The organism is Dactylosporangium sp. CA-139114 (assembly GCF_050955725.1).
Classification (GTDB): Bacteria; Actinomycetota; Actinomycetes; order Mycobacteriales; family Micromonosporaceae; genus Dactylosporangium.
In genome coordinates this window covers 3,925,102-3,980,949 of record NZ_CP192080.1, presented here as the reverse complement: position 1 = coordinate 3,980,949, position 55,848 = coordinate 3,925,102, and the positions used below count along the sequence as shown (strand labels likewise).

50 protein-coding genes (2 of these 50 cut by a window edge) are annotated in these 55,848 nt (G+C 73.7%); 17 read left to right on the top strand and 33 right to left on the bottom strand.

The features are described 5' to 3' along the window. Both ACQP2P_RS18115 and ACQP2P_RS18110 read left to right on the top strand, forming a co-directional pair. On the top strand, positions 1–213 hold the 3' portion of the coding sequence (locus tag ACQP2P_RS18115; protein ID WP_433617492.1) for a LacI family DNA-binding transcriptional regulator. It extends 822 nt beyond the left edge of the window; 213 of the gene's 1,035 nt are visible here — the last part of the coding sequence; the start codon falls outside the window, past its left edge; the stop codon is at positions 211–213. Between the two features lie 34 nt (positions 214–247). Then, positions 248–1,396, top strand: coding sequence for a serpin family protein (locus ACQP2P_RS18110; RefSeq protein WP_433617490.1), 1,149 nt, complete (start codon positions 248–250; stop codon positions 1,394–1,396). Positions 1,397–1,437: 41 nt separating this feature from the next. On the opposite strand, the gene ACQP2P_RS18105 is transcribed toward ACQP2P_RS18110, so the two are convergent. Next, on the bottom strand, positions 1,438–3,090 hold the full coding sequence (locus ACQP2P_RS18105; protein WP_433617489.1) for a beta-1,3-glucanase family protein: 1,653 nt from the start codon (positions 3,088–3,090) through the stop codon (positions 1,438–1,440). Between the two features lie 147 nt (positions 3,091–3,237). Here ACQP2P_RS18105 and ACQP2P_RS18100 point away from each other — a divergent pair, with 147 nt between their 5' ends. Continuing rightward, entirely contained in the window at positions 3,238–3,594 is a 357-nt protein-coding gene (locus ACQP2P_RS18100) for a hypothetical protein (protein WP_433617487.1), read from the top strand. Positions 3,595–3,618: 24 nt separating this feature from the next. On the opposite strand, the gene ACQP2P_RS18095 is transcribed toward ACQP2P_RS18100, so the two are convergent. The 6 genes from ACQP2P_RS18095 to ACQP2P_RS18070 are packed head-to-tail and all read right to left on the bottom strand — an operon-like array spanning position 3,619 to position 10,207. After that, positions 3,619–4,581 carry an acetylxylan esterase gene (locus tag ACQP2P_RS18095; RefSeq protein ID WP_433617486.1) on the bottom strand — a complete coding sequence of 321 codons (963 nt, stop codon included), beginning with the start codon at positions 4,579–4,581 and terminating at the stop codon, positions 3,619–3,621. Between the two features lie 7 nt (positions 4,582–4,588). Further along, the gene (locus ACQP2P_RS18090; RefSeq protein ID WP_433076051.1) at positions 4,589–5,431 is read right to left on the bottom strand and encodes a carbohydrate ABC transporter permease; all 843 of its coding nucleotides are present in this window, start codon (positions 5,429–5,431) and stop codon (positions 4,589–4,591) included. After that, the gene (locus ACQP2P_RS18085; protein WP_433617483.1) at positions 5,421–6,308 is read right to left on the bottom strand and encodes a carbohydrate ABC transporter permease; all 888 of its coding nucleotides are present in this window, start codon (positions 6,306–6,308) and stop codon (positions 5,421–5,423) included. Before ACQP2P_RS18085 ends, ACQP2P_RS18090 begins: the two co-directional genes overlap by 11 nt. A gap of 2 nt (positions 6,309–6,310) precedes the next feature. Continuing rightward, entirely contained in the window at positions 6,311–7,570 is a 1,260-nt protein-coding gene (locus tag ACQP2P_RS18080) for an ABC transporter substrate-binding protein (protein ID WP_433617481.1), read from the bottom strand. A 22-nt stretch (positions 7,571–7,592) separates the two neighbouring features. Then, a complete protein-coding gene (locus ACQP2P_RS18075) occupies positions 7,593–9,188 on the bottom strand; it encodes an FAD-dependent oxidoreductase (RefSeq protein WP_433617480.1) in 1,596 nt (531 codons plus the stop codon). Beyond that, a complete protein-coding gene (locus tag ACQP2P_RS18070; RefSeq protein WP_433617479.1) occupies positions 9,185–10,207 on the bottom strand; it encodes a LacI family DNA-binding transcriptional regulator in 1,023 nt (340 codons plus the stop codon). Before ACQP2P_RS18070 ends, ACQP2P_RS18075 begins: the two co-directional genes overlap by 4 nt. Positions 10,208–10,356: 149 nt before the next feature. On the opposite strand from ACQP2P_RS18070, the gene ACQP2P_RS18065 reads away from it, so the two are divergent. After that, positions 10,357–11,331: a twin-arginine translocation signal domain-containing protein gene (locus tag ACQP2P_RS18065; protein WP_433617478.1), complete on the top strand. Its 975-nt coding sequence runs from the start codon at positions 10,357–10,359 to the stop codon at positions 11,329–11,331. Positions 11,332–11,386: 55 nt separating this feature from the next. Here the strand turns inward: ACQP2P_RS18065 and ACQP2P_RS18060 are convergent, their stop codons facing one another. From ACQP2P_RS18060 to ACQP2P_RS18050, 3 genes are all read right to left on the bottom strand, one after another. After that, the gene (locus tag ACQP2P_RS18060) at positions 11,387–12,253 is read right to left on the bottom strand and encodes a class II glutamine amidotransferase (RefSeq protein ID WP_433617477.1); all 867 of its coding nucleotides are present in this window, start codon (positions 12,251–12,253) and stop codon (positions 11,387–11,389) included. A gap of 94 nt (positions 12,254–12,347) precedes the next feature. Next, positions 12,348–14,648 (bottom strand): beta-glucosidase family protein, encoded by a 2,301-nt coding sequence (locus ACQP2P_RS18055; RefSeq protein WP_433617475.1) that lies wholly within the window; start codon positions 14,646–14,648, stop codon positions 12,348–12,350. Beyond that, on the bottom strand, positions 14,645–15,634 hold the full coding sequence (locus tag ACQP2P_RS18050) for a LacI family DNA-binding transcriptional regulator (protein WP_433617473.1): 990 nt from the start codon (positions 15,632–15,634) through the stop codon (positions 14,645–14,647). The genes ACQP2P_RS18055 and ACQP2P_RS18050 overlap by 4 nt, the downstream gene beginning before the upstream one ends. 153 nt (positions 15,635–15,787) lie before the next feature. On the opposite strand from ACQP2P_RS18050, the gene ACQP2P_RS18045 reads away from it, so the two are divergent. The 6 genes from ACQP2P_RS18045 to ACQP2P_RS18020 all read left to right on the top strand — a co-directional run bounded on the left by ACQP2P_RS18045 (position 15,788) and on the right by ACQP2P_RS18020 (position 23,313). Further along, positions 15,788–17,104, top strand: a complete 1,317-nt coding sequence (locus ACQP2P_RS18045; RefSeq protein ID WP_433617472.1) for an ABC transporter substrate-binding protein — start codon at positions 15,788–15,790, stop codon at positions 17,102–17,104. Positions 17,105–17,124: 20 nt separating this feature from the next. Then, entirely contained in the window at positions 17,125–18,081 is a 957-nt protein-coding gene (locus tag ACQP2P_RS18040) for a carbohydrate ABC transporter permease (protein ID WP_433617470.1), read from the top strand. Between the two features lie 4 nt (positions 18,082–18,085). Beyond that, complete coding sequence (locus tag ACQP2P_RS18035) at positions 18,086–18,898, top strand: carbohydrate ABC transporter permease (protein WP_433617469.1); 813 nt, start codon at positions 18,086–18,088, stop codon at positions 18,896–18,898. A 153-nt stretch (positions 18,899–19,051) separates the two neighbouring features. After that, a complete protein-coding gene (locus ACQP2P_RS18030; protein ID WP_433617467.1) occupies positions 19,052–20,422 on the top strand; it encodes an endo-1,4-beta-xylanase in 1,371 nt (456 codons plus the stop codon). Between the two features lies 1 nt (position 20,423). Beyond that, on the top strand, positions 20,424–21,716 hold the full coding sequence (locus ACQP2P_RS18025; protein ID WP_433617465.1) for an extracellular catalytic domain type 1 short-chain-length polyhydroxyalkanoate depolymerase: 1,293 nt from the start codon (positions 20,424–20,426) through the stop codon (positions 21,714–21,716). A gap of 49 nt (positions 21,717–21,765) precedes the next feature. Further along, entirely contained in the window at positions 21,766–23,313 is a 1,548-nt protein-coding gene (locus ACQP2P_RS18020; protein ID WP_433617464.1) for a PP2C family protein-serine/threonine phosphatase, read from the top strand. 34 nt (positions 23,314–23,347) lie between these two features. Here the strand turns inward: ACQP2P_RS18020 and ACQP2P_RS18015 are convergent, their stop codons facing one another. The 4 genes from ACQP2P_RS18015 to ACQP2P_RS18000 form a co-directional block, all read right to left on the bottom strand. After that, positions 23,348–23,740: an ATP-binding protein gene (locus ACQP2P_RS18015; protein WP_433617462.1), complete on the bottom strand. Its 393-nt coding sequence runs from the start codon at positions 23,738–23,740 to the stop codon at positions 23,348–23,350. Further along, positions 23,733–24,074 (bottom strand): STAS domain-containing protein, encoded by a 342-nt coding sequence (locus ACQP2P_RS18010; protein ID WP_433617461.1) that lies wholly within the window; start codon positions 24,072–24,074, stop codon positions 23,733–23,735. Before ACQP2P_RS18010 ends, ACQP2P_RS18015 begins: the two co-directional genes overlap by 8 nt. A 116-nt stretch (positions 24,075–24,190) precedes the next feature. Continuing rightward, positions 24,191–25,036 carry a hypothetical protein gene (locus ACQP2P_RS18005; protein WP_433617459.1) on the bottom strand — a complete coding sequence of 282 codons (846 nt, stop codon included), beginning with the start codon at positions 25,034–25,036 and terminating at the stop codon, positions 24,191–24,193. Positions 25,037–25,184: 148 nt separating this feature from the next. Further along, on the bottom strand, positions 25,185–26,354 hold the full coding sequence (locus ACQP2P_RS18000; protein ID WP_433617458.1) for a tetratricopeptide repeat protein: 1,170 nt from the start codon (positions 26,352–26,354) through the stop codon (positions 25,185–25,187). A gap of 66 nt (positions 26,355–26,420) precedes the next feature. Between ACQP2P_RS18000 and ACQP2P_RS17995 the strand changes: the two genes are divergently transcribed. Beyond that, positions 26,421–26,786, top strand: a complete 366-nt coding sequence (locus ACQP2P_RS17995; protein WP_433617457.1) for a DUF2203 domain-containing protein — start codon at positions 26,421–26,423, stop codon at positions 26,784–26,786. A gap of 57 nt (positions 26,787–26,843) precedes the next feature. Beyond that, positions 26,844–28,061 carry an aromatic ring-hydroxylating oxygenase subunit alpha gene (locus ACQP2P_RS17990; RefSeq protein WP_433617456.1) on the top strand — a complete coding sequence of 406 codons (1,218 nt, stop codon included), beginning with the start codon at positions 26,844–26,846 and terminating at the stop codon, positions 28,059–28,061. Here the strand turns inward: ACQP2P_RS17990 and ACQP2P_RS17985 are convergent. Genes ACQP2P_RS17985 through ACQP2P_RS17945 form a run of 9 tightly spaced genes read right to left on the bottom strand, consistent with a single transcriptional unit; the run spans position 27,947 to position 37,310 of the window. Further along, the gene (locus ACQP2P_RS17985; RefSeq protein ID WP_433617454.1) at positions 27,947–29,299 is read right to left on the bottom strand and encodes a hypothetical protein; all 1,353 of its coding nucleotides are present in this window, start codon (positions 29,297–29,299) and stop codon (positions 27,947–27,949) included. The two genes, ACQP2P_RS17990 and ACQP2P_RS17985, sit on opposite strands and share 115 nt — an antisense overlap. After that, positions 29,296–30,549 carry an ATP-grasp domain-containing protein gene (locus tag ACQP2P_RS17980; RefSeq protein ID WP_433617452.1) on the bottom strand — a complete coding sequence of 418 codons (1,254 nt, stop codon included), beginning with the start codon at positions 30,547–30,549 and terminating at the stop codon, positions 29,296–29,298. The genes ACQP2P_RS17985 and ACQP2P_RS17980 overlap by 4 nt, the downstream gene beginning before the upstream one ends. Positions 30,550–30,562: 13 nt before the next feature. After that, on the bottom strand, positions 30,563–31,792 hold the full coding sequence (locus tag ACQP2P_RS17975; protein WP_433617451.1) for an MFS transporter: 1,230 nt from the start codon (positions 31,790–31,792) through the stop codon (positions 30,563–30,565). Continuing rightward, positions 31,789–33,012 carry an ATP-grasp domain-containing protein gene (locus ACQP2P_RS17970; RefSeq protein WP_433617450.1) on the bottom strand — a complete coding sequence of 408 codons (1,224 nt, stop codon included), beginning with the start codon at positions 33,010–33,012 and terminating at the stop codon, positions 31,789–31,791. Before ACQP2P_RS17970 ends, ACQP2P_RS17975 begins: the two co-directional genes overlap by 4 nt. After that, on the bottom strand, positions 33,009–33,326 hold the full coding sequence (locus ACQP2P_RS17965) for a hypothetical protein (protein WP_433076103.1): 318 nt from the start codon (positions 33,324–33,326) through the stop codon (positions 33,009–33,011). The genes ACQP2P_RS17970 and ACQP2P_RS17965 overlap by 4 nt, the downstream gene beginning before the upstream one ends. After that, complete coding sequence (locus ACQP2P_RS17960) at positions 33,323–34,609, bottom strand: SidA/IucD/PvdA family monooxygenase (RefSeq protein ID WP_433617448.1); 1,287 nt, start codon at positions 34,607–34,609, stop codon at positions 33,323–33,325. Before ACQP2P_RS17960 ends, ACQP2P_RS17965 begins: the two co-directional genes overlap by 4 nt. Continuing rightward, on the bottom strand, positions 34,596–35,606 hold the full coding sequence (locus tag ACQP2P_RS17955; RefSeq protein ID WP_433617446.1) for an FAD-dependent oxidoreductase: 1,011 nt from the start codon (positions 35,604–35,606) through the stop codon (positions 34,596–34,598). The genes ACQP2P_RS17960 and ACQP2P_RS17955 overlap by 14 nt, the downstream gene beginning before the upstream one ends. Beyond that, a complete protein-coding gene (locus ACQP2P_RS17950; protein ID WP_433617444.1) occupies positions 35,606–36,970 on the bottom strand; it encodes a class I tRNA ligase family protein in 1,365 nt (454 codons plus the stop codon). Before ACQP2P_RS17950 ends, ACQP2P_RS17955 begins: the two co-directional genes overlap by 1 nt. Further along, positions 36,963–37,310 carry a cupin domain-containing protein gene (locus ACQP2P_RS17945; protein WP_433617443.1) on the bottom strand — a complete coding sequence of 116 codons (348 nt, stop codon included), beginning with the start codon at positions 37,308–37,310 and terminating at the stop codon, positions 36,963–36,965. The genes ACQP2P_RS17950 and ACQP2P_RS17945 overlap by 8 nt, the downstream gene beginning before the upstream one ends. Positions 37,311–37,465: 155 nt before the next feature. Here ACQP2P_RS17945 and ACQP2P_RS17940 point away from each other — a divergent pair, with 155 nt between their 5' ends. Further along, the gene (locus ACQP2P_RS17940) at positions 37,466–40,699 is read left to right on the top strand and encodes an AfsR/SARP family transcriptional regulator (protein ID WP_433617441.1); all 3,234 of its coding nucleotides are present in this window, start codon (positions 37,466–37,468) and stop codon (positions 40,697–40,699) included. On the opposite strand, the gene ACQP2P_RS17935 is transcribed toward ACQP2P_RS17940, so the two are convergent. Further along, positions 40,662–40,856, bottom strand: a complete 195-nt coding sequence (locus ACQP2P_RS17935) for a hypothetical protein (RefSeq protein ID WP_433617440.1) — start codon at positions 40,854–40,856, stop codon at positions 40,662–40,664. The two genes, ACQP2P_RS17940 and ACQP2P_RS17935, sit on opposite strands and share 38 nt — an antisense overlap. 90 nt (positions 40,857–40,946) lie before the next feature. On the opposite strand from ACQP2P_RS17935, the gene ACQP2P_RS17930 reads away from it, so the two are divergent. After that, positions 40,947–41,537, top strand: coding sequence for a hypothetical protein (locus ACQP2P_RS17930; protein WP_433617439.1), 591 nt, complete (start codon positions 40,947–40,949; stop codon positions 41,535–41,537). 94 nt (positions 41,538–41,631) lie between these two features. Here the strand turns inward: ACQP2P_RS17930 and ACQP2P_RS17925 are convergent, their stop codons facing one another. Next, positions 41,632–44,001: an FtsX-like permease family protein gene (locus ACQP2P_RS17925; RefSeq protein WP_433617437.1), complete on the bottom strand. Its 2,370-nt coding sequence runs from the start codon at positions 43,999–44,001 to the stop codon at positions 41,632–41,634. Next, complete coding sequence (locus ACQP2P_RS17920) at positions 43,998–44,675, bottom strand: ABC transporter ATP-binding protein (RefSeq protein WP_433619180.1); 678 nt, start codon at positions 44,673–44,675, stop codon at positions 43,998–44,000. Before ACQP2P_RS17920 ends, ACQP2P_RS17925 begins: the two co-directional genes overlap by 4 nt. Before the next feature lie 217 nt (positions 44,676–44,892). On the opposite strand from ACQP2P_RS17920, the gene ACQP2P_RS17915 reads away from it, so the two are divergent. After that, positions 44,893–46,743 (top strand): glycoside hydrolase family 9 protein, encoded by a 1,851-nt coding sequence (locus ACQP2P_RS17915; protein ID WP_433617435.1) that lies wholly within the window; start codon positions 44,893–44,895, stop codon positions 46,741–46,743. A gap of 23 nt (positions 46,744–46,766) precedes the next feature. Here the strand turns inward: ACQP2P_RS17915 and ACQP2P_RS17910 are convergent, their stop codons facing one another. The 3 genes from ACQP2P_RS17910 to ACQP2P_RS17900 are packed head-to-tail and all read right to left on the bottom strand — an operon-like array spanning position 46,767 to position 50,342. Further along, positions 46,767–47,696, bottom strand: a complete 930-nt coding sequence (locus tag ACQP2P_RS17910) for a small ribosomal subunit Rsm22 family protein (RefSeq protein ID WP_433617433.1) — start codon at positions 47,694–47,696, stop codon at positions 46,767–46,769. Further along, positions 47,689–48,606 (bottom strand): DUF389 domain-containing protein, encoded by a 918-nt coding sequence (locus ACQP2P_RS17905; RefSeq protein WP_433617431.1) that lies wholly within the window; start codon positions 48,604–48,606, stop codon positions 47,689–47,691. Before ACQP2P_RS17905 ends, ACQP2P_RS17910 begins: the two co-directional genes overlap by 8 nt. Positions 48,607–48,617: 11 nt before the next feature. Beyond that, positions 48,618–50,342, bottom strand: a complete 1,725-nt coding sequence (locus ACQP2P_RS17900) for a GTP-binding protein (protein ID WP_433617429.1) — start codon at positions 50,340–50,342, stop codon at positions 48,618–48,620. A gap of 185 nt (positions 50,343–50,527) precedes the next feature. Here ACQP2P_RS17900 and ACQP2P_RS17895 point away from each other — a divergent pair, with 185 nt between their 5' ends. Next, the gene (locus ACQP2P_RS17895) at positions 50,528–51,949 is read left to right on the top strand and encodes a WGR domain-containing protein (RefSeq protein ID WP_433617428.1); all 1,422 of its coding nucleotides are present in this window, start codon (positions 50,528–50,530) and stop codon (positions 51,947–51,949) included. 197 nt (positions 51,950–52,146) lie between these two features. Here ACQP2P_RS17895 and ACQP2P_RS17890 read toward each other — a convergent pair whose 3' ends face one another. From ACQP2P_RS17890 to ACQP2P_RS17875, 4 genes are all read right to left on the bottom strand, one after another. Continuing rightward, complete coding sequence (locus ACQP2P_RS17890; protein WP_433617426.1) at positions 52,147–53,316, bottom strand: hypothetical protein; 1,170 nt, start codon at positions 53,314–53,316, stop codon at positions 52,147–52,149. Further along, the gene (locus tag ACQP2P_RS17885) at positions 53,309–53,872 is read right to left on the bottom strand and encodes an RNA polymerase sigma factor (RefSeq protein ID WP_433617425.1); all 564 of its coding nucleotides are present in this window, start codon (positions 53,870–53,872) and stop codon (positions 53,309–53,311) included. Before ACQP2P_RS17885 ends, ACQP2P_RS17890 begins: the two co-directional genes overlap by 8 nt. Positions 53,873–54,311: 439 nt before the next feature. Next, positions 54,312–54,473, bottom strand: a complete 162-nt coding sequence (locus tag ACQP2P_RS17880; RefSeq protein WP_433076131.1) for a hypothetical protein — start codon at positions 54,471–54,473, stop codon at positions 54,312–54,314. An 81-nt stretch (positions 54,474–54,554) separates the two neighbouring features. Beyond that, positions 54,555–55,154 (bottom strand): DUF402 domain-containing protein, encoded by a 600-nt coding sequence (locus ACQP2P_RS17875; RefSeq protein ID WP_433617424.1) that lies wholly within the window; start codon positions 55,152–55,154, stop codon positions 54,555–54,557. 10 nt (positions 55,155–55,164) lie between these two features. Between ACQP2P_RS17875 and ACQP2P_RS17870 the strand changes: the two genes are divergently transcribed. Next, positions 55,165–55,848 carry the 5' portion of a hypothetical protein gene (locus tag ACQP2P_RS17870; protein WP_433617423.1) on the top strand. It continues 216 nt past the right edge of the window, so only the first 684 of its 900 coding nucleotides appear in the window; its start codon is at positions 55,165–55,167; its stop codon lies off the right edge, out of view.

Sequence of the window (55,848 nt, the reverse complement as noted above, 5' to 3'; positions counted from 1 at the left end):
CGGGCGGGCCGCCGGGTGCCCGCGGACGTGGCCGTGGGCGGGTTCGACGACAGCCGGATCGCCACGGACACGCAGCCGCCGCTGACCACGGTCCGCCAGTCCTACCCCCGCATCGGCGCCGAGATGGTACGCCTGCTGCTGAGCCAGATCGACGGCGACAGCCCGGCCGCGGTGATCATCCCGACCGAGCTCGTGGTGCGCGGGTCGGCCTGAGCCGCGGGTAGGCTTGCGTGGGTAGGCTGCCGACATGACGACCACGAACGCCAACGCCCTCACGGCCCGCTGGGCGTCCACAGTGGACGACGGCGGCACGGTGCTCTCCGGCGCCGGCGTCTACGTCCTGCTCGCCCTGCTCGGCCCCAACGCCTGCGGCCCGGCCCGCGACGAGCTGCTGGCCGTCGCTCCCGAGCCCCTCGAGATCCCGGACTCGCCCACCGCCCGGATGGCCACGGCGGTCTGGTCGCGCGCCGAGGCCCCGCTGACCGAGGCGTTCACGGCCGCCGTGCCGCCGGACCGGCGCCGCCCGCTCACCGGTGACCCGGACGTCGACCAGCCCGCGCTCGACGCCTGGGCGAGCGAGCAGACCCGCGGCGCGGTCCCGGCGATGCCGATCCGGGCCGAGCGGGACACGCTCATGGTCCTCGCCAGCGCGCTGTCGGTGCGCACGGCCTGGGCCGAGCCGTTCGACGACGGCGTGCAGCGGCCCGAGACCGGCCCCTGGGCCGGGCGCGACCTGGCCGGGCTGCACCGCCGCACGCGCGGGGCCGCGGGGCTCGACGCGCTGCGGGTCGCGGACACCGCGGCCGGCCCGGTCACCCTGCTGACCGTCGCCGGGGCGCAGGACGTCGACGTGGTGCTGGCGCTGGGCGAGCCGGGCCAGGCCGCCGGCGCGGTGCTGCCCGCGGCGATCACGGCGCTCGCCGGCCCGGCGGAGTCCGCCGGCACAGCGGGGGCCCTCGACCCGGACCGGGCCGCGCCCGGGGTCACCGTGCGCGAGGTCGAGGCCGCCGACGACACGCCCGAGCTGGTGGTGAGCACGGTCCGGTTCACGGTCCGCGGCGCGCACGACCTGCTCAAGGAGCCGGAGCTCTTCGGGCTGCGCGCGGCCACCGACGACCGGACCGGGCACTTCCCCGGCATCAGCCCGGTGCCGATGTCGGTCTCCCAGGCCCGGCAGGACGCCGTCGCCGAGTTCACCGGCGCCGGCTTCGAGGCCTCCGCGGTGACCGCGTTCGCGATGCGGCTCGCCGGGGCGTTCTTCCCGGACCGGACCCATCGCCGCCGGGTCGTCACCGTCGCGTTCGACCGGCCGTTCGGGTTCGCCGCCGTGCACCGCGCCACCGGTCTCGTCCTCGTGGCGGGCTGGGTCGCCGAACCCGAGCCGTTCCAGGGCTGAGCCCCGGGACCGTTCCCGGCCCGGGGCTCACCATCGGCGGGCTAGGACTGGGCGGTCAGCCGGAACGACTGGGCGCCCGAGCCGTTGCACGTCCACTGCTGCAGCTGCACGCCGTCCGCCGTCGACGCGCTCGGCACGTCCAGGCACTTGCCGCTGTTGCGGCTGACGAAGTGGTAGTAGCCGCCGCCCTCGGAGACCGGCAGCCACTGCTGGTTGTTGCCGCCGCCGTAGGCCCACAGGTGCACGAGCGCCCCGTCCGCGGTGGAGACGCCGTCGACGTCGAGCACCTGGGCCGAGTTGTTGCGGTTGTTGATGCGCACGTAGCCGCCGCTGGTCGGCTGGAACAGGTACTGCTGCGCGAACGTGTTGTTGCAGGTGTACTGCTGGATCGCGGTGCCGTTCGCGGTGCCCGACGAGCGCGCGTCGACGCACTTGCCGCTGGTCTTGTTCACCGTGCTGTACCAGGTGCTCGACGAGATCGTCCCGCCCGTGCCGCCACCGGCCCCGAACGGGCTGAGGATGATGGAGGCCGAGCGCGGGTCGGAGTCGGTGACCAGCGACTCGAAGTGCCCGACGTCGTCGAACGGGAACGCGTACGCCCGCCCGTCGGCCATGTTCGCGTGGATGATCCGCGCGTACTGGTTCGTCGGGCTGTTCTTGTAGAAGCCGGCCGAGTTCAGGTCCGGCTGGGTGTCGACGGTGCCGAGCGTGCCCCGGTTCAGCGCGGCGCACAGCGTGCGGGAGATCGGGCCGACGACCTGGTCGTTCGGGGCCGGCAGGTTGCCCGCGCAGCCCCACACGTCGGCGCTGCTGGGCCGGTTGAACGAGGCGACGACGGCGCCCGAGGCGTTCGTGAACGTCATGGTGCTGCCCGAGGTGCGGCCGAAGTATTTCGTGTTCGGCTGGTCGGCGAACGGCACGACGGTCAGCGTCTTGGACGTGTACGCGTTCCACGCCGTCGTGATGTAGGAGTCCATGAGCGTCGGGCTGAGCAGCCCGGCCCCGGCCGCCTTGCCCGGCGACAGCACGCGCAGCACGGTGCCGTCCGAGCGCGTGTAGACGGTGTTCGCCCAGCCCGCCTGCGCCTTGATCTGGTTGATGATCGCGTTGCGGCCGTCGTTGACGAGGTCGCCCTCGCGCTGGGTGGCGCCGCTGGCCCCGGTGACCGTCACGGCGTGCGGCACCGCGAACATGTCGACCTGGCTGCTGTTGATCCACAGGCCGTCGTCGTTGTAGGTGAACTCGCTCCAGTCGAACAGGACGTTCTGGTTCGGGTCCCCCGCCGCCCAGGGAGCGGGCTGCACGAGCCCGTCCGGGGTCAGGAGGAACTTCAGCTTCTCACCGAGGGAGAAGTACACCCGTCCGGAGAAGCCGCGGGGGAACTTCAGCGTGGTCGAGCCCCCGTTGCCGGGGCCGGCGATGGAGACGTCCGGGGCCGGCGAGGGCGGGATCTGCCCGCCGCTCCACGCGGTGAACGTCCCGGCGGCGTTGACGTAGCCGAGGCGGCCGCTGCTGAGCTGGACGCCGAGCACGTACAGGTAGACCGCGTCGCCGCGGCCGGTGGTGTTGGAGACGGTGACGGGCAGCAGGCTCGGGCCGATGGCGTGCGCGGCCGGGGCGGCGGCGACGGCTCCGGCAGTGCCGGCCAGGGCCAGCGCGCCGAGCAGCCCGAGCAGTCTTCGTCTGAGGAGCATGGCGGTGTCCTCCAGTGCGGACGGGCGTCAGAGAGCGCTCTCAGAACTCGGGGTACGAGGGCGGGGCGGAGCCTGAGAGCGCTCTCACCATATCGATCGGTAAAGATTGTTGTCAATGGAGCCCACCGGTGTGACTCGATCTCCCCGGTGGACCGTTTGACCAGCTACACCGATGCCTGCCAGTCGCAGCCGCGGCCCGGCCCGCTCGCCGCCGGGCCGCGCCCGACCGGCCCGCAGGCGGTGATGCCCGCCGCCGTGTGGCGCCTCGCCGCGTGGTCCCCCGCCGCCACCCCCGGCCGGCGCGCGGACTTCGCCCACGCCGGCAGCTTCGGCGGCGACGACCCGGTGCAGGACGTGGCGGCGCTGCTCGCCGAGTGGCTACCGGCCGCCGACGACCGCGGGCGCGCCCTGCGCGCGGACTGGGACGGCGACGCGGAGATCGGCACCGTCGTGCTCACCGGTGCCCGCACGGTGGCGGTGCTGGACGTTGACGTGCGCTGCTGAGACCGACCACGACGCATCGGCCGCCTACGGATGCAGGATCGAGGCCAGGAACCGCAGGCGCTCGGCGTCCTGGACGGTCTCGCCGCCCTCGTGGCCGTTGAAGTGGTAGACCTCGATCCGCTTCGGGCCCGCGTAGTTGTGGTAGGCGCCGTAGACGGTCGAGGGCGGGCACGTGGTGTCCATCATCGCGACGCTGAACAGGATCGGGGCGCTCGCGCGCCTGGCGAAGTGCACGCCGTCGAAGTGCCCGAGCGTGCCGAACACCGTGTCCACCCGGTCGCGGTGGACCTTCAGGTAGGCGGCCACCTCGAGATAGGGGCCGGTCGCGGCCCGCTCGGCGCCGCGGCGCATGTCGCACAGGAACGGCACGTCGGCGGCGGCCGCGGCGAGGTCCGGCACGAGGCCGGCCACGGCGAGGGTCAGCCCGCCGCCCTGGCTGATCCCGGTGACCGCGACCCGCGCCGGGTCGACGAGGGGGTGGCTGCGGGCCGCGTGCACGGCCCGCACCGCGTCGGTGATGACCCGCCGGTAGAAGTGCCGGGACGGGTCGAGGATGCCCCGGGTCATGAAGCCCGGGTGCTGCGGCCCGGAGCCCTCGGGCTCGGGGTCCCCGGTGTCGCCGCGCCGCCAGCCGCTGCCCTGGCCGCGCACGTCGACGAACAGGTGGGCGTAGCCGGCCGAGGCGTAGAGCAGGCAGTCCTCCGGCAGGCCGCGGCCGCCGTTGTACCCCGGGAACTCCACCACGCACGGCAGCGGCCCCTCGGCCCCGGCCGGCACGACGAACCACCCGCGCACCGGGTGGTCGTCGTAGCCGGGGAAGCTCACGTCGTACACCCGCAGCGTCTTGAGGCTCGTCTCGACGGGCTCGAACGAGGCCGGGCCGGGGGGTGTGCGCACGTCCGCCCAGAACGCGTCGAAACCGGCCGGCTCGACGGCCCGGCTGCGATAGGTGAGGCAGTCCTCGTGCGTGAGGTCGGACAGCGGCACGGCGTCGTCAGCCTTTCAGTCCCGTGTGGGCGAGCCCCTCGATGAACTGACGCTGGGCGATGACGAACACGACGAGGACCGGGACCGCGGTCAGCGTCGCCGCCGACAGCTGCACGTTCCACGCCGGGCCGCCGTAGGCGTCGACGAACTGGGTGAGCGCCTGCGGCAGCGTGAACTTCGAGGGGGTGGAGAGGAACACGATCGGTTCAAGATACAGGTTCCAGCTGTGCAGGAAGGTGAAGATCGCGACCGCCCCGAGGGCCGGGCGCGACAACGGCAGGGCGATGCGGCGGAACAGCCCGAAGCGGCTCAGCCCGTCCATGCGGCCGGCCTCCTCCAGCTCGGGCGGCAGCGCGATGAAGAACTGCCGCATGATGAACGTCGCCAGCACGCTCGGGGCGCCGAAGATCGGCACCAGGATGAGCGGCCAGTGCGTGTCGATCATGTTCCAGCGCTGGAACATCTGGAACAGCGGCACGATCGTCACCTCGCTGGGCACCAGCAGGCCGGTGAGCACCAGCAGGAACAGCGCGTTCTGGCCGCGGAAGCGGATGCGGGCGAACGCGTAGCCGGCCAGCGAGGACACCGCGAGCGTGCCGACCGTGCACACGATCGCGATGTACATGCTGTTGAGGTACTGCTGCGCGAACGGCTGCGCCTCGAACACCTGCTTGTAGGCGGAGAAGTCGACGCTGGTCGGGATGAGCGTGGGCGGGAACTTGAAGACCTCGTTCACCGGCTTCACCGACGACGTCGCCATCCACCAGGTCGGGAAGACGAACGGGATCGCCAGCACGCACAGCAGGCCGTAGAGCGCCGTCTTCAGGCGCCAGGTCTTCTTATGACTCATGGAACACCCATCGCTTGCGCAGCTGCCACTGCACGGTGGTCAGGATCAGGACGATGGCGAACAGCACCAGCGAGAGCGTGGCGCCGTAGCCGAAGTGATGGAACTGGAAGGCCTGCTGGTAGAGGTAGTAGACGAGCACGGTGGTCGAGGTGCCCGGCCCGCCCTGGGTGAGCACCGCGATCTGGGCGAACACCTGCAGCGAGCCGACCACCGTGATGATCGACGTGAGCAGGATCGTCGGGCTGATCATCGGCACGGTGATGCTGCGGAAGGCCCGCCAGGCGCTCGCCCCGTCGAGGCGGGCCGCCTCGTAGAGCTCGGACGGCACGCCCTGCAGCGCGGCCAGGAACAGCACCATGTTCAGCCCGACGTTCTTGACCACCTGCACGACGACGACCGAGATCATCGCGGTGACGTCCCCGCGCAGCCAGTTGGGCCCGTGCACGCCGACGGTGTCGAGGATGCCGTTGACGCCGCCGTTGTCCTGCAGCAGGAAGCCCCATACGATCGTCCACGCCACCATGGAGACCACGACCGGCGAGAAGAACAGGGTGCGGAACACCACCGTGCCGCGCAAACGCTGGTTGAGCAGCACCGCCAGCAGCAGCGCCAGGCTGAGGTTGAGCACGAGCAGCCCGGCGGAGAACAGCCCGGTGGCGGCGAGGACCTTCGGCAGGTTGGGGTCGTCGGCGAGCTGCCGGTAGTTGTCCCCGCCGACGAAGTTGAACTCGTCGGCGAGGACGTTCCACTCGTGCAAGCTGTACCACGCGACCAGCACCAGCGGGACGAGCACGAACACGACCGTGCCCGCCAGCTGCGGCGCGATGAACAGATAGCCGGCCAGATGGTCGCGCCGGCGCGCGGTCCAGAATCGCATCGTTACTTGGCCAGCAGGGGCTTCACGCCGGTGCAGACGTTGTCCAGCACGCTCTTGACGTTCGCGTCGGGCTTCCACAGCGGGTCGAGCGACGCGCGGACGTTCTGCGCGATCTCGGCCGAGCCGGTGTGGCTGGGCTTGACCACGCCGGTGGAGATGCCGTCGATGACGACCGACTGCAGCTGCGTGGGCTTGAGCAGCGGGTTGGTCTTGGCCATGGTCTCGGCGTTGAGCTGGCTCTTGCGGGCCGGCGGGAAGTACTGCGCGAGCTTGCCGCTGTTGGCCGGGTTGGTGAAGAAGGTCAGGAAGTCCGCGGCCGTGGCGGCGTGCTTGCTCTTCTTGAGCACCCCGAGGCCGGCCTGGCCGACGACCGAGTACTTGCCCTTGGGCCCGGCCGGCAGGGGCACCAGGTCCCAGCCGAACTTGGCGTCCTTGAGCAGCGAGGCGCGCGAGATCTGGGTGACCGTCATCGCCGACTGCCCGGCGAAGAAGTCCGCGGCCACGCCCGGGCCGGGCATCGCCTTGTCGGTGAAGACGGCCTTGTGCAGGGCGGTCATCGCGTCGACCATCTCGGGGGCGTTGAACCCGCACGTCTTGCCGTCGGCGCTCCAGGCCTGCGCGCCCCAGCCGGTCCAGACGGTCGAGAGGTTGCTCCAGGTCTTGTAGTCGAAGTCGCGGACCACGATCCCGGCGGTGCCGGTCTTCGCGTTGACCGCCGCGCCCTCGGCGAAGGCCTTGTCCCAGGTCCAGGTGCCGGCGGTGACGAGGTCGGCCGGGTTGTCCTGGCCCGCCTGCTTGAGCAGTTCGGTGTTCACGAACATGCCGAACGGGGAGGTCGAGAACGGGTAGGCGTAGAGCTTCCCGCCGTTCTGCCACAGCTTCGTGGCGGCCGGGGCGAGGTCGTCGGCCTGCTCGATCTTGTCCAGCGGCAGCAGCGCGCCCGAGCCGACGAAGTCCGGCGCCGAGTCCTCGAGGATCCAGGCGAGGTCCGGCCCGTTGCCGCCGGCGATCTGGGTGGTGAGCGTGGTCGAGTACGACTCGAACGGCAGCGGGTCGAACTTCACGCTGACGTTCGGGTGGGCCGTCTTGTACTCGGCGGCGATGTCGTTGAAGAGCTTGAGGTGGGCCTCGTTGGCCGACCAGATGGTCATGCGCAGCTCGACCGGGCCGGTCTCCTCGGCGGCGGGCGTGCTGCCCTTACCGTCGCCGCAGGCGGCCAGGGCGAGCAGCGACAGGGCTGCTATCGCGACGCGGAACTTCATCGGGTTCTCCTTGGTGGGGGTGTCAGTAGCCGGCGACGTCGGGCCAGGCCCGCTCGACCCCGTCGCGGTCGAGGCGGGCCTGGAACTCGGCGAGCAGGCCGGGGGTGTTGCGCACCGCGCGCGGGGAGCATGCGCGGTCCAGGCAGAACGCGGCCAGCGCACCGGCGGCCTCGCCCGCGTTCCACTCGACGGGGTGCAGGCGGTAGGCGCCGTTGGTGATGTGGGTCGTGCCGATGTTCTTGCCGGCGGCCAGGATGTTGTCCATCCGGCGCGGGATGAGCGCGCCGAGCGGGATCTGGAACGGGCAGCAGCCGACGTCGATGTAGTGGTCGCCGCCGGTCGAGGGGTGCAGGTCGATGCGGTACATCCCGACGCCGACCGAGTCGTGGTAGGCCACCGCCCCCTTGTCGCCGCGCACGGCGAGGGCCAGGTCCTGCTCGACGACCGTGGTCTCGGCGAGGATGCGCCGGGACTCGCGGATGTAGGGCGCCTGGGCCAGCCCGTCGGCGCTGCCGGTCACGTCGCCGCGCAGCCGCAGGCCGGGGAAGCCGGTCCCGCCGTCGGGGCGCGGGGCCTCGGTCTGCAGCCAGTACAGCACCGAGAACGCCTGCTCCCGGGCCGCGGCCAGGTGCTTCGCGGCGTCGGGCACGTCGATGACCGGGTGCTCGAAGTAGTCCAGCATCGGCCAGTTGACCAGGCAGATGTCGGACTCGTAGGCGTCCGGCAGGAAGAGGTTGCGCGCGGCGATGCGCCGGAACGTCCACAGGTTGTGGTCGCCCGGGTTGCGGCGCTGGTCGGCGTCGACGGCGAGCGGGTCGTCGTCCGGGTTCGGGTCGAAGATCCGCTCGGTCGGCTCCAGCGTGCGCGGGCTCGGCGCACGGAACGACAGCAGCGGGCCGCCCCAGAACGGCGGGGCGTAGTCGCGCCAGAAGTCGTAGCGGGCAGGGCGGTCGATGGTGTGGTCGCCGTCGACGTGGTCGACCGCGAAGCACACCGAGACGGCCTGCATGTTGGCCGGCTGGGCGATCGCGGGGGCGCTCGGCTCGCCGGTGTCGGCCTGCGACTCGAAGCCGGTGACGTATTCGGTGCCGGTCAGCGGCAGCAGGTCGCCGGTCTCGGTGGCGTCGAGGACGTAGGCGGCGGTCACGTCGAGCGTCTCGCCCGTGTCGCGATGGCGCAGGGTCACCGCGGTGACCCGGTCGCCGTCGGTGGCCGCGGCCGCGGGCACGTACGGCTGCAGCACGGTCAGGACGCCCTTGCTGCGGTAGGGCATGAGCATCGCCTCGAGCACGGCCACCGCGACCCGGGGCTCGTGACAGAGCCGGCTCACGTGCCCGGCGCCCGGGTTCAGGTCGCCCCAGGCGCGCGCCGCGGCGGTGAGCGGGTAGTGGCGCCGGTAGTAGTCGCGGATGCCGTCCCGCAGGGCGCGGTAGCTGGCCGTGATGCCGAACCGTTCCACCCACGAGTGCTCGTCCGGCGGCACCGCCTGGCTGGTGAGCTGGCCGCCGATCCAGTCGTACTCCTCCGTGAGCACGACCCGCCGGCCCGCCCGCAGCGCCGCGAGCGCCGCGGCGACCCCGCCGAGACCGCCGCCGACGATCAGGACTTCAGTCTTCATGTCCAACTTTCCTTGAGGGTGGTGCCGGGGATGAGCTCGCAGGGCAGCAGCCGCTGCCGCTGGGTCTTCTGGCCGTCGATGAGGGCGGTGAGCACCTCGAGGGCCTGGGCCCCCATCGCTCGGCGGGGTATCTCGAAACCGGTGAACTGCGTGCCGGTCGGGTCCGTCACGTGCCTGGTCGGCTGCCCGAGCGTGACGATGGACAGGTCGGGCCGCGCGCCGGACGGGGAGTTCGCGCCGATGGCCGCGGCCAGGGCGACGCCGTCGCTGTGCTCCTCGGCGAACACCGCCGTCGCGCCGCTGGCCAGCACCGCGCCGAGGTCGTCGGGCGGCAGGTGCAGCCCGGTGATCCCGGCCTCGGCCACGCCCCGGGCGAAGCCCGCCTTGCGGTCGGTGTGCGACTCCGGCCCCTCTCCCTGGCCGATGTAGACCAGCCGGGTGTGCCCGAGCTCGACCGCCCGGCGCACGAGGGCCTCGGTCGCCCCCGCGTAGTCGGCGCCGACGTACGGCACCGGCCCGCCGGCGTCGTCGCGCCGGCCGACCGAGACGAACGGGAACCCGTCCGCGACCAGCCGGGCCAGCTCGTCACGGTCGAGCACGCGACCGATCAGGATGCAGCCGTCGGCCAGCCGCAGCCGGTTGCCCTCGTGGAAGATGCGCCGGCGCCCGTCGACCACCGGGGCGCTGGTCAGCAGGAGCAGGTCGCTGCCCAGGGCCTCGGCCCGCTCCTCGATGCCGACCAGGAACGGGTGGTAGAAGTCGCTGTTGCCGGCCGGGAAGACCGGCTCGTAGGTGAACACGCCGATGATCCGGTTGTCCCGCGCGGCGAGCCGGCGGGCGATCGGGTCGGCGACGTAGCCGCTGTCCCGGATCGCCTGCAGCACCCGCTCGCGGGTCTCCGGCGCGATTCGCACGTCGCCGTCGGAGCGGCCGTTGAGCACGAGCGACACCGTCGCCTGGCTGACGCCGGTCATGCGGGCGATGTCCCGCTGGGTCAGGCGCCGGGGAGTTGCGGTCACGTGGCCGTCCGATCCGTGCTAATGCGCATTATCAGCCGTTGGCCAGTGATCCTGAACCCTGCGGCGAGGTTTCGTCAAGCCCGAACGCTCGCTGATAATTCGTATTAGCACCTTGACCGCGGGCGCGCGCCGGTCAGACACTCCCATCCATGAATCGCCGCCAACTGCTCAAGGGAGCGGCTCTGAGCACCGGCGCCGCCGCCATCGGCGCCCTGCACCTGCCCTCCCCGGCGTCCGCCGCGCCGGCCGGATTCCCCAACTACCAGTACATCGGCGTGCCGTTCAACAAGTCGGCACTGCGCTACAACCCGACCAACGAGCTCATCTTCCCGTGCATCCGGGGCGTCTACGACAAGATCACCGGCGGCCTCGGCCGCTACTACCTCTACTACGCGCCGCACGAGAAGCCGGGCGGCATCTGCCTGGCCTACGGCAACTCGCTGAGCGGCCCCTTCACCGAGTACGCGGCCAACCCGATCATCAGCAACACCTGGTCGCCGTACTACTCGGTCAGCCACGTGTCGTCGCCGCACGTGCTGTGGAGCGCGTCGAACAAAAAGTTCTACTGCTACTTCCACGGCGAGAACAACACGACCCGGATGGCCTGGTCGACCGACGGCATCCACTACACCTACTTCGGCGTGGTGCTGAGCACGTCGATGGTGCCCGGCACGACCGAGACCTCCTACGCCCGCGTCTTCGAGCACACCGTCACGGGCCTGGGCAACACGTACGTCATGCTGTTCATGGGCGTCACGAGCGGCACCCGCAAGATCTTCTGGGGCTGGTCGTCGGACGCCAAGAGCTGGCAGTTCGATCCGACCCCGCTGGTCACCCCCGGCCCGGACGGCCAGACCGACATCTCGGGCGCGCACCTGCTCAAGCGCAACGGCACCGCGTACGTCGTCTACCACGGCAACGGCGGGAACCAGTTCATCACCGAGGTCGGCAACGCCTTCGACCGCGAGGTGCACCTGGGCGTGTTCCACGCCGCGCGGTCGGGGGCGCCGGACAACGGGCGCAGCGCGGCCCCGTCGTTCGGCACCGACGGCGGCGTGGAGTACATGTTCTACGAGGCCGGCGCGCGTCTGTCGGCCACGATCGCGGTCGCCCGGGCGGTGTGAACGATCGGATGTGCCCGCCCGGCCCCGGCCCCCGGCCCGGGAGCCGGGCGGGCGCTCATCCGCCCGCGGTCTGCAGGCCGCGGGCGCGGTCGCGGTCGGGACGGAAGGGCCCGACGGTGTTCCCGTCCGGCGTCACGAGCTCGTAGCTGGACTCGGAGACCGGCTGCCAGGCACCGACCAGGCCGCCCAGCGGCTCCGACACCACGATCCGGGTGGGCTCCGACACCCGCTGCAGCACCGGGTTCTCCGGATACATGGTGCGCAGCGTGTCGACCTCGGTGCTGCAGTACAGCGAGCGGCTGACGTGCTCGCTGGAGTACCGGAACGCCCACAGCCGCTCGCCGTCGGTGGTGGCGACCGTCATCTGCACCGGGTGCTCGATGCCCTGCCGCCTGCCCTCGTCCTCGACGAAGGCGACCATGCGCTCCACCGCGCCGACCGGGTCGCGGGGCAGGCCGAACGTCAGCGCCAGGTAGAACATGAGCTCGGAGTCGGTCGAGCCGCCGATGTACGGGTACAGCGTGGGCTCGACGGCGAGCGTGAGGGTGCGCTTGAGCTCGGTGTAGCCGCGGATGCGCCCGTTGTGCAGCCACAGCCAGCGGCCGTGGCGGAACGGATGGCAGTTCGTCTGCTGCACCGGGGTGCCGGTGCTCGCCCGGATGTGGGCCAGGAACAGCCCGCTGCGCACCGAGCGCGACAGCTCGCGCAGGTTGTCGTCGCCCCACGCCGGTCCGGTCCCGCGGAACAGCGTCGGCTCGTCGTCGGCGCCCGGCGTGTACCAGCCGACGCCGAACCCGTCGCCGTTGGTGGTGCCGACCCCGAGCCGGGAGTGCATGCTCTGGTCGATCAGCGAGTGCTCGGGCTTGTAGAGCAGGTCCTCGAGCGCGATCGGCGAGCCGAAATAGGCGAGCCATCGGCACATCTCGCACCTCCTCACCCGATCCTCGGCCGCCCCGGGCCCGGCCCCACTCACCCGGCAGGAGTGAGCGGCGCCGGACCGCCGGGCGGCGGGGCGCTCAGGGCAGCAGGGTCCAGGCCGGGTGCAGGCGCCGGGCCGCGCCGACCTCACGGACCGGGCCGACGACCGGGACGCGGACGGCCGTGTGGACGTCGGCGCTGGAGCGGGCGACGAGCAGCTCGATGTCGCCCGGCTCCACGATGCGCCGCCCGTCGCGGCCGGTGTAGGACAGCAGGTCAGCGTGCAGGGTCACCACCAGCGTGCGCGACTCGCCGGGCGCGAGGTCCACCCGCGGGGCCGCGAGCAACTGGCGCACCGGGCGGGCGACCTGGGCCACGGGGTCGTGGGCGTAGACCTGCACGACGGTGCTGACCTCGCGCCCGGCCGGGTTGTGCAGCGGCACCGTCAGCTCGATCTCCCCGTCGGTGGCCCACCCGTCCGGCGAGTGCAGCGACACCGCGCCCCACTCCGCGTCGGCGTAGGCCAGGCCGTGGCCGAACGGGAAGAGCTGGCTCGGGTCCACGGTCGACACCTCGCTGCGCCGGCCCAGGGGCGCGGCGAGGTAGGTGGTGGGCTGGGACGCGCCGGCGCCCGGGAAGCCGACCGGGAGCCGGCCCGACGGGTTCACACGGCCGCTGAGGACGCCGGCGAGCGCGCCGGCGCCCTCCTCGCCCGGGAAGAACGTGCACACCGCGGCGGCGAGCCGGTCGATCTGGCGGGACAGCTCGTATGGGCGCCCGGCCAGCACGACGAGCACGACCGGGGTGCCGGTGGCCAGCAGCGCCTCGAGCAGCTCCTCCTGGCGGCCGGGCAGCCGCAGGTCGCGGGCGTCGCAGCCCTCGCCCGAGGTGCCGGTGCCGAAGAGCCCGGCGAGGTCGCCGAGCACGGCCACGCACACGTCGGCCTCGGCGGCGGTGGCGGCCGCGGCGGCGATGTCCTCGTCGGTGCCGCCGAGGACGGGGCAGCCCTGGGCGTAGGACACCGGGAAGCCGAGGCCGAGCGCGTCCACGATGGACGGTGCCTCGACGCCGAGCTCCAGGCCCTCGTGGTGGATGCCCACGTGGCGCGGGAACGAGTAGCAGCCGAACAGCGCGTCGCCGCGGTGCGCGCCGGGGCCGACGACGGCCAGGCGGGTGCCGGGCGCCAGCGGCAGGGCGCCGGCGTCGTTGCGCAGCAGCACGATCGAGCGCTCGGCGAGACGCCGCGCGATGTCGCGACCCTCGGCATCGTCCAACGGGGACGGTGCGGCGAGGTAGGCGGGCTCGGCCGCGAAGTCCGCGTCGAGCAGGCCGAGCTCGCACTTCTGCCGCAGGATCCGCTCGACCGCGCGGTCGATGAGCGCCTCGTCGACGTCGCCGGCCTCGATGGCCTTGAGCAGGGGGCCGCCGTAGCAGTTCACGCCGGGCAGCTCCACGTCGATGCCGGCCCGCAGCGCGGCGGCGGCGGCCTCGGCCCGGTCGGCCGCGACGCCGTGCAGCGACTCCAGGAACGCGATCGCGAAGTAGTCCGACACGACCGTACCGTCGAAGCCCAGACGATCGCGCAGCACCTCGGTGAGCAGCGTCGGGTCGGCGGCGACCGGCACCCCGTCGATGTCGGTGTAGTTGTTCATCACCGAGCGGGCCCCGGCCCGCAGCGCCATCTCGAACGGGGGCAGCAGCACGTCGGCGAGCTCACGGGGGCCGATCGACACCGGGGCGAGGTTGCGCCCGGCGCGGGAGGCGGAGTAGCCGACGAAGTGCTTGAGGGTGGCCACGATCCCGGCGGACTGCAGCCCGCGCACGTAGGCGGCGCCGATGGTGCCGACGAGGTGCGGGTCCTCGCCGATGGTCTCCTCGACGCGGCCCCAGCGCAGGTCGCGGGCCACGTCGAGGACCGGGGCGAGGCCCTGGTGGATGCCGAGCCGGCGCATGGTGGCCCCGATGTGCGCGCCCATCGCCTCGACCAGCCGCGGGTCGAAGCTCGCGCCCCAGGCCAGCGGCGTCGGGAAGATCGGCGCCCGCCAGGCGGCCAGGCCGGTCAGGCACTCCTCGTGCACGATCGCCGGGATGCCGAAGCGGCCGCCCGCGATGATCTGCCGCTGCAGGTCGGCGACGCGGCGCGCGCCGGCCTCGGGCTCGATCGGGGCGGAGCCGTAGAGCCGGGTCACCTGCCCGAGCCCGTGGCGGACCAGCTCGGTCCAGTCGATGGGATCGGGGGCCTGGTCGTTCTGGTGCGGGGCGACCTCACCGGCGGTGTCGTCGACGTTGAGCCAGGCCCCGTACATCTGCGCCACCTTCTCGCGCAGGGACATCCGCGCCATGAGGTCGGCCACCCGCACGGCGACCGGCTCGCCGGCGTCCCGAAAAGCTTCTGTCACGCTCGTCGCTCCGTTTCCAAGGCCGCGGTGGACTGGCGCACCACGAGACGCGTGGCCAGCCGGACGTGGGTGTTGTCCACGGGCTCGCCGTTCATGAGCTGGATCAGCAGGTCGATCGCCCGGTGCCCCATCTGGTGGATGGGCTGCTCCACCGTGGTCAGCGACGGGGTGGCCAGGGCGGCCTCGGGCACGTTGTCGAAGCCGACCACCGAGAGGTCCTCCGGCACCCGCAGCCCCATCGCGACCGCGACCTCGATGGCCGCGATGGCCGAGGTGTCGTTCGCGGCGAAGAGCGCCGTCGGGCGGTCCGGGCGCTCCAGCAGCCGCCGGGCCGCGGCCGCGGCGTCGTCGGCGTCGTAGTTGCCGGGCTGGATGAGCCCGGGGTCGGGCTCGATGCCGGCCACGGCGAGCTCCTCGCGGTAGCCCTGCTCGCGCAGCTTGGCGGACTCGAGGTCCTCGCGGCCGCCGATGAGGGCGATGCGCCGGTGCCCGAGCTCGACCAGGTGCCGCACGCCCATCCGGGCCCCGGCGAGGTTGTCCGAGTCCACGGTCGGCAGCCCGGTCGGCCCGGTGTGCGGGTCGACGGCGACCACGGCCTGCCCGAACTCGACCTCGACCACGGTCGGGGTGACCAGGATGGCGCCGTCGACCAGGGTGCCGGACAGGCGTGAAAGGTACCGCTGCTCCCATCCGGCGTGATCGACCGTGCGCCCGCCGGCCGAGTACACGACCAGCTCGTACCCGGTGCCCTTGATCGCCTTGGCGGCGCCCTTGAGCAGCTCCGTGGAGAACGGCTCGAGGTCGGCCACGAGGATGCCGATCACGTTGGTCTTGTGGTTGCGCAGGCTCTGCGCGACCAGGCTGGCCTCATAGCCCAGCTCGCGGATGACCGCCTGAACGTGCGCGCTGGTCGCCGCGGACACCCCGTAGCGGGCGTTGAGGACCTTGGACACCGTCGCGACCGAGACGCCGGCGGTGGCCGCCACGTCTCGGATCGTGACTCGGGAACTGGGTTTCACGAGGGCACAATAACGTCCGATAACGTTATCGACAACGATTGACAACCCTCGTAACAAAGGCGCAGACTCTGCGGTCATCGAGGGCCGAGCCCTGTAGCTCGCCCCTGCCCCCGTCAGGAGATGATCACTTTGAACGTCCGCCTGAGCACCCCACGGAGGCTGGCCGCGATCGCCGTCGCGTTGTCGATGGCGCTCCCCTCCCTGACCGCCTGCGGAGACGACAGCAAGGACGCGCCGACCGACGCCAACGCCCCGGTAACGCTCACCTGGTGGCACAACGGCCAGCAGGACCCGGCGCTCGGCGTCTGGCAGTCAGTCGCCGACCAATACCACAAGGACCACCCCAACGTGTCGTTCAAGGTCGAGCCGGCCCAGAACGAGGCGCTGAAGACGAAGATCTCGGTGGCGCTGCAGTCGCCGAACCCGCCCAGCATCTTCCAGCAGTGGGGCGGCGGCGCCCTGGCCACGCAGGTCGAGTCCGGCAAGATCATGGACATGACCGAGCAGGTCAAGCCGTGGATCAGCGAGCTCGGCCAGGCCGCGACCGGCTGGCAGGTCGAGGGCAAGCAGTACGGTATCCCCTACGACCTACACGTCGTGGGCTTCTGGTACCGCAAGGACCTCTTCGAGCAGGCCGGCATCACCGCGCCGCCGAAGACGATGACCGAGCTCAACGATGCGGTCGCCAAGCTCAAGGCCAAGAACATCACGCCGATCTCGATCGGCAGCAAGGACAAGTGGCCGGACGCGTTCTGGTGGTCGTACTTCGCCATCCGTGAGTGCTCCACCGACACCGTCAAGGCCACGGTGAAGAACCTCAAGATGGACGACCCGTGCTGGGTCAAGGCCGGCGAGGACCTCAAGGCGTTCCTGGCCACCAACCCGTTCCAGAACGCGTTCCTGGGCACCCCGGCCCAGCAGGGCGCGGGCAGCTCGGCGGGCCTCGTCGCCAACGGCAAGGCCGCGATGGAGCTGCAGGGCGACTGGGAGCTGCCGACGATGATCCCGCTGACCGAGGACAAGCAGTTCGCCTCGAAGCTCAGCTGGTTCCCGTTCCCGACCATCGAGGGCGGCAAGGGCACGCCCGGCACCGCGCTCGGCGGCGGCGACGGCTTCTCCTGCGCGGTGAAGGCCGGGCCGGCGTGCGCGGACTTCCTGAAGTACATCGCCAGCACCGACGTGCAGACGAAGCTCGTGCAGACGAACACCGCGACGCTGCCGTCGAACCCGAAGGCCATCTCGGCGATCCAGGACCCGTCGCTCAAGACCGTGCAGGAGTACCTCAACTCGGCGCCGTACATCCAGGTGTACTTCGACCAGGCGCTGCCGACGAGCGTGGGCCAGGCGCTGAACGACGCGATCGCGGACTTCTTCGCCGGCAAGGGCTCGCCGCAGGCCATCGTGGACGCCTTCACCAAGGCGGTCGCGAACAAGTGACGCAATCGGGTGGTATCGCCGTGGCGGCGGCACCACCGGCCCGGGCCGGTCGCGCGGCGTCGCGACCGGCCCGCCGGCCGGGCGGGCGCCGCGCGAAGCGGCTCGAGCTCACGCTGCTGCTGACCCCGGCGCTGGTGCTGTTCGTCGGGTTCGTGCTGCTGCCGATCGCGGCGGCCGTCTACTACAGCTTCTACAAGTGGACCGGCTTCAGCCCGGGCACGTGGTTCGGGCTGGGCAACTACTCGCGGGTGCTGCAGGACGAGGTCTTCCTGCACTCGCTGCTGCACAACATCATCATCGCCGTGCTGTCGGTGCTCATCCAGCTGCCGCTGTCGGTCGGCATCGCGCTGCTGCTCAACGGGCGCATCCGCGGCCGGGCGGCGCTGCGGCTCATCGTGTTCGCGCCGTACGTGCTCTCCGAGGCCATCACCGCCGTGGTGTGGCTGCTCATGCTGCAGCCGGACGGGCTGGTCGACCAGATCTTCAAGGCGGCCGGGCTCGGCGGGGTCATCCAGGACTGGCTCGCCGACGGCGACCTGGTGCTCTACACCCTGTTCGTCGTGATCACGTGGAAGTACCTGGGCTTCGGCATCATCCTGCTGCTGGCCGGCCTGCAGAGCATCCCGCCGGAGCTGCGCGAGGCCGCCGCGACCGACGGGGCCACGGCGTGGCAGACCACGCGCAGCATCGTGCTGCCGCTGCTCGGCCCGACGATCCGCATCTGGATCTTCCTGTCCATCATCGGTTCGCTGCAGCTGTTCGACCTGGTCTGGATCATGACGCTGGGCGGCCCCGCGAACGCCTCCAGCACGATGGCCACCTACCTGCTCGACCACGGCTTCAGCCGCTACGAGTTCGGCTACGGCAGCGCGGTCGCCGTCGTGCTCTTCGTCGTGTGCTTCATCTTCGCGCTGGTCTACCAGCGCTTCGCCCTGCGCCGCGACACCGAGGGCGCCCTGACCCGCATCGTGGAGTGACGGCATGGCCAAGCGCACGCTCATCTACCTGGTGGCGTTGGTCGTCGTCGGCGTCACCGTCGTCCCGCTGCTGTTCACCATTCTCGGCGGATTCCGCACCAACGCCCAGATCAACACCTCGCCCGCCGGCTGGCCCGACCCCTGGGTGCTGACCAACTTCACCGACGTGCTGTCCTCGGCGGTCTTCTGGCGGGCCATGGGCAACAGCGCGTTCATCGCCGTCATCGCCACCGCGCTGGCCGTCGGCACGGGGGCGATGGCGGCGTTCGCGTTGTCGCGGTACACGTTCAAGGGCCGCGAGGGCCTCTACACGCTGTTCACCATCGGGCTGCTGTTCCCGGTGACGGCCGCGGCCCTCCCGCTGTATCTCCTGCTGCGCCAGCTCGGCCTGCTCGAGCACCCGCTCGGCGTGGCCCTGCCCGAGGCGGCGTTCTCGCTGCCGATCACCATCGTGATCCTGCGCCCGTTCATGCACGCGATCCCGGGCGAGCTCGAGGACGCGGCGGCCATGGACGGGGCCGGGCGGCTGGGCTTCTTCTGGCGGATCCTGCTGCCGCTGAGCCGGCCGGCGCTCACCACCGTCGCCATCCTCGCGTTCGTGACGAGCTGGAACGCGTATCTGCTGCCGATGCTCGTGCTGTCCGATCCGACGGACTTCACGCTGCCGCTGGGGGTCGCGGCGTTCCAGACGCAGTACTCCCAGGACACCGCGCGCATCCTAGCGTACACGGCGGCCTCGATGATCCCGGCAATCGGCTTCTTCGTGTTCGCGGAACGGCGCATCGTGGGCGGCTTAACGGGTTCAGTAAAAGGCTGAAATATAGGCTGCTGTAAGTTTCACGAATGACGTTTTCGATACCGTGTTCGACCTGGTGAGACCCTCCGTAGCGTATCTTTTCCGCGCAATTCCGGGAACGCTGGAAGCGCCCGCGAATCAGCGGGAAAGAATACGTTTCGGAGGACTCCCGCCATGGACAGAGCAAGGACCGGGGGCGCGATCGCACTGGCCGGCGCGGCCGCGATCGCCGTCGTCGTGGGCCTCGCGAGCAGTGCCCAGGCCGCCACCACCCTGGGCGCCTCGGCCGCGGACAAGGGGCGGTACTTCGGTACCGCCGTCGCCGCGTACAAGCTCAGCGACGCCACCTACAGCGGCATTCTCGACCGCGAGTTCAACATGATCACGCCCGAGAACGAGATGAAGTGGGACGCGACCGAGCCCACCCAGGGGCAGTTCAGCTACGGCAGCGCCGACCAGATCGTGGCGCACGCGAACGCGCACGGGCAGCGGATGCGCGGGCACGCGCTGGCCTGGTACTCGCAGCAGCCCGGCTGGGCGCAGAACATGTCCGGCACGGCGCTGCGCAACGCGATGGTCAACCACATCACCAACGTCGCCGGGCACTACAAGGGCAAGATCTACGCCTGGGACGTGGTGAACGAGGCCTTCGCCGACGGCGGGGGCGGCGGGCGGCGCGACTCGAACCTGCAGCGCACCGGCAACGACTGGATCGAGGTCGCCTTCCGCACCGCCCGGGCCGCGGACCCGGGCGCGAAGCTGTGCTACAACGACTACAACACCGACGGGATCAACGCCAAGAGCACCGCCGTCTACACCATGGTGCAGGACTTCAAGGCCCGCGGCGTGCCGATCGACTGCGTCGGGTTCCAGTCGCACATCAACTCCGGCTCCCCGCTGACCTCGGACTACCAGGCCAACCTGCAGCGCTTCGCCGACCTCGGCGTGGACGTGCAGATCACCGAGTTGGACATCGCCTACTCTGGCACCCAGCAGGCCAACGCCTACGCCAGCGTCACGAAGGCCTGCCTGGCCGTGGCGCGCTGCACCGGCATCACGGTCTGGGGCATCCGGGACAGCGACTCCTGGCGCTCCAGCGACAACCCGCTGCTGTTCGACAACAACGGCAACAAGAAGGCGGCGTACACGTCCACATTGGACGCCCTGAACGCGGGCGGCACCACCTCTCCCCCGCCGGTCTCCACCTCGCCGTCGCGCTCCGCGTCGCCGTCCCCGTCGACCTCGCCCTCCGGCCCGGGCGGCGGCCAGGGCTGCACGGCGACCACCTCGGTCAACCAGTGGCAGGGCGGGTTCGTCGTCACCGTCCGCGTCACCGCCGGCTCCGCCGCCATCAACGCCTGGACCGTCGGGCTCACCCTGCCCACCGGCGCCACCGTCACCGGCACCTGGAACGTCACCCGCTCCGGCAACAGCTGGAGCAACGTCTCCTACAACGGGCACGTGAACGCGGGCCAGTACACCGAGTTCGGCATCCAGGGCACCGGCACCGCCGGCACCCTCTCGCCCACCTGCGCGGGGAGCTGACATGCGCCGTCTGCTCGCCGTCGCCGCCGGCATCGCCCTGGCCCTCGCCGGCGTCTTCGTGCTCGCCCAGCCCGCGCAGGCCGCGACGCTGACCGAGGTGACGAACTTCGGCACCAACCCCAGCGGGCTGCGGATGCACATCTTCGTGCCCGACAACGTGCAGGCGAAGCCGCCGATCCTGGTGGCCGTGCACTACTGCACCGGCTCGGGCCCGGCGTTCTACTCCGGCACCGAGTTCGCGTCGCTGGCCGCGCAGTACGGCTTCATCGTCGTCTACCCGTCGGCCACCCGCAGCGGCAACTGCTTCGACGTCTCCTCGCCGCAGGCGCTCACCCGGGGCGGCGGGAGCGACCCGGTCGGCATCATGTCGATGGTCACCTACACCGAGCAGCACTACAACGGCGACCCGAACCGGGTCTACGTCACCGGCGCCTCCTCCGGCGCGATGATGACCAACGTCCTGCTCGGCGACTACCCGGACGTGTTCAAGGCCGGCGCCGCGTTCATGGGCGTGCCGTTCGGCTGCTTCGCCACCACCGACGGCTCGTCGTGGAACAGCCAGTGCTCCTCCGGCCAGCGCATCTACACGCCGCAGCAGTGGGGCGACATGGTCCGGGCCGCCTACCCGGGCTACTCCGGCCCGCGCCCGCGGATGCAGGTGTGGCACGGCACGACCGACACCACCCTCGCCTACCCGAACTTCGGCGAGGAGATCAAGCAGTGGACGAACGTGCTCGGCGTCAGCCAGACGCCGGCGCTGACGGACACACCGCGCTCGGGCTGGACCCGCACCCGCTACGGCAGCGCGAGCGTCGCGCCGCCGGTCGAGGGCATCAGCGTCAGCGGCGTCGGGCACTCCCTGCCGCTGGCCGGGCAGGCCGCGATGGCGATCGAGTTCATGGGGCTCAACACCCCGGGCCCCACGCCCCGGCCCTCGTCCTCGTCGGCGTCGCCGCGGCCGTCCAGCTCCTCGGCCTCGCCGTCCGTGTCGCCCTCCAGCCCGGGTGGCGGCACCGGCGGCTGCACGGCGACCACGTCGGTCAACCAGTGGCAGGGCGGGTTCGTCGTCACCGTCCGCGTCACCGCAGGCGCGTCCGCGATCAACAGCTGGGCCGTCGGGCTCACGCTGCCGAGCGGCGCCACCGTCACCGGTTCGTGGAACGTCACCCGCTCCGGCAACACCTGGAGCAACGTCTCCTACAACGGGCACGTGAACGCGGGTCAGTACACCGAGTTCGGCATCCAGGGCACCGGCACCGCCGGCACCCTGACGCCCACCTGCTCGGCCTCCTGATCCACCGCACCGCCGCCGCGATCGCCCGGTGCCGATATAGGCTGCGGGCATGGCTGACGACGCCGACGCGATCGCGGCGGTCGTGCGGAAGATCCTGACTGCCGTACCGGCCGGCTGCACCTGGCTGCGCCCGGTCCACGACGCCGCGGGCGAGGTGTCGGACTTCCTCGTCGCGGCCACCAGCGGCACGGGCGCCGACCTCTACGGCCTCGGAGCCGCGCGCGTCGGGCGGTCGATCACGCAGCTGTACCCGACGGTCGAGGGCGGCCCGCTGTGGGCGCTCTACCTGCGGGTGCTGCGCACGGGCGCCCCGGCCACGCTGGACGACTTCCGCTTCGCGCAGCACTCCGCGGGCGTGGCCGCCGACTCGAGCTTCGTGATCAGCGTGCACCCGATGCTCGGCGGGCTGCTCGTGTGGTGGGAGCGCGTCGACGAGGCGCGGCGCCGCCTCGACCGGACCGAGTCGCTGGGCAGTCTCGGGTGGTCGGAGTACAACCTCGTCACCGGGCAGATGGAGTGGTCGCCGGGGCTGTACCGCATCTTCGAGCGCGACCCGGCCCTGGGCCCGATGCCGCTCGCCGAGCAGTCCGCGGCCGTGGTGCCCGAGGACCGTCCGGTCGCCCAGCTGTCGTGGCAGACCCTCGACAGCGCCTCCCCCACGCGCCCGGGCGACGGCGCGACGTCCGACGTCACCGTGCGCTTCCAGGTCGGCGACGCGGTCAAGCACCTGCGCATCCTGTCCGACCTGGCCCGCGACGCCGGCGGCGCGCCGCTGAAGATCTACGCCGTCGTGCAGGACGTGTCCGCGCGCGAGCGGTCCCGCGGCGCCATCGAGCGGCTCAGCGACCAGCTGCGCACGCGCGAGATGACGGCCCTGGCCGAGCACCGCCTCGCGGGGCAGCTGCAGCAGCTCATCCAGCCGGTGCCGCGCGAGCCGTTCCCGCTCAACGGGCTGCGGGCCACGGTCGGCTACCTGCCCGCCGAGAGCGCGCTGCGGGTGGGCGGGGACTGGTACCACGCGCAGAGCCTCGCCGACGGCTCGGTCGTGCTCGCCGTCGGCGACGTCTCCGGGCACGGCCTCGAGGCCGCCAACGGCATGGCGCACCTGCGCTTCGCCCTCGTCGCGTGGCTGTCCATCGGCATCCACGAGCCGGGGACGCTGCTGGGCCACATGAACCGGCTCTGCATCCAGCTCGGCATCACCGGCACGGCGCTCGTCGGGGTCTACGACGCCGACGAGCGCCGGCTCACCTGGGCCCGGGCCGGGCACCGGCCGCCGCTGCTGGCGCGGGGCGGGACGGCCGCCGAGCTGTCGCTGCCGCCGGGGCTGCTGCTCGGGGCGGCGTCGGACGCCGGCTACCCCGCGGTGCAGACCGCGCTGGAGCCGGGCGACGTGGTGCTGCTCTACACCGACGGGCTGGTCGAGCGGCGCACGATGGAGGTGGGCACGCACCTGGACTGGGTGAAGGCGGCGCTGGCGGCGGCGACCGAGCCGGGCGTCACCGATCCGCTGGCGGGCCTGCGCAAGCTGCTGCACCGCCCGAACCCGGACGACGACACGTGCACCCTGGCCGTGCGGGTGCTGGGCGATCCCTAGCCGATCGTCCGGCCCGGTCGTCGCGGCCGGATCGCTAGCCGATCCCCAGCCGGAGCCGGACGACCGAGCCCCGGGCGCCCGCGAAGCCGGCCACGTGGTCGCACACCATCGCCACGATGGCCAGGCCGCGCCCGCGCACCGCGTCGGCCGCGGGCATCGCCGCGCCGAAGTGCAGCACCGGCCCCTGGTCGAGCACGTCGCAGAAGAGCTGGCCGGACTCGGACCACAGCTGGACCTCGCCGCCTTCCTCGGTGTACTGCAGCGTGTTCGTCGCCAGCTCGTTGACGGCCAGCGTCAGCAGGTCGGCCCGGTCGCGGGAGAGCCCGAGCGCGAGCGCGCGGGCGGTCACGAACTCGCGGACGGCGGCCAGGTCGGACACCAGCTGGTAGGCGATCGACTCGCCGGGGAGGGCCGGATGCTCAACCATTGCGGGCACCGTCCGCGTCGGCGTCGCCCCGCGGGCTCAGCAGCCCGCCGACGCCGGTGATCTCCAGCACGTGCGCGACCATCCCGGCCGCGCCGACCACGCTGAGCCGCCGGCCGCGGTCCTGAGCCGCCCGGAAGGCGGTCACCAGCGCGTGCACGCCGCTGGAGTCCAGGAACGTCAGCCCGCCCAGATCCACCACGACCTGCGGCGACGTCTCCACCGCGGCCAGGAGGGCCGCCGTGCACTCCTCGCGGGCCGACAGGTCACACTCCCCGGAGAGCGCAACCGCCGCCCGGTGCCCCTCGACCGATGTCACCGCCTCGAACCGCGCCATCCGACCGCGGCCCCTTCCTCGGATGTCCGGACCTTCGCGACACATCATGGCATCCGCGGCCGTCGGCGTCCGCCGCGGATGCCACCGGTGTGCCCGGACGCGTCCGACGGCCGGGATCAGACCCGTCGCCGCGCGGCCCGAACCAGCACCCAGCCGGCGCACACCAGGGCCAGCCCGGTCCAGCCGACGCCGGCGACGTCGATGCCGGTCACGGCCAGCACCGGGCGCCGGTAGAGCCCCGCGTCGAGCACGGCGGACCCGCCGCCGGCGATCGTGATCACGTCGGAGACCCCGAAGACGGCCGGCCCGCCCGCGTCCGCGAACGGCACGAAGTCGCAGTCACGGCCGCGGTCGCTCCCGGCCCCGGCGCGCGTGAACACCCACTCGACCGCCGGGATGTTCCCGTTGCCGTCGACGGGCCCGGCCCCCATGAGCACGACGACGGTCCCCGCCGGCAGGCCGCTCACGGTGTACGTCCCGTCGCGCCCCGTCACCGTCTGCCGCACGTCGCCGCCGCTGGTGTCGCGCGCCCGCATCCGTGCGACCAGCTGCTTGATGACGTCCTGCTTGGCCGCCCCGGCGAGCTCCCCGACGGCGAAGACGGCCACAGGCAGCCCGGCGATGCCCGGCTCGCCGCCCTGCCGGATGCCGTCGCGGTTGCGGTCGTTCCAGGCCCGCCCGCGCACCGACACGACCGCCGCGGCCGCCGACGCCCGGCCGGCCGCGGAGGCCGACGGCACCGCCATCGCGCGCGGCCGCCCGGCCGAACCGGACACCGAGGCCGACGGCACGGCGGCCGGCAGCACAGAACCGGACGGCGCGGTGGACGCGCTGGACGCGCTGGACGCGCGGGGCGCCGCGGTCTCCCCGTGGGCCGCGGACGCCGGCCCGGCCAGACCGATCACGACCACCGCCACCGCCACCGGCACTCGCCGCACCCAAGCCACGTCCCGCTCGCCCATCGCACGTCCACATCGTCCGAACGGGCCGCCCGGCGCGACCCGATGAGACGATATGCACAAAATGCCCGATTCGTCGGCAGCACCGGCCGCCGTGCCGCGGCGAAGTCCCCGAACGGGTGACCGCGGCGGCTCAGCGGCGGGCGGCGGGTCAGCGGCGGGCGGCGCCGTCGCGGGCGGCGGCGAGGTGGACGCGAGCCAGGGTCAGGGCCTCGTCGTCGCGCGGCTCGGCGCGGGACAGCGCGGCGACCAGGCGCTCGTGCCAGGTGACCGCGAAGGCCGGGGCGCCCGCGTCGTCGAAGGCCTCCGCCACCTCGGCCAGGTAGAGCACGGTCGGCGGCGCGTCCGGGCCGTCGCGCTCGGCGAGGAGGGCGAACAGCCGCTCGTACACCTCCTGGGCCGCCGCCTCGTCGCCCGCCGCCAGGTGCGCCTCGGCGAGGTCGTCCAGCGCCTCGTCGGGCTCGCCCTCGGCCGGGTCGTGGTGGACGGGCTCGTAGAGGGGCACGGCGCGCTCGGGGTGGCGGCCGCGCAGGTACACCCGGGCGAGCGTGTCGCGGGCCGCCCGGGTCTCGGGCGCGTCCGGGCCGTGGCGCAGCTCGTGCCACTGCAGCGAGGCCTCGTACTGGGCGGTCGCCGCGCCCAGGGTGCCCGTCCGCTCGTAGAGGTCCGCGAGGCGCTCGAGGCTCGCGAGCACGATCGGGGCGCCCGGGCCGTGGACGCGCTCGAGGCTCTCGATCGTGCGGTGGTACTGCCGCTGCGCCCCCAGCAGGCTCCGGTACGCCCGCAGCGCGCCGCGGTGCAGGCTCGCGTAGCGGATGGTGTCCCGCTCGTAGACCGCCGCGAGCGCCAGCCGCAGCCCGACGGTGCGCCGGTGGTCGGGGCCGAGGCCGCGCACGGCGTCGGCGATCGCGCGCCGCAGCAGGTGCCGGGCCGCCGCGGTGTCCCCGGCCCGCTCGTGGGCCTGGGCCAGCCGCAGCCGCACGTGCGCCGTGACGGCGTGCCGGGGGCCGGCCGACCGCAGGGCATCGGCCAGCACCGCCGCGAGCACCGCGGCGTCGCCGCCGCCGGCGTGGGCGAGGGCGGCCCGGGTCTCGAGCACCTCCGGGTCGTCGCTCGCCCGGGTGCGCAGCTGCTCGTCGAGGATCGCGGTGAGGTGCGCGGTGGCGACGGCGCGGCGCTCGTCGAGCTCGGCCAGCCGCTCGGCGAGGGCCAGCCGGCCGGTGAGGTCGGGACCGGCGGTGGTGAGGGCGGCCTCGAGCGCCGGACCGAGGCGCTCGCGCTCCGCACCGGTGCCGGCCTCCCAGGCCGCGATGAGGTCCACGATCGGAGGCTACTCCGGCCACACCCGGTGGGGGTGATCTTCAGGTGGGGTGGGAGGGTGTGGGCCATGGTGCTGTTCACCGTCGCGCAGGCGCGGGCGGAGCTGGCTCGCATTCGGCCCTCGCTCGATCAGCTGGTCGCGGTTCGCGCCGACGCGGCCGAGCTGGCGGCGGCCCTGGCGCCGGGCGGGCCGCCCACCGCGCTCGGGGGCATGGCGGAGCTCAAGGCGGCCGAGGCGCTGCTCGACGAGCTGATCACGGCGGTGCGGGCGACGGGGGCGCACCTCAAGGGGCTGGCGCCGCTGCTGGTGGACTTCCCGGCCGAGCTCGACGGGGCCGACGTGCTGCTGTGCTGGCTCGAGGGGGACGCGGAGCTCAGCTGGTACCACCGGGTCGACCTCGGCTTCGCGGGCCGGCGGCCGCTGACGCAGTAGGCGCGAGCACCCCGGCGGCGCATGTACACGGGGGTCGCGACGCGCCAGGCTGGACGCATGACACAACCCCCGGCGGCACCGCTCGACCCGGCCGGGATCGAGCCGGCGCTGCGCCCGTTCGGGTCGAGCCGGACCCTTCCGGCCGCCGCGTACACCGATCCCGCCGTGCTCGCGTGGGAGCGCCGGCACCTGTTCGCGGGCGCCTGGACCACCCTGGGCCGCCTCGACGAGCTGTCCGAGGGCGGCAACCAGCGCGCCGTGACGGTGGGTGACGTGGGGGTACTGCTCACCTTCGGCGACCGCCCGCGAGCGTTCGCGAACCTGTGCCGGCACCGGGCCCACGAGCTGCTGGCCGACGGCGAGACCGCGGACCGGGCCTCGGCCGTGTGCCCCTACCACGGCTGGGCCTACCGCCTCGACGGCGCGCTGGCGACCGCCCCGCACATGGCCGGCGTCGCGAACTTCGACGGCGACGAGCTGGGCCTGGTCGAGCTGCCCGCCGCCGTCTGGCACGGCTGGCTGCTGGTGAACGCGGGCACCCCGGCGCCGCCCGTGGCCGAGTACACCGGCGCGCTGGACGGGCTGCTCCGGCCGTACACCCCGGAAAGCCTGCGGCTGGGCGCCCGCCACGCATATGCGGTCGAGGCGAACTGGAAGGCGATCGTCGAGAACTACCAGGAGTGCTACCACTGCCCGCTCATCCACCCGGAGCTGTGCAAGGTGTCGCCGCCGACGTCCGGCGACAACTGGGCGCTGCCGGGCGCCTGGGTCGGCGGCACCATGGACCTGCGCGAGCACGCCGAGACCATGTCCTTCGACGGCCGCGGCGCCGGGGTGTTCATCGAGGGCGCCCCAAGGCGGACCGTCCTCTACGTCACGCTCCTGCCCAACCTGCTGATCTCCGCGCACCCCGACTACGTCATGACGCACCGGCTCACGCCGCTCGCGCCGGGGCGCACGGAGGTCGAGTGCAGCTGGTACTTCCCCGAGGGCATCGACGACCCGTCGTACGCCGCCGACTTCTGGGACCTCACCAACCGGCAGGACTGGGCCGCGACCGAGTCGGTGCAGCGCGGGCTGAGCTCCCCGCACTACGTGCCCGGGCCGCTGGCGGACAACGAGGACGCCGTGTACCAGTGGATCGCCCTCGTCGCCGCCGCCTACCTCGACCCGGCCGGCGCGATCGCCGCCGCGTGCTCGTGGAACACGCAGCCGGTCAGCGACCCGCTCGCCACCACCGCCCCCGCGTCCGAGCCCGGCACCGCCCGCACGTAGGTGCCCGCGTACCCGCGGCCGGTCAGGAACGCGCCCCACACGGCGACCCACGGCCGCAGCGTGCCGTCCGGCTCCGGGATCAGCTCCGGCTCGGGCATGACCCGGCGCTGCAGCACGAACGGGCCGCCCTCGGCCCGGCGCAGCTCCCGGTCCCACTCGTCCGGGCCGGTGCGCCAGCCGGCCACGAAGCCGGTGCCGCCGTGCAGCATGGTCGCCTTGAGCACCAGCCGCTCCCGGTCCCGCCGCGCGTAGGCGAGCAGCTCCTCCCGCTCGCCGTCGACGGTGACCGGGCCCGGCCGCAGCATCCGGGTCCACGGCAGGACCCGGTCGGCGACGTCGAGCTCGGCCGCGTCGAACCGGTCGCGGTGCCGCTCGTCGGACAGCAGCGCCAGCGCCGCCTTGCTGCCGTAGAGCTCCGAGGCGATCGGGGTGAACATCGCCACCTCGCCCCGGGCCGCCGCGGCCAGCAGCGGGTCGAGCAGCGCCGGGCCCTCGGGGCGCAGCAGGTCCTCCATGAGGAACAGGCGGTACACCACCTCCACCCGCCGCCCGCCGAGGAACACCCCGCCGTCGCGGCACTCGACCTGCCCCGCGTGCCCGACCAGCGCGTCGATGCCGAAGCCGGCCAGCCGGGCCGCGGTCTTGCGCAGCATCGGCTCCAGCTCCGGGTAGCTGTCCGGCCAGTCGACGATCGCGACCACGGGGCTGCCGCCGGCCGCGCCGGTCTCGTCGCGCAGGGTCTCGCACAGCGCGGCCATCGTGTCGGCGTAGCCCAGGCCGTGCTGCGCGGCGAACTCGGCGAAGTGCGGGCTGTCCAGGTACGCCGCGTTGAGGATCGAGTTCTCCAGGCCCCCGACCGCGCCGCTCACGTTGAGCTCGAGCAGCTTGAAGCCCTCGGCATCCGAGTACAGGTCGGCCCGCGACAGCCGGGTCACCTGCCCGCCGGCCGCCCGGGCCGCGTCCACCTGCGGTCCCTGCGCCCCGACGGCGGCCGCGAACGCGCCCGCGTCGCCGCCGAAGAGCCGTTCCGGCAGGCCGGTCAGCAGCCCGTGCAGGGTGCGCAGGTCGGCGTCGAGGCGCTCGCGCTCGGCCCGGGCCAGGAACAGCGGCCGGGCCAGGTGGCCGTTGCGGTAGATGGCGTCGTTGAGCCCGGTGGCGCGGACCGCCTTGGCCAGCTCCTCGGCCGGCATCCGGCCCGCGGCCACCGCCGCCAGGTAGGCCTCGGTGACGGCGTTCACGCGTCCACCCGCTCGATCTCGATGCGGCTCTCGATGGCCTTGATGCGCTGGTAGTCGGCCTCGATGGCGTCCGGGTCCGGCCCGGCCAGGATGACCCAGGCCAGGTAGGTGACCAGGTCGTCGGTGGCCGGCACCAGGTCGCCGGTGCCGAGCGGGAAGTGCTTGTCCACGAACGTGGGCAGCGCGTCGACGCCGTCGAAGATGTCGCCGTTGCGCCAGATGCCGGCGGCCGGCGAGGAGATGAAGACCGCCGAGAGGTGCCGGCGCAGCTCGTAGCCCGGCTTGAACTCCCCGCGCAGCCGGTGCGCGACCGTCCGGGCGATCTGGCTGTCGCCGGTGGACATCCGCGTGATCATCTGGTGGCCGCCGCCGGCCGGGCGGGCCGCGGTCTCCATGAGCCGCGGGCCGTGCTTGGTGAGCATGACCTCGCTGTGCCCCGGGCCGTTGCGCACGCCCAGCGCGTCGAGCACGTCGAACACGTACGGCGCCACCTCGGCCACGTCCGGGTCGTCGGGGGCGAGGAACTGGACCCGCTCGTAGATGCCGATCCGGTCGTCGCGGCGGTGCTTGGCGTAGCGGCACACGTCCACGAGCCCGTGCCGGCCGTCGACCGAGTAGGTGTCGACGAGGTACTCGGTGCCCTCGCCGAACTCCTGCACCAGCACGGCGTCGTTGCGCACGCCGGTATGGTTGATCTTGCCGATGATGCGGTCGAAGACCGGGTGCCAGTCCTCGCCGGGCAGGATGAGGTGCACGTCGTCGGTGGCCCCGGACTTCGGCGGCTTGACCACGAACCGCTCCCCCGCGAGGCCCTGCTCGGTGATCCAGCGCTCGATCTCGTCCCGGTCGGCCGAGCAGAACTGGCGCAGGTGCGGCAGGCCGGCCCGGGCGAGGGCCTGGGCCATGTGCCACTTGTCCCGCCGCCCCAGGGTGGACGCCGGGTCGTTGCCCGTGCCGGGGCACAGGATCGCGGCGAGCGCGTCGCACAGCTCCACGCCCATCTCGCTGCCGGCGACCAGCCACTGTGGACGGTACTGCCGCAGCTCCCCCGCCATCTGCTCGGGCGTGCGGTCGCCGAGCACGTGCACGGCGACGAAGTTCTCCGGGTGCCAGGTGTCGTGTACGGCCTCGACGGCGTGCTCGGCCATCATCACCGCGACCGGCTCGAGCCCCTCGGCCCGGAAGGCGTCGGCGTACTCGTGCCCGGTCGACACCGGCTCCACGATGACCGCGTACCGCTGCTCCTGCATGGTCACTCCCTCCTCAGGACTCGTGGGCGGCGCCGGCGCGGCGCATCCCGAACCAGGCCGCGGCCAGCCCGGCCAGGCTGGTCAGGCCGAAGACCCACCACACCGGCGGGCCGAGCGCGAGCCACAGCGCGACGCCGCAGACCGGCCCGAGGACCGTGCCGAGGCCGTACATCGCCTGGGCCGCGCCCTGGTACCGGCTCAGCAGCTCCTCGGGCGCGGCCAGGGCCGGGTAGGCGAACATCGTCGGCCCGCCGATCAGCTCGGCCAGCGACCACACGACGGTGCCCGCCACGAACGCGGCGACGCCCCACGGCACGCCGTACAGCGAGTGCCCGAGCGCCAGCAGCGCGAACCCGGCCGCGGCCACGTAGCGGGGCGGGCGGCGCTGGGTCACCTTGGTCATGAGCAGCTCGAACGCCACCACCATGCACCCGTTGAGCGACAGCATCGCCGCGTACCAGCCGGTCGTCAGGCCGGCCGAGCGCATCGCCAGGGGCAGCACGGCGACGTACTGCACGTAGACGAAGACGTTGAGGAACATGGCGAGCAGGAACAGCGTGTAGCGCCGGTCCCGCAGCACCGGCAGGTAGCCGCCCCGGTCCCCGCTGCCCGGCGCGTGCTCGCCGCGGCCGCGCGGGAACAGGAACACGGCCAGGACCGCGAACGCCGCCGTGGAGGCCGCCTCGACCCAGTACAGCAGGTCGTAGGAGACGGCCACGAGCAGCGCGCCGAGCAGCGGAGCGGTGGTGGCGCCGATGTTCTGCACCAGCCGGTACACCGCGAAGATCATCACGCGGCGCTGCTTGGCGGTGTGCGTGGCCAGCATCGCCGAGGCGGCCGGGCGGAACAGCTGCGTGGTCGCCCCGACCAGCGCGACGACGACGAGCACGGCCGCGTACCGGTGCAGGTACAGCACGGCCGGCAGCAGCACCGCGGAGCCGGCCATGCTCAGCAGCGTCGTCGGGCGCGGCCCCAGCCGGTCGCCGAGCGCGCCGCCGGCCAGCAGCCCGGTGACCAGGCCGGCGCCGTAGACGCCGAGGGCCCAGCCGGCCTGGGCCGAGGAGAAGCCGCGGGCGGTGAGGAACAGCACGAGGTACGCCTGGAAGAACGTCCCGAGCTGGTTGACGAGCACGCCGGCGAGCAGGGCCCGCACCGGCGCCGGGGTGGCCCGCAGCGTGGCGAGCACCCCGGCGTCGGCCGGCTCCGCGCGCGGCTCGGCCTCGACGCCGGCGACCCCGGTCACGACGTCACCCGCAGGTCGGCCGCGGCGGCGGCGAGCGCGGCCGCGACCTCGCCGGCCGTGGGCGCCACGGCGGTGACGAACCCGAGCCGGCCCATGGTGGTGCCCTTCGGCGGCGGCGAGGCCACGGTGCCCGGCCCCGCCACGAGCACCATGCGGTCCACCGCCGCCGGCAGCGGCTCGCCGGCGAAGCCGATGGTCGCGATGCGGGTGTCCTCGCGCTCGGCGTAGAGGAACCGCACCCCGGCGCTCAGCGCCCGGCCCGGGCGCACCTGCGGCTCGATGCCGCAGCAGGCCGCCGCGGCGGCGAGCCCGGGGGTGACGCCGGTGGCCCGGGAGCCGAGGTAGGGGATCAGGTCGCCGCCGAGGCGCGCGTTGACCTCGATGACGACCGGGCCGGCGGGGGTGAGCCGCAGCTCGGTGTGGGTCACGCCGTCGGCGAAGCCCAGGGCGTCATGGGTGGCCTGCAGGAGCGCCGCGATCGCCTCGTCGCGCAGCAGCGGGTCGGCCGCGTCCACGAGGTGCCCGAGCTCCTCAAAGTACGGCGGGTAGCCGAGCTCCTTGCGGGCCAGCACCATCGGCGTCACGCGCCCCCGGTGCACGACCGCGTCGACGGAGATCTCGGGGCCGTCGGCGAAGCGCTCGACGAGCACCGAGACCTCGTAGGCGGGCGCCCCGGGCACCGTGGTGTCCCGCGCGAACGCGAAGTTCGCCTCGAGCTGCGCGGGCGTGTCGACGCGCACGACGCCGAGGCTGGCCGCCAGTGCCCGGGGCTTGAGCACGACCGGGTAGCCGATCCGCCCGGCCGCGGCCAGGGCCTCCCCGGCGGAGGCGACGAGCACCGACTCCGGCTGCGCGACCCCGGCCGCGGCGAGCGCGGTGCGGGTCAGGTGCTTGTCGCGGCAGGCGGCGACGGCGGCCGAGCCCGGGCCGGGCAGGCCGAGGGCCTCGGCGACGCGGGCCACCGGCAGCACGAACGCCTCGTCCCAGCACAGCACCCCGGACACGTCGCCGGCGTCCTTGGCCGCGATCGTCAGCGCGTCGGCGTCGCCCAGGTCGGCCACCTGGGTCGAGCCGGCGAGGTACGGCTCCTCCCAGGTGGGCGCGGCGGGGCTGACGAGGTGCAGGCGGTAGTGCGGCGCGATCTCCTCCAGCAGGTACCGCCGGTAGTCCTTGTGCCCGGTGCCGACCAGCAGCACGAGCGGCCTGTCCGCCGCGGTCATGCCCGCACCTCCTCGATGCGCGACACCCCGGCCGAGCCGTCGGCGCGCCGCCACCGCTCGGTCAGCCGCAGCCGGCCGTCGGCGAGGCGGTCCGGGGTGCTCACGCAGGTGCCGGCGACGACCGCACCGTCGGCCATGACCTGGCAGTAGGCCGCGCTGATGACCCCGTCGTCGCCGCACGTGCCGACGAGCCGGCCGCTGCGCACGGGGCCGCCCTCGAACTCGGCCCACACCAGCGAGCCGTCCTGGTGGTAGCGGCCCAGCGCGCCGTTGGGCTCCTCCGGCTGCACGAGCAGGCCCTCGTAGCGGTTCATGCGATCCACCGGACCGGGCACAGCTCGTCGATGACGTTGAACACGGCCCGGCCGGCCATCGCGTTGATGACGGTCGCGGCCCGCACCGGCAGCAGGGTGAGGTTCGCGTCCGGGACGCCGTGGCTGTACCGCGCCCGGTTGAGCACGAAGATGCGGTGCCCGTTCATGCCCTTCCAGCGCAGCGAGTAGTCGGGCTCGATGAGCATGTCGCCGTCGTCGTCGTACTCGACGCGCTCGGCCAGGTCGTCGTCGAACGGCACCGGGCTCGCCTCGCGGCCCACGGCCACGACGATGTGCCGCGCGCGGTGCTCCTCGCGGCCGCCGGGGGTGTCGCAGCGCATGACGAGCTCGTCGCCGCCGGCCCCGGCCTCGACGCCGACGGACACGACGTCGCGGCCCGGGTACAGCACCGCCGGGAACCGGTCGAGGTCCAGCATGCGGTCGTAGTTGGCCTGGTACAGCACCCGCAGCGCCCCGGGCGTGAGCGCGTCGCCGGTCGGGCCCTGCTCGACCACGAGCCGGCGCCGGGTGCCCCGGGACAGCTGCTGCAGGAACTGCTGGTGGGCCGGGCGGTAGAACTCGTTGGCGACCGGGGAGTCGTCGATGGTCTGGAACCACTGCCGCCGGCCGAGCCAGCGCACGTCGGTGAAGCCGGCGCCGATGAGCTTGAGCACGCACTCGAGGCCGGTCTGCCCGCCGCCGACGACGGCGATCGGGGCGGCGAGATCGCCGCGGAGGGCGTCGAGCCGGCCGGTGAGCTCGTCGGCGATGAACACGGCGTGCTCCGGCAGCCCGCGCATCCACTCCGGGCGGCTGGCCCGGGTGCCGACGCCGATCGACAGGTGGTGGGCGCGGGCGACCGGGCGGCCGCCGGCGAAGAGCTCGAACCCGTCGCCCGTCCAGGTGACCCGCTCGATGGCGGTGTCGTAGTGGATGCCCTCGATGCGGCGGGCGGCCCAGGTGAGGTAGCGCACGTACTCCAGCCGCGGGATCGTGTCGAACTGGGCGTTGAGCAGGGCGAAGAGCCGGCCCGAGGTGACCAGGTAGTTCATGAACGTGAGCCGGTGCCGCGGGTCGACGAGCGAGACGAGGTCCTTCATCCACGACGTCTGCATCCGCACGCCCGGGCTCAGCAGCGCCGGGTGCCAGGCCGGGCCGGGCTGGTTGTCGAAGAGCGCGATGCGGCCGAGGCTCGCGGCGGGGAACAGGGCGGCGAGGCTCAGGTTGGCCGGACCGGCCCCGATCCCGGCCACGTGGTACTCGGGCACGTCATTGCTGGACACGCGATTCCTCCTGGGGGTGTCGAGGGAGGGCCGGGGCGCGGTCGTGCCGCGCGCCGGCCAGGATCTGCTCGGCGGCGCGGGCGCTGGCCGCGAGCGCGGTCTTGGCCGCGCCGCCGGAGCCGCCGGTGAACGCCCGCACCCTGCCGCCGGTGCCGGGCACCTCCCGCAGGCGCAGCACGGGCGGGTCGGCGTAGCAGTCGGTGGCGTCGGCCCGGCGCACGGGCGGGCCGAGGCGCAGGCCGGGCAGCCGGCGCCGCAGCAGCCGGGCGACGTCGGCGGGCGGGCGGGGCGGCGGGTCGCCGGGCGCGACGCCCCACTCCTCGCCGGCCACGCCCGCGAGCAGCAGGTCGTCGCCGAGCGGGATGCCGTAGAGCGGGCCGTCGGCGAAGATCGGCGGGAGGGGGCCGCGGCAGCGGTGCACGGTGTACCGGATCGCCTTGACCCGCAGCCCGAGCGCGTCGAGCCCGGCCCGGCCCAGCAGCCCGGGCGTCCACGCGCCGGCGGCGTAGACGAGCACGTCGGGCTCGCGGGCCAGCCGCGCGCCGATGCGCACCGCCGCCCGCCCGGCCAGGTCCGCGAGCACCGCGGCGCGCAGGGCGGCCGGGTCGATGCGCCCGCCCGTGTCGTCGCGCACCGCGGTCGTGCCGGGCGCGAGGGACGCCCAGCCGAGCTCGGTCAGCTCCCGCTCGCCGACGATCCGGGCGTCGAGGCCGGCCAGGGCGCGCTCGTCCGCGGGCCCGACGATGACCGACGGCCACGGCCGGAAGTCCGCCCAGCGCCGCAGGTCCGCGTCCGCGCGCAGCTCCGTGAGGCTCGCCACGGCCAGCTCGCGCTGCTCGGGGTGCGGCTCGTAGCCGCGCACCGCCCCGCCGGAGACGCTCGTCGCGTCGCGCAGGCCGGGCGGGCCGGTGGCGAGCTCCACGTCGATCCCGCTCCGCGCGAGCCGCCACGCGAGCAGGGAGCCGGCGATGCCGGCGCCGACGATGCCGACCCGCATCAGCGCCGGCCGGTGAGCACGGCTCGCAGCGTGGCGGCGTCGTCGCTGCCCGCGGCGAGGAGGGCCAGCAGGGCGCGGGCGGCGAGCGGGGCGTCGAAGCCGGTGTAGCGCAGCGCCAGCTCGCCCCGCTGCCGCTCGGCCGCGAGCAGCGCCGGGGGCAGGGCGCCCTCGGTGCGCACGCCGTCGAGCAGCGGCCGGACGTGGGCGGCGAACGCCTCGAACGTCTCGCGGGTGAAGTCGCTGCCGACCCGGTCGGGCCGGTTGAAGGCCAGGAACAGCCGCACGATCCCCGGGTCGGCGTCGGCGAGCAGGTCGTTGGCCCACACCGCGTGGTTGCGGCTGGTGGAGAACTTGAACCCGTCGAGCGTGAAGAACCGGTTCACCACGCTCATCCCGGCGAGGCGGCCGAGGTCCACGCCCGCGGTCGCGAGCAGGGCCGGCCACATGATGCCGTAGAAGTAGGCGTTGTCGATGCCGTAGAAGTTCCACATGCCGCGCACCCGGCGGTTCCACACCTCGGCGAAGGCCGCGGGGTCCTCGGCCACGCCCGGCCGCAGGGCCTGGGCCACGCCGCGCACGAAGTTCAGGCAGACCTCGACGTACACGTCGAGGCGCATGCCGTCGATCGGGCCGGTGCCGGCGACGCCCCAGTCGGTCGGGTAGGCGGCCGGGACGGCCGGCAGGGGCCGGGCGAGGGCGGTGTCGATGAGCGCGCGCACGTCGACGGGCAGCTCGGCGCGCAGCCACAGCGACTGCAGCGCGGGGCGGTGGGCCTCGAGGTCGAGCACCGGCACGGCGGCCGTGAACGGCACCGGGGCGCCGCCGCAGCGGGCGCAGCGCACCTCGACCATCGTCTGGGCCGAGGTGAAGCCGCCGCAGCCCTCGCAGCCGCCGCCGCAGGCCTCGTGGCCGCAGGCGCCGCACAGGCCCTCGACGTAGGAGTGGTGCAGGGTCCGGGCGCAGCCGGCGCAGCGGTGCAGCTCCAGCTCCCGCATGGGCAGGGCGCCGCGCTCGACGAGGCGGGCGACCATCGTGGCCATCGCCGGGGCGTAGCCGGGGGCGCGGGGGTCGACGAAGGCGTCGTACTCGATCCGGGCCCGCCGGAACGCCTCCACGATCTCGTCGCGGTAGCCGTCGACCATCTTGTCCACGTCGACGCCGTCGAGCTCGGCCCGGGTCAGCACGTAGTTCTGGTGCACGTCGACGCCGGCCATGGCCAGGACGTGCTCGCCGCGGGCGCGGGCGGCCCGGGCGGCGAAGTCGGCGGCGAGGTAGGGGCCGGACAGGTGCCCGACGTGCAGCGGACCGTTGGCGGTCGGCGGCGGGATGGACACGACGTCCACCAGCGGCTCGGGCTCAGCCATTGCCGGCCTGCGCGTACCAGTAGGCGCTGAACACGACCAGGGGCTCGTCGGGGCGGCGGTTGTGCACCACGTGCCGTTCGCCGGATTCGAGCAGGAATGCGTCGCCGGTGCGCACATCGACCGGTTCGTTGCCGTCCACCTCGACGGCGGCGTCGCCCCGCACGACGATCGACAGCTCCAGCTCCGGGTGCTGGTCCTGCGGGCTCACCCCGCCCGCCGGCACCTGGTACCACATCGCGCGGAACGGCAGCGCGCCCACGCCGTCGTAGCCGTCCCACCGGAACACGTCCACGCCGCCGACGGGCCGGTTCGGCCCGCGGCCCAATTGATAGGTCCGCATGGCGGATGACTATCGACGCCCGCCCCTGCGCCGCGGTTGCGGTCGCCTGCGGTGCCCGCTTGCGGTTCGCCTGCGGTGCCTGCACGCACGGGGGTTTCCGTATCTCGTATCCGACGGACCCGAACGAGTGGCCGATCAGGCGATAGTGTTCGATCGTGCAGTTTCGATTACTCGGCGCGGTCGAGGCGGACATCGCCGGCCGCCCGGTCAAGCTCGGCTGGCGCCAGGAACGCTGCCTGCTGGCGTTGCTGCTGCTGGACAACGGCCGCCCCATCCACAACGAGCGGCTGGCCGAGCTGATCTGGGAGGGCGAGCCGCCGCCCGACCCGCGCGCCGCGCTGCAGGTGGTGGTCGCCCGCCTGCGGGGCCACCTCAACGCCGCCGACGCCGCCGCGCACGGCGTGCGCCTGGTGACCAAGGGCGACAGCTACGCCCTCGAGGTCGCCGCCGAGCAGGTCGACGTGGCCCGGTTCAAGATGCTGGTGGCCCGGGCCCGCACCGCGGATCACCCGGACCGGGCGGCCGCGTTCCTGCGCACCGCCCTGCGGCTGTGGCGCGGCCCGGCGCTGGCCGACGTGGCCGGGCCCTGGCTGCGGCGGCGGGTCACCGACCCGCTCGACGAGCTGCGGCTGGCCGCGACCGAGGAGCTCATGGACGTGGAGCTGGCCGCGGGCCGCCACCACGAGCGCATCGCCGAGCTGACCCAGCTCGTCGCCGAGCACCCGCTGCGCGAGCGGCTGCGGGGTCAGCTCATGGTCGCCCTGCACCGGGAGGGCCGCCGGGTCGCCGCGCTCGACTCCTACGAGCAGCTGCGGCGCACCCTGCGCGACTCCTTCGGCCTGGAGCCCGGCGCCCAGCTGCGCGAGCTGCACGGCCGCATCCTGCGCGCCGACCTGCAACCGGAGCCGTCGGCGCCCGAGCCGCCCCCGGCCCCGCCCGCGGCCGTGGCCGCGGTCAGGGCCGGGCAGCCGCCGCGGCCGGTCGCGCCGCGGCCGCCCACACCGGCCGAGCTGCCCGCGGACGTGGCCGGGTTCGTGGGGCGGACCGAGGAGCTCGCCCGGCTCGACGCGATGCTGCCCGAGGCGGCCGGTGGCGGAGGACCGGTCGTGGTGACGGCGATCGCGGGCACGGCCGGGGTCGGCAAGACGGCCCTCGCCGTGCACTGGGCGCACCGGGTGGCGAGCCGCTTCCCCGACGGGCAGCTCTACGTGAACCTGCACGGCTACGCCTCCCGCGACCGGCCGGTGCCGCCGATCGAGGCCCTCGGCGCGCTGCTGCGCTCGCTGGGGGTGCGGGAGGACCGGGTGCCCGACGACGTGGGGGCGGCCTCCGCGCTGTACCGATCCATGCTGGCCAGCCGCCGCGTGCTGCTGTTCCTCGACAACGCCCGCTCGGTCGAGCAGGTGCGCCCGCTGCTGCCCGGCGGCCAGGGCTGCCTGGTGGTGGTGACGACCCGGGACCGGCTCACCGGACTCGTCGCGCACGACGGGGCCCGCCGGATCACGCTGGACATCCTGCCGCCGGAGCAGGCGCGGGCGCTGCTGAGCGACATGCTCGGCGCGGACCGGGTCGCCGCCGAGGCGGAGGCGGCCGCCGAGCTCGCCGCGGCCTGCGCCTACCTGCCGCTCGCGCTGCGCATCAGCGCCGCCGACCTCATCAACCACCCGCACCGCGGGATCGCCGCGCACGTGGCCCAGCTGCGCGCCGCCGACCCGCTCACGGCCCTGGCCGTCGACGGGGAGCGGGCCGTGCACAGCGCCCTGGAGGTGTCGTACCGCTCCGTCCCGCCCGACGCCCAGCGGCTGTTCCGCCTGCTGGGCCTGGTGCCGGGCAACGACTTCACGGCCGCCGCGGCCGGGGCCCTGGCCGGGCTCGGCGGTGCCGAGGCGGCGGCGCTGCTCGACCGGCTCGCCGCCGCGCACCTGGTCGTCGAGCCGGCGCCGGACCGGTTCACGTTCCACGACCTGCTGCGCTCCTACGCGCGGGCCCGCGCGACGGCCGACGACTCCGCCGAGGAGCGCACGGCGGCGCTGCGGCGCGTCTACGACTGGTACCTGGGCACCCTCGACGCCGCCGCCCGGCAGCTCTATCCGCAGCTCGTACGGCTGCCCTACGCCGGGTCCGCGCCGGTGGCCACGTTCTGCGGCACGGCCCAGGCCCGGGCCTGGCTGGAGGCCGAGCGGCAGAACCTCGTGTCGATGGTCCGCCACGCGGTCGCCGACGCCTACCCGGAGATGGCGTGGCGGCTCACCGACGCGATGCGCGGCTTCCTGGCCCAGGGCGGCCACCTGTTCGCGTGGCTCGTGGTCAGCCGGGCCGGGCTCGCCGCCGCGGAGATCTACGCCGACGTCAACGGGCAGGCCGCGATGCTCATCGGCCTCGCGCACGCCAACCAGTGGCTGTGCCGGCACGACGAGGCGGTCGAGTCGCTGCGCTGCGCGATCCGCCTGGCCGAGACCGGCGGCTGGGTCGAGGGCCTGGCGTGCGCGCGCAACAACCTCGGCATCTTCTACGACGAGCTCGGCCGGCCCGACGAGGCCCTGGAGCAGCACACCGGCGCGATCCGGCTGGCCCGCGAGCACGGCTCGACCTCGCTGCTGGTCGCGTTCCTGGACTCCCTCGGCCACCACCATCACGTGACCGGCCGGCTCGCCGACGCCACGGAGTGCCTCGACGAGGGGCTGCGCATGGCCGAGACCCTCGGGGAGGCGTCTCGGACCACGGCGTACCTGCTGGAGTCCCTGGCCGCGACCTACCAGGCGCTGGGCCGCCTCACCGACGCCCTCGAGCTCGCCCAGCGGGCCCTGACGCTGTGCCGCGAGGTGGGCAACCGGCTGCACGAGACGACGATCCTGTCGCTGCTGGCCGCCGTGCACGCCGACCTGGGCCGGCCGGAGCAGGCGCTGGAGCTGGCCACCGCGGCCGTCGACACCGCCCGGGACCTGGAGGGCAGCTACGGCACCGCGCAGGCGCTCATCGCCCTGGCGCTGGCCAGCCGCGGGGTGGGGCGGCCGGAGCGGGCCGCCGAGCTCTACAGGGAGGCGGTCACGCTGCTGGACGGCGTCGGCGCGGCGTACCACCGGGCGGCCGCGGCCGTCGGGCTCGCCGGGGCGCTGCACGACCTCGACCGGCTCGACGCGGCGCTCGACCACGCCCGCAGCGGGCTGCGGCTCACCGAGCGGGGCGGGTTCCGGATGCTGCGCGCGCACGCGCTCGTCACGATCGCCGAGATCCAGCTCAGCCGGGGCGACCGGGTGCGGGCGCTGCTGGCCGCGCGGCGGGCCGCGGACGCGCACCGCACGAGCGGCAGCGTGGCCGCGCAGGCGCGCATCCGGGGGATCCTGGCGCGCGCTAGCGCCGGTTCCCCGCTTTCTGAGCTAGCACCATGAGCCCCGCCCCGGCGAGGGCGCAGATGGCGCCCAGCACGGCGTAGACGCTCACCCGGGCCCAGCTCGTCGGCTCGTGGCCGATCTCCACCCGCACGCCGATGCCGAAGAGCACCGCGACGACGAGCAACCCGATTCCGGTCGGCCGTGGCCATGTCATGGCGCCCAGTACAGCACATTCGTCCAAGGGCGCGGCCGCGGCGCGAACCGGCGCCCGCGGTGTGACCCCGGCGGCCGGTAGGGTCGGGGCGTGCACTACTGCCAGCGGTGCGACGACCCGATCGCCATGGCGCCCGACGGGGAGCTCGCGGTCTGCCCCGACTGCGGCCACACCGAGCCCGCCCGCCGGCTCCCGCTCTTTGTCGTCACCGGCGCGTCCGGGTCCGGCAAGACGGCCGTGCTGCCCCATCTCGTGCGCGGGCTGCCCGAGTGCCTCGTGTTCGACGGGGACTGGCTCATCGGGCCGTTCGAGCGCGCCTGCGAGTTCGGCGAGGTCGACTGGCCCGCGCTGCGCGACGCGTGGCTCAGCGTCGCGCACGGGGCGGCGCAGAGCGGGCGGCACACGGTGCTGCTCGCGCCGTTCACCCGCGAGCAGCTCGACGGGCTCGCGGGCCGGCGATGGGTCACGGACGTGCACGTCGCGGTGCTCGACTGCGCCGACGACGTGCGCGCCGCGCGGCTCGAGGCGCGGCCGCGGTGGCGCGAGCGGGCGATCGAGCGGCACCTCGCGTTCGCCGCCCACCTGCGCGCCACCGCCGGCACCGTCGTGCGCACCGACGACGGGCCGCCCGAGGAGTCGGCGCGCCGGGTCGCCGAGTGGGTGCGCGCCCACATCGGCTGAGCGGTTTCCGGTTACGCGGTTTCCGGTTGCGCGGTTTCCGGTTGCGCGGTTTCCGGTTGCGCGGTTTCCGGCTGAGCGTCGGCCGGATGGGCGGTCACTCGAAGCGCAGGCCCTCGGGGCGCATGAGCCGGAACAGGGGCGGCAGGCTGGCGAGGGTCACGAGCAGGACGACCCCGGCCGCGATGCCGGACACCACCCCGACGCCGGCCCAGTCCACGCGCACCTGGACCACGACGATGCGCAGCAGCAGGGCGCCGAGGGCCAGGCCCAGCGCCGACGCGACGAGCAGGCCGAGCGCGACCGGCACCGCCGTCTGCCACAGGATCGACCAGGCCATGGTGCCGCGGCGGGTGCCGAAGGCGACGAGCGCCGCCAGCGTCCGCCGCCGCTCGCGCAGCTGCTCCAGGGTGCCCACGAGCAGGCTCAGCCCGACGAGCACGAGCACCACGGCGGCGCCCGCGAACAGCCCGCGCCGGATGCTCGCGAACGTCGAGTCGACGTCGGTGGACGACAGGATGCTCACGTCGGTCGTCGGGCCGATGCGCATGGCCGCGTTGCGCAGGTGCTCGGCCGCGTCCGGCGCGCCCGGGTCCAGGCCGACGAAGGTGTAGTAGCGCGCGTCGAGGGGCTCGGTGAGCGCCTTCGGGGCCGCGCCGGTGGTCACGAGCAGGCCGTCGTGGTCGGAGCCGTAGGGGTCGCGCCGCTCCCGGGCCGGTTTGAGCTGCCGGGGCACGCGCCAGGTGGGCTTGACCGAGTCGTCCTCGCCCGCGCCGACGAGCACGTCGCGGCCCGCCGCGACGGTGGCGTCGTCGCCGCTCATGCCGCGCTGCGACGACGCCGGGTCGACGGCGAACACGTCACCGTCGGCGCAGGCGGGCAGCTCGGCGAGGATGCGCAGGGTCTCGCAGTCGCCGATCGCGATCTCGAAGATCCTCGGGTCGCCGCCGCCGTCCGCGGTGCCGTCCCCGCCGGGCAGGGCCGCGAACGTCTGCCGGTATGTATGCAGGCTCGTCACGCCCGGGCTCCCCCGCAGCCCGGCCTCGGCCTGGGCCGCGGAGCGCACGGGCACCGACGCGCTCGGCTTCACCATGGTCACGGCCTGGGCCTCGGCGGTGTTCTGCCGGCTGGCCGTCGTGTTCTCGGCCTCGGCGGCGGCGAAGAGCATCTGCAGGGCGATCGTGCCGGCCGCGGCGACCGCGACGGCGTTGACGGCCCGCAGGGCGCTGTCGTGCGACAGCTGCAGCCGGCGCACGGCGATCTGCCAGGCGACCGGGCCGCCCGAGCCGAGCCGGGCCACGAGCCGGTCGAAGATCCACGGCAGCATGGTGGCCACGCCGAGCAGCAGCAGGACGATGCCGGAGGCGGCCTGCCACACGTCGAACCGGTGCGCCCGCGCGCCGATGAGCGGCAGCACCAGGGCCAGGCCGCCGGCCCAGGGCACCAGCCGCCACCACACCCGCCGTCGCGTCCTCGCGGCCGCCTTGCGCACCACGCCGAGCGGCTCCACGACGACCCGCCGCAGGGCGAACAGCGTCATGAGCAGCGCGGCGAGCGGCACCGCGACGACGATCGCGAGGAACAGCGCCGGCGCCGGGTCGATGTCGGAGGCGTAGACGCTGATCGACGCGAGCTCGAAGCGCTCGGCGAACACCCGCCCGGCGTAGAAGAACCCGATGCCGAGCACGACGCCGAGCGCGGCGCTGAGCACCGCCTCGCCGGCGGCGACCCGGCGGGTCATCCACGTGTCGGCGCCGACGAGCCGGACCGCGGCGAGCCTGCGGTCGCGCTGCTCGCCGCCGAAGCGGGTCGCGGCGGCGACGAACATGGCCACCGGCATGAGCAGGGCGACGAAGATGACCACGACGAGCAGCAGCAGGATGGGCGAGAGCGGGTCGCCGGTGCTGCGCGAGCCGTAGTACGTGAGCCGCATGACGTCGGGCTCGTCCTCGGTCAGGGCGTCGCGGGTGCCGTAGAAGTAGAGCTCGTTCGGGCCGGACAGCCCCTCCTTGCCGATCACGCCGGCGATCGGCTGCGGGAACCGTTCGCGCAGCAAGGCCCCCTCGGGCGTGGCGAACAGGTCGCGCAGCGCCGGGGAGACGACGATCGAGCCGTCCGGCGGCAGCGCGGTCACGCCCGGCGGGACGATCGGGTGGGCGCCCTCCGGCTTGAGGAAGCGGCCGGCGACCGAGCGGTCGTGGTAGACGGACGTGACCGGCAGCATCAGCACCGACGTGTCGCCGCGGGGCGGGGTCTCCCCGCCCAGGTGCAGGTCGTCGCGGCCGTCGGTGCGGTGGTGGCGGCCGTCGAGGATGCCGGGCAGCGAGGCGGCCAGGAGCAGCACGGCGACGCCGAGCGCGACCCCGAGCGCGGTGAGCGCGGTGCGGAGCAGGCCTTCGCGGCCTCCGCTGAGGGCGAGGCGGGCTCCGAGCCCGACGTCGGCGGCCCAGCGGCGCGGTGAGCTCATCGGGCGCGGTCCAGGTCGAGGGCGCGGCCGTCGCGCACGACGATCTCGCGGTCGGAGTAGGCGGCGACGCGGGGTTCGTGGGTGACCAGGACGACGGCGGCGCCGGTGTCGCGGGCGGCTTCGGTGAACAGGCGCATGACGCGTTCGCCGTTGAGGGAGTCCAGGGCGCCGGTGGGTTCGTCGGCGAAGACGACGCGGGCGCCGGTGACGAGGGCGCGGGCGACGGCGACGCGCTGGCCCTGGCCGCCGGAGACCTCGCCGGGGCGTTTGGCGGCGACGTCGTCGATCTCGAGGCGGTGCAGCCAGTCGCGGGCGCGTTGTGCGGCGTCGCGGCGGCGCACGCCGCCCAGGCGCAGGGGCAGGGCGACGTTTTCGAGGCAGGTCAGCTCGGGCACGAGCTGGCCGAACTGGAAGACGAACCCGAACTCGCCGCGGCGCAGGGCGCTGCGGCGGGCGTCGGACAGGGCGGAGAGCTCCTGGTCGCGGTAGCGGACCCGGCCCGAGTCGGGGCGGATGATCCCGGCCAGGCAGTGCAGCATCGTGGACTTGCCCGAGCCGGACGGGCCCATCACCGCGACGATCTCCCCGGCCGCGACCGACATCGAGGCCCCGGCGAGCGCGGCGGTGGACCCGAACGACTTGTGCAGATCCTCGGCGGACAGCAGCGGGGTCATCGACATGCTCCGGGACTCTACACGACAGGTATACATGCTGTGTATACCGGCCGCATAGAGCGGCCCGCCTGCGCAAATGTAGTACTGCAACGGTAGGGGCTTTTGTGCCATTGGGGGCGCATATGAGTGGCCGGGATCACATCAGTTGCGAATTGTCCGGTTTTGGGGGCTTGGCGGTGACTAGGTTCGCCCGGAAACCCCGACCGGAAGGAGTCCCGTGCGCCTGCCCGCCTTTTTGCAGTCCCGCCGTGCCCGCCTGGCCGCCGTGGCCGTCATCGTCGCCGTGCCCGCCGTCACGCTGCCCATCGTGTTCTCGAGCCACGACGGCGGCGGCCTGCCCCGCGCCGTCGGTGCCGACAGCGCCTACGCGTTCCCAGCCACCCCCGATCACATCCCGGACACGCCCGTCCGCGTGAACCAGGTCGGCTACCTGCCGGACGGCCCGAAGCGGGCCACCGTCATCTCCGACTCCGACAAGCCGCTGCCGTGGCAGCTCAAGGACAAGGCCGGCAAGGTCGTCGCCTCCGGCGAGTCCGAGCCCCGCGGCCTCGACGCGAGCTCGGGGCAGAACACGCACGTCGTGGACTTCAGTGCCTACCGGGGCACCGGCGACACCTACACGCTCGAGGTCGACGGCAAGGCCAGCGTCCCGTTCGACCTCGATCCGAAGGCGTACCGCCAGCTCAGCATCGACGCACTGTCGTTCTACTACCCGCAGCGCAGCGGCATCGCCATCGACAACGCCATCGCACCGGGCTACGGCCGCAAGGCCGGGCACGCCGCGGACAGCCCGAACGGCGGGGACTCCAAGGTGCCGTGCCAGCCGGGCGTCTGCGACTACACCCTGGACGTCACCGGCGGCTGGTACGACGCCGGCGACCAGGGCAAGTACGTCGTGAACGGCGGAATCTCCGTCGCGCAGCTCATGAGCTCGTACGAGCGCTCCCCCAAGGCGGCCCAGGCCCGCGCCCTGCGCCTGCCCGAGCACGGCGGCAAGACCCCGGACGTGCTCGCCGAGGCCCGCTGGGAGCTCGACTTCCTCATGAAGATGCAGGTCCCGGCCGGGCAGCCGCTCGCCGGCATGGCCCACCACAAGGTGCACGACGCCGCCTGGACCGCGCTGCCGACCGATCCGGCCGCCGACAACCAGCAGCGGCAGCTGCATGCCCCGTCGACCGCCGCGACCCTGAACCTCGCCGCCGCGGCCGCGCAGGGGGCCCGGGTCTTCGCGCCGTACGACAAGGCGTACTCGGAGAAGCTGCTGCACGTGGCCAAGACCGCGTACGCCGCGGCGGTGGCCCACCCGACCATGTACGCGCCGGACTCGGACTCGACCGGCGGCGGCGCGTACGGCGACACCGACGTCAGCGACGAGTTCTACTGGGCCGCGGCCGAGCTGTTCATCACGACCGGCGACAAGGAGTACTCCACCGCGGTCACCAGCTCGCCGCTGCACAAGGCCGACGTCTTCGCCGCGCCGTTCGACTGGCGCGCGACCGCGGCGCTGGGCCGGCTCGACCTCGCCAGCGTCGACAACAAGCTCCCCGACCGGGACCGGGTGCGCCAGTCCGTGATCGAGGGCGCCGACCGGCAGCTCAAGACCATGGAAGGCCAGGCCTACGGGCAGCCGTACGCGCCCCCGGCCGGCTACGACTGGGGCTCCAACAGCCAGATCCTCAACAACCTGGCCGTCGTCGGCACCGCGTTCGACCTGACCGGCAAGGCGAAGTACCGCGACGGCGTGCTGTCCGGGATGGACTACATCCTCGGCCGCAACGCGCTGAACCAGTCCTACGTCACCGGCTACGGCGAGAAGGCGTCGAAGAACCAGCACAGCCGCTGGTACGCCCACCAGCTCGACCCGAAGCTGCCCAACCCGCCGCGCGGCACCCTCGCCGGCGGCCCGAACTCGAACCTGCAGGACGAGGTCGCGGGCAACGCGCTGCGCGGCTGCAAGCCGCAGCTGTGCTACATGGACGACATCATGTCGTGGTCGACGAACGAGCTGACCATCAACTGGAACGCGTCCCTGGCCTGGGTCTCGACCTTCGTGGCGGACCAGACCTGAGCCGGAGCTGAGTCAGGCCTGAGCTAGTCACCCGGCGGCCAGGGATCGCCCCACTCGGCGTCCCTGGCCGCTTTGTACAGCGGGCCCTCCCGCTTGGACACCAGGACCGGCCCGACGCTCGTGTCGGGCCGGCACACCTGGAGGGTGACGAGCCCCTTGCGGAACGCCGGGTGCCGCACGACGCGCCCGGGCGCGCCCGCCGGGGCTTTGAGCGCCGCCACGAAGCTGTACTTCTCGTCCTCGTACCCGAGGCTGGCGTCCTTGAGCCGCCGGTGCAGCGCCGAGCGGTTGACCCGGGCGGCGAAGTGGCACCAGTCCTTGCCCGTCATCCCGCACGCCAGCTGGTGCGGGCAGGGGGCGGCGATGTGCCACCCGGCCTCGATCAGCTGGTCGCGGGCGGCGAGCATCCGGCGGTACCCCGGCGGCGTCCCGGGCTCGACGAGCACCACGGCCGTCGTCGCCGCCGCGGCCGCCTGGGCCACGAGCGTGCGCTGGTCCTCCTCGTCCAGCTCGGTGAGCACGTAGGACGCGGTCACCAGGCCGGCGGCGGGCACCGGCTCCCCGAGACGCCACGGCTGCCACTGGAAGTCCTGGTCGCGGGCGATGCGGGCGCCGAGCTTGAGCGCCTCCGGCACCTGGTCCAGCACCGTGGCCGGGATGGGGCCGTAGGCGTCGCGGACCGCCCAGGCCGCCGCGCCGGTGCCGCCGCCGAGGTCCGTGTGGGACCGCGGGTCGATCGGCGGCAGCTGGGCGAGCGCGGCGCCGACCGCGGCGTGCGTGGCCGGCATGCGGTACGCGGCGTAGGCGGTCGCGTCCACCATGGTGCGGATCAGCGGCTCGCCGGCGGGCCGACCGCTGCGATAGTCCTCGATGAGCCGCCGCACCGACTCGGTGAGCCGGGCCGGGGGCACGTCCTGCAGCAGCGCGTCGAGCGCCTCGCGAAGGTCAGGCACGGCGCCACAGGCTCCGCAGCACGAGCAGCGTCGCCACCCCGGCGGTGACGATCGCGGCCAGGTTGATGAGCAGCTGCAGCGCGGAGCCGCCGGCCTCGTGCGGGATCCCGTAGGCGAGCGCGACCGCGATGTTCGCCGCCGCCGGCACCGTCGTGACCGAGATGAGCACCCCGATGAGCGGCCCGGCCTTGGCCGAGGTCAGCGACAGCATCCCGGCGATCCCGGCGAAGAACCCGACGACCCAGGACAGCGCGTCGGGCCGCCAGATGAAGTCAGTCAGCGGCCGGTCCCGCAGCAGCATCCCCTTGTCGACGAGGCCGAGCGCGTCCAGCCCCAGCGTGGTCAGGATCGTCACCACGATGCCGACGGGGAAGCCGATCCCGAGGGCCAGCAGCGCCCGGCGCACCGAGCGGCCGCGGCGGCGCACGATCCCCACGCAGAGCGCGGCGAGCGGGCCGAACTCGGGCCCGACGACCATCGCCCCGACGACGAGGATCGGCTGGTCCAGCAGCACCCCGATGCCGGCGATGACGGTCGCGATCGCGAGCATCGCCAGGAACGCGCCGGACAGCTCGGTCTCGGCGCCGGTCTTCTGCTCGATCTCGTCCCACACGACGGCGTCGCCGGCGAGCCCGGGCGCGGCGTCGGCGGCCCGCCGCGCGCCGCGGGACAGCGCCACGTCGACGGTCTCGATGGCGATCGAGCCGCGCTCGTGCAGCCCGAGCTCGCGCAGCGCCGCGAGCACCGGGCTGCCGGCCTCGCGCACCACGTCGGCGAGCACGAGGTCGCCGGCCGGCTCGCGGGCCGCCCCGGCGAGCACGACGACGTTCGTGGCCCCGGCCTCGGCCGTGAGCAGCTCGACGACCCGCTCGGTCTCGTCCGGCGGGCTGATGACCCTCAGATGCAGCACCGGCCCATTATTCAGCCCGCCACCGGACGCCACCCGTCGAAGCCCGCCTCCACGGTGCCCTCCCCGTGCGTGAGCCCCGGCAGCGCCCGTTCCAGCTCGGCCAGCCGCGCCGCCGGGACCGTGCCCGCGACGGTGAACCGGGCCGGGCCCGCGTCCGGCGCCCCGGGCACCGCGCCGAAGCGCGGCAGCGCGGCCAGGGTGGCCGTGAGCGCGTCCGCCGGGCCCTCGATCGCGAAGCGCTGCACCGGCTCGCAGACCACCGTCCCGGCCTCGGCCAGGGCCCGGGTGAGCAGCTGGGGGACGAGCTTGCGGAAGTCGGCGGCGGTGGTGCTCGGGGCCTGGTACCCGCACCGCGTGACCGTCACCCGCGCGTCGCCGACGTCCCAGCCGTGCCGGCCGCCGCGGGCGAAGGCGTCGCGGACATAGCGCTCGATCGCCTCCTGGAAGTGCGGGAGGGATTTGTACACGTACATCGGCACGTGCTCGACCGGCACCGCGATCGCGACCTCCAGACCCTCCCCCGGCTCCACGAGCAGCTCCAGGGTGGCCGGGAAGGGATTGCCGTCGCGTCCGAGGACGACCCCGGCGCGGCCCCGGCCGCGCGGGCGCTCCAGGTGCAGCGTCACGGTCTCGCCGAAGCCGACGGCCAGCCCGAAGTCCTCGGCGAGGGTGTCCCGGATGACCTCGCGCTGGACCTCGCCGTACAGCGACACCTTGAGCTCGCCGCGCTCCTCGTCGAGGCGCAGGTCGATGAGCGGGTCCTGGCCGGCGAGCTGCTGCAGCGCGCGGTGCAGGTCGCGGCGGCGGCCGGGGTCCTCCGGCTCGACCGTCGCCTCCAGCGTGGGCGGGGCGAAGACCGGGGCCGGGTGCGCCTGCGCCCCGCCGATGGTGTCGCCCAGCCGGACGCGGCGCAGGCCGTGGACGCGGCCGATCTCGCCCGGGCCGAGCCGGTCGCGGCCGTCGATCGCGGTGACCCTCTCGTCGCCGATGCGGTCCCGGACCCGCAGGACGCCGGCGTGGACGCGCACGTAGGCGGCGCGATCCCGGTCGATCTTGAACACGGTGGCCCGCAGCGGCGCGTCCTCGTCCCGCGGAGCCTTCGGCAGGTGCTCCGCGATGGCCGCCGTGAGCCGCTCGATGCCGGCTCCCGTGATGGCCGAGCCCTGGTAGGCCGGCATGACCCGGGCCTGCGCGGTGAGCCGGTCGACGTCGATCTCCCGGTCGTGCAGGTAGGCGGCCAGCGCCTCGTCGTCGGCCTCGGCCAGCTGCTCCTCGTGCTCGCGCCACATCGGCACCGCGCCGGCGATCTGCCCGATCACGCGGTCGGGGTCGGCGCCGGCGCGGTCGGTCTTGTTGACGAAGACGAGCGTCGGCACGCGCAGGCGGCGCAGGGTGCGCAGCAGCACCCGGGTCTGGGCCTGCACCCCCTCGACCGCGGAGACGACGAGCACGGCGCCGTCGAGCACGCGCAGCGCCCGCTCCACCTCGGCGATGAAGTCGGGGTGGCCGGGCGTGTCGATGAGGTTCACGGTGAGCGCGCCGATGCCGAACGTGGCGACGGCGGTCTTGATCGTGATGCCGCGCCGGCGCTCCTGGTCGAGCGAGTCGGTCTGGGTGCTGCCGGCGTCGACGCTGCCGAGGCGGGCGATCACGCCGGCGTCGAACAGGAGGCGCTCGGTGAGGCTGGTCTTACCGGCGTCGACGTGCGCGACGATGCCGAGATTGAGGATGCTCAAGACGTGTCAGGTCCTTCACGGGCGAGGCGGACGGCGGCCGGGACGTGACACGTGCGCGCATGATCTCCTCCTCGTTCCCTGATGACCTGACGTTCGCAGTGTACCGGCGCGGGCACCCGATTTTTTGTCGTACCTCGTCGCTACGCTGTCGCCGACCCCCTCACATGTGAGAAAGGCTCGGGCCGATGCCGCAAACGACCTATCTGGAACTGTCCGAGGACTCCGGGAGCGCGCACAAGTTCTACGAGGTCACCGTCGACGGCCCGCAGATGCAGGTCCGCTACGGGCGCATCGGCGACGCCGGGCAGACGCAGACGAAGACCTATGCCGACGAGGCGAAGGCGCAGGCGGACGCGGCCAAGAAGATCGGCGAGAAGGTCCGCAAGGGCTACGCGCCCGCGGTGCCGGGCCAGCGCGCGCCGCGGTCGGTGACCCGGCGCGTGATCGTGTCGCAGCGCTCGACCGCGAAGACCGCGCCGGTGCTGTGGAAATACCGCTCGGGCGCGCCCGCCTTCGGCATCTTCATCGACGACGACGTGTGCATGGTCGGCAACGAGAAGGGCACGATCACCGTCCTGCAGCACGACGCCACGGTCCAGCGGCAGTTCCAGCTGCCCGACGGCGTGAAATGCATCGTCGCCGACGACGCCTGGATCTACGCCGGGTGCGACGACGGCAACGTCTACGACCTGTCCGGCAAGGTGCCGCGGCTGGCCTACGCGATCGCGCCCGACATCGACATCTACTGGCTCGACATCCACGACGGCATCCTGGGCGTGTCCGACGCCAAGGGCGGCGTGTGCACCATCGACCACGAGGACGAGTTCCTGTGGCGCCGCCAGGGCCGGGGCCCGGCCGGCTGGATGGTGCGCTGCGACGCCGACGCCGTGCACCACGGCCACGGCCGCGGCGTGACGAGCTACGACTGGCGCACCGGCGACGAGCTGTGGCACCAGCCGACGACGGGCGCGGTGCTCTTCGGCTGGCAGGAGTCCGACGCCGTCTACGCCGGCATGTCCTCCAACTCGGTGCTGCAGTTCTTCAAGGACGGCCGCGCCGGCGTCACCTACCGCTGCGACGACACGATCTTCTCCTGCGCGACGGCGCCCGACGGCCGCTACGTCTTCGCCGGCGACTACCGCTCCTCGGTCTACTGCTTCGCCGCCGACGGCACGCGGCTGTGGAAGCTGGGCACGGGCTGCGGCAGCGCCTACTCGATGCAGTATCACGACGAGAAGCTCTACATCGTCACGACCGACGGCTCGCTGGCCTGCATCGACGCGAGCGAGACCGCGGTGCGCTCGGCGGAGCAGGGCGTGGTGCCGCAGTTCGTCGACGTGAAGGCACCGGCGGCGATGACGAGCGTGGCCCCGTCGACCACGGTCGAGCTCGCCCACGACCCGGCCGACGGGGTCGTGGTCGAGTGCGTGCAGGAGGGGTCGCGCCTTCGCATCCGTGTCGTCTCGGCGGGCTACCACTCGGACTGGCAGGTCCAGTTCCCGAAGGGCATCCGCGAGCCGGGGGCGCGCTACGTGGTGTCTTCGGTTCGGGAGTCGGCGCGGGGCGGCTTCTACCGGGCGTACGGGGACATCCGGAAGCTGGTCTGATGCCTCTCGCCCCGCACCGGGGGCCGGCGCGCTCGCTGGCGCGGCGGCCGTCGTTTCGGGCGGTTCGTCGGCCTGTTGCGGTTTGACGTTGGTGTGGCCCGGGGCCGTCGTGGGTTTCGCCTCGACGGCCCCGTCCGGTGTTGTTGCGCCGACTGTGCTCCACAGTGGACTGCAGTCGCCGATCCGTCGTTGCGGGCTCAGCCGAGTTTGTCGGTGTGTTCGCAGGCGAGGATCATTTTCGAGCCCGCGACCGTGTCGACGGGGCGCTCCACGTCGTCCCAGGCGAGCATCTCGCCGGTGCGCGGGTCGAAGATCAGCACGTGGCGGGCGTTCTTGTCGTCGAGGCTGACCGCCACGCCCTTGCGACCGGCGCGGTCCGTGGTCTCGCCGCGCCAGACGACGCCGGGCGTGTTCGCGAGGATGCGCAGCACCTCGGCGCGCGTGGCGAGGGGCACCGCGTGGTAGCTGAACCAGTCGCGGACGTTCCAGAACAGGAACGGCTTCCCGCCGGTGAGCAGCTTCTTGGCGATCTCGGCCGGGTCGGTCGGCAGGGGCTGCGTCGCCCGGTGCGGGTCGGGCGGCAGGTCGTGGACGTCGGCGGCCGGCGTGCCGGCCGGCTGGATGGGGTGCTGCTGGTAGTACCGGTAGGACTCCTCGTTCGGGTACACCGCCGGCAGGAGGAGGGTCCGGTACCGCCCGGAGCCGTCGTCGGCGTGCCACTCCCACCGCTCGCTGGGGACGATCCGCTGCGACCGGCCGTCGGGGGTGTCGTCGAAGACGGCGTTCCACCCGACGGTGTGGATGAAGGTGTACTTGCCCGTGGTGGTGTCGCACCGGCTGGGCGCCAGCTGCCCGGCGAGGGCACGCAGCTGGTCGCCCGCGGTGGGCGGCCGCTGGTCGAACTCGAAGGCCACCGGCCGGATCACGGGCCCGAACGCCGGCGCCGGTGCGGCGGTCCCGGTGGGCGTCGGTCCGGTGGCCGCGGTGGACGCCGGTCCGGTGGCCGCGGTCGGCGCCGGTCCGGTGGCCTGGCCGGCCTCGACGCCGGACGGTGCTCCACCGGTCAGGCCGCCGGCCACCACGCCGGTCGCGACGAGCCCCGCGGCGACGACCCCGGCCGCGACCGGGACCAGGATGCGCCGGCGCGGGACACCGGACGATGCGGCGCCGGACAGCGCGGCACCGGACGATGCGGCGCCGAATTGTGCGGCTCCGGACGGTGCGGCTCCGGACGGTGTGTCGATGCCGACGGTCGCCTCGGCGAGGGCGATGAGGTCGACGGCCCTCGCGGGCGGCGGGGGGACCGGCACGCCGAGGGCCGGGTCCGCCGGGCCGAGCAGTGCCTTGGTGCCGCTGGTGTCAAACATGGCGGTTCCTGTCTGCCGTCGTGTTCAGCTGCTTCGGTGCCGGCACGCGAGGGGCCGGCGTGGGGGGTGGCGCACCGAGGGCCCGGCTCAGCCGGCCCCGCGCGCGGTGCAGCCGGACGGCCGCCGCGGTACGGCTGCAGCCGAGGACGGCCGCCGCCTCGGCGAGGGACAGCTCCTCCCAGCCGATCAGGCGCAGCAACTCCTGGTCGGCGTCCGAGAGGGTGGCCAGCGCCCGGCGGACGTCGGCCAGCCGATCGGCGGCGCCGTGCTCGTCGGCCGTGACCGGCAGGCGCTCCTCGCCGACGGGCACGGGCGCGGCCTGGCGAGCGCGCCAATGGTTCGCGAGCAGTCGGCGCGCCACGCCGTACAACCACGGCAGCTGACGGTCGGGCACCTCGGCACGGCGGCGCCACGCGACGACGAAGACCTCCTGCGCCACCTCGGCCGCCGCGTCGGGGTCACCGATCCGGCGCAGCGCGTAACGAACGACCGGCGGGTAGTGGGCGCAGTACAAGGCAGTGAACCAGCCTTCGCCGCGCTCTCGCAGCCCGGGCATGGGCTCTCCTGACTATCGGCAACGGGTACACCGTCACTTGTGTCGGCAACCGGCGGATCATTACACCCGTTTTCCGGGGGCCTCCGGGGATGACGGCTGCTCGTCGGCGGCACGGCACGCTGACCGGCCAGCGCGGCGAGGGCGGCCCGAATCCCGGGCGGTGCGGCGGACCCGCGTCAGGGCCGGCTTCGGCACCGTGCGCCGGCCGGCGCGGAGGTCAGGCATGCGTCCAAGCAGTGCGGCGAGCGCCGCGTCGAGGATCGGCTGCCGGTGCTGCGCGGCGCCACCCCACCGCGGCGAGGACCGGGTAACGGCCGCCGCGGGTTCGGGGCGGCACGGTGAGGGCAGGGCGCGGCGTCCGTCCCGGGTTCGGGACGGACGGCGCGGGCGGGACTCGGGCGGAGTGTGCGGGAAGCGTCGGGAGGGGACCTGCGGATAGTCAGCCGATCACGCGCGTGAAGAAGTCGCCGAAGCCGGTGCCCAGCTGGGCGATCAGCGCGCCGATACCGCGCGCCACCTTCGCCGCTGCGTCCGGGCGGAACGCCACGAACCAGACGAGGAAGATGACGACGGCGAACTGCAGAGTCTTTTTGAGCGTCATTGACCTATGCCCCGTGCCAACCAATGGTGCAGAGACCATCAAAGTAACCCGATCGCGGCTCGAAGATGGTCGAAACGGCCGCTAGAGGGGATTCGGGGGGAGATTTGGCACGGGCCACGCCGGGTCGGGGCGGAAGTCCTGCCAGGTGCCGTCGAACGGGAACTCGCCGCGGTCGGCCTTCGCGGCCACGCGCGAACCCTCGGCGCGGATCGCCAGCGACTCGGCCGTGGTCCAGAAGCCGGGGCGGTCGACGCACGCCGCGAAGGTGTCCTCGTCCTTCCAGCGCCAGGTGCGGTCCGGGTCCACCACGATGTCCAGGTGGTGGTCGATCACGTCGATGCCGCCGGCGTGCCTGGCCAGGACGGCCTCGAGGTTGACGTACCAACCGAGGAACCGGCCCTCGCGGAAGAACCACCACACCGAGTGCGCCGCGGCCGGCGGATGCAGGATCAGCACGTCGCGGTCGGCCCAGGTGCGGCGGCGCAGCGGGGCGGCGCCGTAGTCCTCGATCGCCGGGGCGTCGCGCAGCGGGGTGCCGTCGGGCTCGGTGCGGCAGGCGAAGCCGGCGCCGGCCGGGAGCCAGACCAGCAGGCCCCGCTCGTCGTCGGCGACCGGGTGGACGGCCTGGGCCCAGCTCACATGCGGGCCCCGGAAGTACCGGCGCAGCAGCATGTCGACCATACTACGGAGCATGTCCATGCCCGCCGCGGTCCGCCGGTTGCCGGCCGCGCCCGGCGTGTACCGCTTCCGCGACGCCGGCGGCAAGGTGCTCTACATCGGCCGGGCCACGTCGCTGCGCGCCCGGGTGGCGTCGTACTGGTCGGACCTGCGCGACCGGCCCCGCCTGCGCCGGATGGTCCCGCTCGTCACGGCCGTCGAGGCGGTCGTGTGCGACTCGGTGCACGAGGCCGCGTGGCTGGAGCGCAACCTGCTGCGCCGGCGCAAGCCTCGCTGGAACCGGGCCCGCGACGGGCAGGAGTCCACCGTCCACATCGGACTCGACGACGGTCTCCACGCGCCGGGGCTGCGGATTCTGTACTCCCCGAAGCCCGGCTGCTTCGGCCCGTACCTCGGCGGCGCGCGAGCCCGCAACGCCGTCTCGGCGCTGCACCGCATCCGGCCGCTGGCCTACACCGGGGCGCGCCTGACCGGCGCGGAGCGGGACATGGCGGCCGCCCGCGGCGTGACCCCCGAGGACCGCGACGCCCTGGCCGCCTCGATCCGCGCCATCCTCGAGCGCGAGCCGGACGAGCTGGACCGGGCCCGCAACGACCTGATCGCGCTGCGCGAGAAGGCCTCGGCGAACCTCTCGTTCGAGCTGGCCGCCGAGATCCACGAGGAGCTGGAGGCCCTGGACTGGATCGTCAGCCCCCAG

What these genes read in the sequence shown, in the direction of transcription:
- ACQP2P_RS18110 (WP_433617490.1), top strand. Translation starts at nt 248, where the DNA reads ATGACGACCACGAACGCCAACGCCCTCACGGCCCGCTGGGCGTCCACA.
- ACQP2P_RS18105 (WP_433617489.1), bottom strand. Translation starts at nt 3,090, where the DNA reads ATGCTCCTCAGACGAAGACTGCTCGGGCTGCTCGGCGCGCTGGCCCTG.
- ACQP2P_RS18090 (WP_433076051.1), bottom strand. Translation starts at nt 5,431, where the DNA reads ATGAGTCATAAGAAGACCTGGCGCCTGAAGACGGCGCTCTACGGCCTG.
- ACQP2P_RS18085 (WP_433617483.1), bottom strand. Translation starts at nt 6,308, where the DNA reads ATGCGATTCTGGACCGCGCGCCGGCGCGACCATCTGGCCGGCTATCTG.
- ACQP2P_RS18080 (WP_433617481.1), bottom strand. Translation starts at nt 7,570, where the DNA reads ATGAAGTTCCGCGTCGCGATAGCAGCCCTGTCGCTGCTCGCCCTGGCC.
- ACQP2P_RS18075 (WP_433617480.1), bottom strand. Translation starts at nt 9,188, where the DNA reads ATGAAGACTGAAGTCCTGATCGTCGGCGGCGGTCTCGGCGGGGTCGCC.
- ACQP2P_RS18065 (WP_433617478.1), top strand. Translation starts at nt 10,357, where the DNA reads ATGAATCGCCGCCAACTGCTCAAGGGAGCGGCTCTGAGCACCGGCGCC.
- ACQP2P_RS18060 (WP_433617477.1), bottom strand. Translation starts at nt 12,253, where the DNA reads ATGTGCCGATGGCTCGCCTATTTCGGCTCGCCGATCGCGCTCGAGGAC.
- ACQP2P_RS18045 (WP_433617472.1), top strand. Translation starts at nt 15,788, where the DNA reads ATGATCACTTTGAACGTCCGCCTGAGCACCCCACGGAGGCTGGCCGCG.
- ACQP2P_RS18035 (WP_433617469.1), top strand. Translation starts at nt 18,086, where the DNA reads ATGGCCAAGCGCACGCTCATCTACCTGGTGGCGTTGGTCGTCGTCGGC.
- ACQP2P_RS18030 (WP_433617467.1), top strand. Translation starts at nt 19,052, where the DNA reads ATGGACAGAGCAAGGACCGGGGGCGCGATCGCACTGGCCGGCGCGGCC.
- ACQP2P_RS18025 (WP_433617465.1), top strand. Translation starts at nt 20,424, where the DNA reads ATGCGCCGTCTGCTCGCCGTCGCCGCCGGCATCGCCCTGGCCCTCGCC.
- ACQP2P_RS18020 (WP_433617464.1), top strand. Translation starts at nt 21,766, where the DNA reads ATGGCTGACGACGCCGACGCGATCGCGGCGGTCGTGCGGAAGATCCTG.
- ACQP2P_RS18015 (WP_433617462.1), bottom strand. Translation starts at nt 23,740, where the DNA reads ATGGTTGAGCATCCGGCCCTCCCCGGCGAGTCGATCGCCTACCAGCTG.
- ACQP2P_RS18010 (WP_433617461.1), bottom strand. Translation starts at nt 24,074, where the DNA reads ATGGCGCGGTTCGAGGCGGTGACATCGGTCGAGGGGCACCGGGCGGCG.
- ACQP2P_RS18005 (WP_433617459.1), bottom strand. Translation starts at nt 25,036, where the DNA reads ATGGGCGAGCGGGACGTGGCTTGGGTGCGGCGAGTGCCGGTGGCGGTG.
- ACQP2P_RS17995 (WP_433617457.1), top strand. Translation starts at nt 26,421, where the DNA reads ATGGTGCTGTTCACCGTCGCGCAGGCGCGGGCGGAGCTGGCTCGCATT.
- ACQP2P_RS17990 (WP_433617456.1), top strand. Translation starts at nt 26,844, where the DNA reads ATGACACAACCCCCGGCGGCACCGCTCGACCCGGCCGGGATCGAGCCG.
- ACQP2P_RS17980 (WP_433617452.1), bottom strand. Translation starts at nt 30,549, where the DNA reads ATGCAGGAGCAGCGGTACGCGGTCATCGTGGAGCCGGTGTCGACCGGG.
- ACQP2P_RS17970 (WP_433617450.1), bottom strand. Translation starts at nt 33,012, where the DNA reads ATGACCGCGGCGGACAGGCCGCTCGTGCTGCTGGTCGGCACCGGGCAC.
- ACQP2P_RS17965 (WP_433076103.1), bottom strand. Translation starts at nt 33,326, where the DNA reads ATGAACCGCTACGAGGGCCTGCTCGTGCAGCCGGAGGAGCCCAACGGC.
- ACQP2P_RS17955 (WP_433617446.1), bottom strand. Translation starts at nt 35,606, where the DNA reads ATGCGGGTCGGCATCGTCGGCGCCGGCATCGCCGGCTCCCTGCTCGCG.
- ACQP2P_RS17950 (WP_433617444.1), bottom strand. Translation starts at nt 36,970, where the DNA reads ATGGCTGAGCCCGAGCCGCTGGTGGACGTCGTGTCCATCCCGCCGCCG.
- ACQP2P_RS17945 (WP_433617443.1), bottom strand. Translation starts at nt 37,310, where the DNA reads ATGCGGACCTATCAATTGGGCCGCGGGCCGAACCGGCCCGTCGGCGGC.
- ACQP2P_RS17935 (WP_433617440.1), bottom strand. Translation starts at nt 40,856, where the DNA reads ATGACATGGCCACGGCCGACCGGAATCGGGTTGCTCGTCGTCGCGGTG.
- ACQP2P_RS17925 (WP_433617437.1), bottom strand. Translation starts at nt 44,001, where the DNA reads ATGAGCTCACCGCGCCGCTGGGCCGCCGACGTCGGGCTCGGAGCCCGC.
- ACQP2P_RS17920 (WP_433619180.1), bottom strand. Translation starts at nt 44,675, where the DNA reads ATGACCCCGCTGCTGTCCGCCGAGGATCTGCACAAGTCGTTCGGGTCC.
- ACQP2P_RS17895 (WP_433617428.1), top strand. Translation starts at nt 50,528, where the DNA reads ATGCCGCAAACGACCTATCTGGAACTGTCCGAGGACTCCGGGAGCGCG.
- ACQP2P_RS17890 (WP_433617426.1), bottom strand. Translation starts at nt 53,316, where the DNA reads ATGTTTGACACCAGCGGCACCAAGGCACTGCTCGGCCCGGCGGACCCG.
- ACQP2P_RS17885 (WP_433617425.1), bottom strand. Translation starts at nt 53,872, where the DNA reads ATGCCCGGGCTGCGAGAGCGCGGCGAAGGCTGGTTCACTGCCTTGTAC.
- ACQP2P_RS17880 (WP_433076131.1), bottom strand. Translation starts at nt 54,473, where the DNA reads ATGACGCTCAAAAAGACTCTGCAGTTCGCCGTCGTCATCTTCCTCGTC.
- ACQP2P_RS17875 (WP_433617424.1), bottom strand. Translation starts at nt 55,154, where the DNA reads ATGGTCGACATGCTGCTGCGCCGGTACTTCCGGGGCCCGCATGTGAGC.